Source organism: Cobetia sp. UIB-001, from assembly GCF_044789135.1.
Lineage (GTDB): Bacteria > Pseudomonadota > Gammaproteobacteria > Pseudomonadales > Halomonadaceae > Cobetia > Cobetia amphilecti.
The window spans coordinates 3,279,815-3,337,485 of sequence record NZ_CP058244.1; the positions used below are offsets into that span (position 1 = coordinate 3,279,815).

The window sequence follows — 57,671 nt, forward strand, 5'->3', positions numbered from 1 at the left end:
ACGACGAAACGCCAAGCGGGGCTCGGGTCAGGCAGGAGATGACAGGTTCAGACAGCGAGGGTGTGGCGAAAGGCTTCAGGTAGCGTGAAGCGAAGGTCTTGCGAGGGCTTGAGATGGAGCGTTGCGCAGCAGGCGGGATGATGCGGACATTTCACGAGCAGCCACTTTCAGGGCCCTGAAATGGAGGCGGCCCCATCAGCCACATCCCGGCACACGCGTCAGCCACTACCGTTGCTCCCTTCCGGGCCTGGCGGGGTTTGCAGCCTAGCATTGCGGGAGGACCGACAGGGCCACCACAAATATGATCATTCGGTGAACTACCTAGCCAATCGCTTGAACTTCAAGCACTTGGCGTGATCAAGGCGCACACTATAACAGCGCATCGCCGCCCTCACAAGGGGAGATCACGCCACGGGCTATTGCGTTGCCTCACGCGCTCGGCGATGGCGGAAATGACGCGCCATCACCGGCAGCAACAGCATCAGGACGATCAGGCGCAGAAGGTGATGGAAGGCGACGAAGATCGGGTCGAGATCGAGCGCCACAGCCAATAGCGCCATCTCGCCGATACCGCCGGGCGCCAGGGCGAGGAAGGCCACGTCACGCGGCACGCCCATCAGCTGATGGATCAGCTCGGCAAAGCAGCCCAGCACCGACAGCGAGATCAGGGTCGCCACGCCCGACTGGCCCATCACCCCGACCAGCACCCGCGGCGTAAGGCCCTTGAAGCGTGCCCCGATGGCGCAGCCCAGCACCAGCTGCATGACATCGGTGCCCCACACCGGTGGCGAGAAACGCACCACGTCGCCAAGCGACAGCACCAGCGCCAGCAACAGCGGCGCCAGCAGCGAAGCATTGGGAATGCGCAGTCGCCTGGCCAGGGGCAGCAGAAACGGCAGCACCGCGATCAGCCACAGGCCGCTTACCGCCACATCGCTACCGATGCCGGGCGTGCCCGCCGCACCTTCCAGCACCCAATAGAGCGGCGGCAGAATCATGATCACCAGCAGCACCCGCAACGATTGCGCCACCGCGATGCGCTGCGGGTCGCCACCGATGCGCTCGCCGATCACCACCATCGCCGTCAGCGCGCCGGGCACCGAGGAGAACCACGCGCTGGTGGCGTCAAAACCACAGCGGCGATACCAGGCGGCGCAGGCCAGCGTCGAAGCCCACACCCCCGCCAGCAACAGCAACGCCGACAACCACCAGCTGGAGAGGTGTGAGACCAGCTCCGGCGAGACGCGCGCGCCCAGCGTCAGGCCCAGTACGCCCAGAAACAGGTTGCGCAGGCGGTCCGGCACACCAAGCTTCAGCCCGGCCATCGCGCCCAGCAGGTTGGCGACCAGCGGCCCCAGCATCCACGCCAGCGGCATGCCGGTGAGCTGGAACAGCCAACCGCCCACCACCCCCAGCGCCAGCGAGGTCAGCAGCGGCCTGAGCGGCGCGTCAGCCTTGAGCGAGGTGGCAGCCTTGAGCGACGTGATAGCCCTGAGCGACATGACAGCCGTGAGCCAATGGGCTGGCGAGAGACAAGAGGCGCGCGCCTTGAGGCGCTGCAATAGCGGAACGGATGGCATGCTGGCTTCCTTGTCAGCGACACGAAACAGGCCACCAATGATACGCTGGCGCAAGCGCCATTGGCTGCCTGTTTGAGGCAATATTGCGCCTTCAAGCGGCCATTGCAGGTCGCAGACCGGCCCTGTTCCTGACTCTCACCACTCTTGTCGCGTACCTGACGCGCCCTTGCGGAGCCCGGATGACTTCTCCCGACTCACTCCCCTCAGCACCTGACGATTCAGCGGCTGACGCTTCAGCGCATGGCCCAGCCACCGCACCGCCCCCGGCCCTGCTGCTGGTCGAGGACGACGCCCTGCTGTCCAGCACACTGTGCAGCGTCTTTTCCGCCGAGGGCCTAGCGGTCACCCACCTGGCCGATGGCTCCGCGGCACTTGCCCGCCTGGCGACCCACCGCGATCACGGCTTCGCGCTGATCGTGCTCGACCTCAACCTGCCCGGCGCTTCCGGGCTCGAGATTCTCGCCGCGCTGCGCCAGCACGATCGCCAGACCCCGGTGCTGATTCTCACCGCGCGCGGCGCCATCGAAGATCGCGTGCGCGGGCTCGACCTGGGCGCCGATGACTATCTTGCCAAGCCCTTCGTGCTCGATGAGCTGGAAGCCCGCGTGCGCGCCCTGCTGCGCCGCCATGCCACTCTTCAGGCCAGTCAGCAGGCCAGCCAGCAGCCGGCGCCCTCGCCTGGCATCGCCCCACGCCTGACCCTCGGCAGCCTGGCCTTCGAGCCACTCAATGCACGCTTTCTGCTCGCCGATGCCCCGCTGGCGCTGCCGCCCCGCGAACAGCGCCTGCTGGGTTGCCTGATCCAGCATGCCGGCGAGCCGGTGGACAAGGCGCGCCTGACCCGCGAGGCCTTCGGCGAGGAGGAAGCAGTGGGCGACAACGCCATCGAGGTCTATGTGCACCGCCTGCGCAAGCGCCTGGAAGGCAGCGACGTCAATCTGCGCACCATCCGGGGCCTTGGCTATCTACTGGAACAGACCACGGACGGCAGCGCTTGAATTCCGCACCCTCACCACGCCCACAGACAGAGGCAAAACGCAGCATCAGCCTCTATCGACGCCTGCTGAGCTGGCTGCTGCTGCCCCTGCTGGCGCTGGGCACTCTATTGCTGGTGCAGGCCTTCCTGTCGGCGCGTGAGGCAGCGGACCGCGCCTACGACCGGCTGCTGGAGGCCTCGCTGGTCACCATCGCGGAGCAGGTCAAATGGCAGGATGGCCAATTGTGGCTCGACCTGCCGCCCGCCGCCCTCGAGATGCTGGCCACCGACGCCCAGGAGCGTGTCTTCTACAGCCTGGTGGACGCCGATGGCGAGCAGGTCACCGGCAATACCCACCTGCCGGATGCCAATCGCGCCGCCAATGGTCGCCTGGCCCCACAGGAATCGCTTGGACGCAGCGGCGAGCTGTCGTTTCGCGATATCGCCTGGCAGGGACAGGCATTGCGGCTGGGCAGCCTGGATACCCGCTTGGGCGGCTGGGGCGATGACCCACGCCACGGCCAGCGCTACAGCATTCGCGTCGCCCATACCCGCGAGGGACGAGACACCCTGACGCGTGAGCTGTTCAGTGGCTCGCTGGTGCGTCTGGCGGGCATGGCCACGCTGGCACTGCTGGTGGTGCTGATCGGCGTCCGGCTGGCGCTGTCGCCGCTGACCCGCCTGCGCCGCGCCATTCGCGAACGCGACTCGCGCAGTCTGGCGCCGCTCAACCTGCCCCTGCCGCGCGAGCTCGAGGAGCTCAAGCACACCATCAATGACCTGCTGGCGCGCATGCGCCGCGTGCGCGCCAATCAGGAGCGCTTCATCGGCGACGCCTCGCACCAGTTGCGCACCCCGCTGGCGGGACTCTCCGCTCATGCCGAGCTGGCACTGCGCCAGCAGGACCCCAGCGCCTGGCATGCCGCGCTGGGCCAGATGCAGGCCACCGCCAGCCATACCGCCCACCTGGCCAATCAACTGCTGTCGCTGACACGCCTCAACAACCCGGAAGTGCAGCCGCCGCGCGTGCCGCTGGAGCTGTCGGCGCTGGCGCGCGCCACCGTCAGCCGCCTGTTCCTGCGCTGTGATCGCGCCGGCGTGGACCTCGGCCTCGAGATCGCCCCGGACATCGATGGTGCCGCCTGGACGCTGGGCGTCGAGTGGCAGCTCGAGGAGGCACTGGCCAACCTGATCGACAATGCCTGCAAGCACGGCGCGCGCACCGTCACACTCACCCTGAGCCGGATGGCGGCGCCGAGCGATGCCACGTTCACGCAACCGGACAGCGCCGCACTGGCGGGCCGCTGGCGGCTGAGTGTCGAGGATGACGGCCCGGGCATCGACGCCGAGCGGCGCCTGCTGGTACTGCGCCCCTTCCACCGCAACACCCAGCCCGACAGTCATGATCAGACGCCGGCGCAGCAGCCCGATGAACTCAAGCATCACGAAGGCGCCGGACTGGGGCTGGCGATCGTCGATGGCATCGCGCGACATCACGATGCGCGCCTGACGCTCAGCGACGCGACAGCACACAGCGTGACGCAGGCTGCTGATCCTGCATCCCGCACAGACGATGCAACCCGCGCAGCCGACGCAAACGGCACAGCCGAGACAGGCACGCCCTGCGGGCTATGCGTCAGTCTGCATCTGGCGCCCTGTGCAGCGCCTGAGGTGAGAGTGGATGGAGAGGATGAATCAGCACAGGCCGACAAGCCTGCGAAGCCAGGGGGCACAGCATGCTAGCGAGACGACTGCGAACCGGGCAGCAGCGCCCTGACCATCACGGTCATGACAATCACCGCTCGGATCATCACCGCCCGGGCAGACAGCGATCTGGACGGCTGACGGTCTGCCTCGCGCTGGCCATGCTTCTGAGCCCCGTCAGTCAGGCGGCGACCCGAGCGGCGACCCAGGCAGCGTTTGACCCGCTGCTCGAAGAGCATCAATCGCTGTGGTTGCAGGGCGGCCAGCCAGTTACGCCGCCCGCGCCTGGCAGCGACGCCAGCCTCGCGGCCGACCTGACGATTCACGCCGCACTGGACCTGCCCGAGATTCGCCCGCTGCTGCTGCGTTACAGCCGCCAGCATCCTGAGCGAGTGCTGCACTACGTCAATCGCTCCGCCCTCGGGCTTGAAGCACAGTACCTGCAGGCGCCGCTGACACCGCAGGCGGATCTGATGATCTCCTCGGCCATGGGGCTGCAGTACCGACTCGCCAATCAGGGCCACGCCCTGGCTCTCGAGGCCCCCAATCTGGCCGCCTGGCCGGCCAACTCACGCTGGCGCAATGAGCTGTATGCGATGAGCTTCGAGCCGATCGTGATGGTGGCGCGACGTGATGCGCTCAAGCGCCTGGCGGACCTCGACGGCCTGCGCAATCCCCGCGATGTGCTGCGCAGCCATCGCGACTTCTGGCACCTGCTCGAGACGCGCCGCGAGCAGCTGCGCGGCCGCATCATCAGCTACGACCCGCGCCGCAGTGGCTCCGGTTTTACCTATGCCGTGTCCGATGCCCGTCAATCGCCGCGTTACTGGACGTTGGTGCGCGCCATGGGGCAAGCCGATGCCAGACTGGTCAGCACCACCGGCGCCATGCTCGAGGCACTGGCCAGCGGTGAGGTGGACATCGCCTACAACCTGGTCGGCCCGTATGCGGTGACCTTTGCCCGCGCCCATCCGGAGCTGGTGGTGATCGTGCCGGAAGACTACGTGCTGATTCAGCGCCGGCTGGCCTTCGTCCCCCAGCAGGCACCTCATCCCGAGGCCGGTGAAGCCTTTCTCGACTGGTGGCTGAGTCTGCAAGGCCAGCAGGCGGTGGCCAGCGACAGCCAGCTGGGCGCTTTGCACCCCGAGGTGAGTGGCCAGGGCAGCGCTCAGCATATGCGCGAGCAGCTGGGCGATGCGCTACGCCCGATCGAGATCGGCCCTGGCCTGTTGGCGACACTCGATCGCCTCAAGCAGGCCAGTTTCCTGAGCCGCTGGGTACTGGAATTCGAGGCCCCTGCTCCCTTTGCCGGTGAGGCGAGCCTGGGTCAGGGGCAGATTCAGGGCCAGCCCCCGTCAGCCACGCAGCCAGAATTGAACCAATGATGCGTGGCGTCAGGGCTGGCTAGCACCTCCCCTTTTTACGGTTCGATCTGTACAAGCCGCCTTTGCAGGGGCATTGGACACAGGATCGAGCCCATCACGCACAAGGCGCCCCGCGGGGCGCCTTGTGCGTGATGCCGTGCGGCATTCAATGAGATGAGCGAGAGGGTTCAGCGTCAGCGACCGCCGGCATCTCCGCCACCGTCACCACCATCGGCGTCCGGTGCGGCCTCGCGCAGCCCGGCGTCCTCACGGCCTGCCAGACCCTCGGCGGGCTTGCGACGCGCGATCAGCGCACCACCTTCCCGGTGCTCGCTGCTCTGATACTCCGTGCTTTCCGCCTCGCTGCTTTCCGGTGAGCCGCTGGCGGGGCGCAACGGCTCCGCCGAGGCGCTGCGCTGCTCGACGAGGCGCTCGGTGCCATCGTCGCGATGCAGCCAGACATCCATCTGCTGGAAGGCGACCTTGAGGCCATGCTCACGGAAGCGTGCATCCACCCAGCGGTTGATCTCATCGGTGGCGTAGAGGCGATCGGTCAGGTCATTGACGTAGATGCGCAGCTCGAAACCGAAGTTGTCCTGGTTGTAGGTCAGGCAGAACACCAGCGGCTCCGGGTCCTTGAGCACCCGCCTGTTTTCCTGGGCGGCCTGCATCAGCAGACGATGCGCCAGATCCAGATCACTGCCATGGGCGACACCGAAATTGAGCACCACCCGCGTGACGTTGTCCGACAGCGACCAGTTGATCAGCTGGTCGGTGACGAACACCTTGTTGGGGATGATGATCTCCTTGCGATCGAAATCCGTCACCGTGGTGGCGCGGATCCGGATGCGATTGACCGTGCCATGCAGGTTGCCGATGGTGATGGTGTCGCCGATGCGTACCGGGCGCTCGAACAGGATGATCAGACCCGAGATGAAGTTGGCGAAGATCTCCTGCAGACCGAAGCCCAGCCCGACACTCAACGCCGCCACCAGCCACTGCAGCTTGTCCCAGCTGACGCCCATGCTACCCAATGTCATCACGAAGCCGGTGGCCATGATCACGTAGGACAGCAGCGAGGTGATCGCGTAGCTGGAGCCCTGCTTGAGCTCGAGCCGCGACAGGATCGAGACCTCCAGCAGGCCCGGCAGGTTGCGCGCCATCATCACCGCCACGGCGAGGGTGATCATGCCCGCGATCAGATCCGCCAGCGAGATGGGCGTCGCCGAATCGCCCTCGACGGAAGCGGCGATTTCCCACACCACCACGCTGTCGAGATAGCTGAGCACATTGAGCAGATCGGCCCACACCACATAGAAGATCGACAGGAAGCTGATGACCAGGATCAGCTTCGAGAGACGCAGCGACTGGGAGTTGACCTGCTCCATGTCCAGCGGCGGCTCTTCCACCACCTCGACACCGCCTTCGGCGCCCTCCTGCACCTGGGCACGGCGACGCGCCACGGCGCGACGATAGGCCAGACGCCGCGCGGCGACTGCCAGCCCGCGCACCACGGTGGCTTCCACCAGAATCCAGGCCCCGAACAGGAAGATGGTAGTGATGAAGCGGCCACACAGGCGCAGCGCGGTGTACTCGTAGCCGAGGCAGATCAGCACGCCCAGCGCCACCGGCACCAGCGCCATCGCAAGGCCCAGAATCAGTCGGAACAGCTTGAGGCCGAAGAAGGGGACATGCGCCAGAATCAGTCGCGACAGACAGAAGCTCATCGCCATAAGGCCCACGAACAGAATGGCCAGCCCCAACGGGCGCTCGAGCAGGTTGAGGTCCGCCTCGCTGATGATGTTGGTGGTCAGCACCACCGGCAGCAGCGCGAAGCCCAGCCACCAGATATGACGGCGCAGCTCCGCCACGTAGTTGGCCGGCCACTGGAAGTGACGCTCGGCGACGCCGTCCTTGACCAGCAGGCGGCGGAAGATGGCGAAGATGCCCCACGCCAGCGACAGCTTCAACAGTGCCTGGCCCAGCGCCCACAGCATGATGCCCTCGCCCAGCGACAGCACGCCGCCAATCAAGGCCAGCGCCAGCGCACCGGGGATGGCCAGCAGGACGTTGAGCAGAATGGCGCGCGGCGTATGCAGCTGGGTGTCCTGCTTCAGGCGTCCTATCTGGGCGTGCAGGTCCGCCAGGCGCGCACGGATGCGCGAACGCTTCCAGGTGATGAAGATCAGCAGCAGCAAGCCCGGCAGCGCCACCCACAGGTCACTGAGCTGAAAGCCCTTGGACAGCCCCGCCACCACGCCACGCCAGACGTTGGGCCTGAGCTCCTCGGCGAGCATTTCCGGGGTACGCGACAGCCAGTCGAGATCCAGCGGCTTGCCGTTGGCGACCCAGAACAGCTGCTCCTCGATGGTCTGGCGCAGACGCCCTGACACTTCCAGCAGCTGCTGCTGGTTGAGCTGCAGGTCGATGGCGCGTGCCAGCAGGCTGTCGTATTCCTTGTCGAGCTTGTCGACCAGCTCCTTGCGCGCCTCCAGCTGACCGATCAACGCCTGACGCAGCTCGGCGCTGATCTGGCTGACATCGGCATTGCCGCCGGGGCGTTCCAACGCCGCGGCCTCGCCGAGCACGTAGGAATTGAGATAGCCCGGAATATCGGCGAGCTGCTCGCGCACCTTGTTGAGTTCGAACTGCTTGAGGCGCAGGTCGGCGATCTCTTCCTTCAAGTCCTTGCGCACATCGACCTGCGGCAGGCGGCTCTGCTGCTCACGCAGGATACGCGCCAGCAGGACGCTGCCCTTGATGGCCTCGATCTGCTCGCTCATGGTGCGCTCGACCTGGGTGACGCGATCGAGCTGGGTGCGCACCTCCAGCCCATCGCGAATCACGGCGTTGACGCGATCGGTGATCGCCAGCAGCTGGCTGCTAAGTTCGCGGTTGCGGTTGAGCACCTGCTGGAAGATGGGATTGTCGGCCAGCGCGGCATTCTCGCCACTGGTGGCATCGGCGATGGTCTGCTCGGACTGGTTGCGGCGCTTGTCGTTGACCAGCGTCTGGACCTGCTCCAGATCCTGCTCCAGATTGGCGATCTGACGGCTGTAGAGGGTCTTGCGCACCTGGGCCAGCTCACGCAGCAGGGAGCTTGAATTGAGCTCTGAATGGCTCAGCTCGCCACGCGTCTCGGCCAGCGCCAGACGCGCCTCGATCAGATCATGCCCGGTGCCGGACAGGTCGGCATCGCCGCTGCCACCCAGCTGGGTCTGCAGGCGCTGCACCTGCTGCTGTGCATCGGCCAGGGTCGAGCGTGAACGCTCCGGCAGGCTCTGGGCATTGATCAGGCGCCGATTGGTATCGGCCAGCTTGTCCTGCAGGTTCTGCAGCGAGTCGAGAATCGAGGTCATGCGCTTGTCCAGTGCCTCGACCGACTCGTCTTCCAGCGACGCGATGCTGGGCGGGGTGTAGTCCTGAGGCAGGCGCGCCAGCTCGGCCTGCGCCTTCGCCAACTCCGCCGGCGCCTCCTTGACCTCACTCTTGAGGGAATTCAGGCTGCTGGTGGCCTCGGCGAGGTCGTCGAGCACCGTCAGGGCATCCTTGAGGTCCGCGATGCGCTGACGGGTGTCGGCATCCGGTTTCTCGACGCTCTGCAGGTCTTCAAGCTGAGTCTGGACATCAGCACGCTTCGGGGCGTCCGCACTGGCCGTGGCCGGCACCCAGGCCAGCAGCACCATCAGCAGCAAGGCGCCTGCCAACATCATCAGTCTCAAGGACTTGTTACCTGTCACAGCTGTCTCCTCAATGGTCACCACCGCACTTCTTCATCGGCTCTGCTGCCCCGCCAGGCCGCCGCCAGCCATGCAGGATGACATCGTGACCGGCCGCAAACGCGGGCAAGGCCGCATTGTCGACTGGCGCTGCATCCCACGCAATCCTTGTCGGCAAACGTCCGCCGGCGGCCGCCCAGCAAAGGATGAAGTGGAGAATGAACTAGAAAATGCAGCAAAGAGTGACGGGGCGAAAAAGCGGTGCTTGCAGGCCAGCGTGAGCGACATGCATCGTCGCATCGAGGCGACGCACCTGTCGGAATCTTCGTGCTGGAACCGGACACTGCGCCACCAGTAGAATGGCAGACATGTCATGAACATTGCTCCATAATGCGCTGCTCCCCCGCCGCGGTGTAACCGACAGGATATTTCCATGCCCCTCCGCCTTGCCTCCATCGGATTCCGGTCCGTCCCTGCACGCCTCTCGGGAGTGCTGGCCACAGTACTGCTGGGTGCCGCCGCACCGGCAGCGGCCGACGTGCCCTACACCATGGATGCCGAAGGACGCGTTGTACTGGCCAACGGCAAGCGCTTCGCCCCCGAAGCACTGGGCATGACTGCCGCCCAGGCCCGCGCGGGTGCCATAAGCCAGGCTGACTGGCGCGAGCTGGCGACCTCTGCACCGGGCACGACGGATGGCGTCGAGAGTGACCCGCGTACCGAGCAGGTCTTCCTCTCCAATCGCGAAGACGCGGATTACGAGCGCTACTCGGCGGAAGCGGCCGAGACCGAGCAGGCACAAGGCCAGAGCGTCGATGCGCCCCTCGATGAAAGCCTGGCCCAGCAGCGCGCCAAGGAGCGTGTCGTGCTGGAGAACGACGCCGAGAAGAATCCGCTGGCCATCACCGCCTACAAGCGCAATTACCTGCTGCCCTGGGCCTACAACACCAACCCGGATGCCAACGGCTTTGCCGAAGTCACCCAGGAAGGCGAGGTGGACAAGACCGAGGTAAAATACCAGCTCAGCCTCAAGGTCGAGCTGATGGACGACATCTTCGGTGACAATGGCGACGTGTTCTTCGCCTATACCCAGCGCAGCTGGTGGCAGGCCTACAACTCCGATGCCTCGGCGCCGTTCCGCGAGACCAATTACGAGCCGGAAGCCTTCCTGCAGTTCGACAATCGTTATGAGCTGTTCGGCTGGACCAATACCCGCAACCGCATCGGTTTCGCGCATCAGTCCAACGGCCGTTCCGACCCGCTGTCGCGCAGCTGGAACCGTGTCTACGCCGACATGATGTTCCAGAACGGCGACTGGGCCATCGCGGTCACGCCGCACTGGCGCGTGCCGGAGGAGTCCGACGAGGACGACAATCCGGACCTCTACAACTACATCGGCTACGGCGACATCACGGTCGGCTATACCTCCGATCAGCACGAAGTCACCTGGATGGTGCGTGGCAACCCCTCCAAGGGTAACTACGGCAACCAGCTCGACTACTCCTTCCCGCTGTTCGGCAAGGTACGTGGCTACGTGCAGTACTACCACGGCTACGGTGAGAGCCTGATCGACTACGACCACAGCGTGAATCGCTTTGGCCTTGGCTTCTCGATCAATACCTTCTTCGCCGGCTCACCAGAGACCTGATCAAAAAGCTCTGATCAAAGAGACCTGATCAAAAAGTTCTGATAAAAGAACTCGCACGACCCTCCCGCAACGGGCAGCCCAGGCTGCCCGTCTTGCCATCTGCCTTCCGTATGCACCGCCCATGTGGACTGCCCATGTAGACCTAGTGGCACATCCATGATCCAGATCATGCCTACCGCCCGTGACATAGCGATATCGTGCTCTGTGCGTGTCTTGCCCTTGTGTTTGTCGCGTTCGACCCCCACGACTTGTGCATGACCACGCAAGACGCGTCGTGACGACGTGCTGACGATGCTTGCAAGAGTCTCGTGCAAGTGGATTCAGGTCATGCCCTGCCGCCTGCGGCGCCCCAGGGAAGAGAGAGTTCGAGAGTCAAGCGCAGACAACACCGCGCTCACCATTCGCGAAATCTGATTCGACATACGGGAAGGAGTTACACCATGGCTATGCAAAAGATCGGCGATCACACCACTTCCGCGACCGGTGCCAACACCGACCAGCTGAAGGAAGATCTGCGCCATCTGTCCCAGACCGTCGAGGAACTGCTGCACGCCTCGGCTGAAGATTCCCGCGAGAGCATGAAGGAAGCCCGCGCCCGCGCCCAGACTCGCCTGGAAGCCACCCGCGCCCGCCTCAGCGCCCAGGGCGATCGCATCGCCGCCGGCGCGCGCGAATCAGCGGATTGCGCTGACCGCTACGTGCACGACAACCCGTGGACCAGTGTCGGTATCGGCGCGGCCGCCGGTGTCGTCGTCGGTATGCTGCTTGGCCGTCGCTGATGCAGGAGCAAGGGCCGGTTGAACGCGTACTTGGCGCCATCCGACGTCTGACTGCGAGCCTGGTCGAGAGTGGCGAGACGCGCTTGCGTCTCGCCGTGCTGGAGCTCGAGGAAGAGCGCGAACGGCTGTTCGTGATGCTGCTGCTGTCGGGTATCGCCCTGATGCTGATCTGCTTCGGCATCGGCCTGGCGATCCTGCTGGTAGTCGTGGCCTTCTGGGATACCCACCGCCTGCTGGCCATCGCCCTGAGCGGCGGTATCCTGCTGGCATTGGGGGGATTGATCGCCTGGCGCGTCAAGGTGATCGCTTCCCAGCGCAGTCTGCTGCGTTCCACGCTCAGCAACCTGAGCCGTGACAGCGACAGCCTCAAGGATGTGCGTGCCGACGCACTGGAACGCCAGCGCCAACGCGAAAACCTTTGATGCCCCGCCTGCCAGTGCCTGCCAAGGAGGCGAGATGAGTTCTTCCAGACAGTCCCTCGCGCGACGCGAATCGGCGCTGCCCCCCGTACAGGGGAACGGACGCCGATCAGCACATCCGCGTGACGCTCGGCGTGCGGAACTCGAAGCACGCATCAGTCAGCAGCGCCTCGATGTCAGCCATGCGATGCGCGAACTCAAGGAGGCCACCGCCCCAATCGACCGCGGCTGGGCCAAGGTCCAGCAATACCGCGGCCCGTTGGTGCTGGTGGGCGGCCTGATCGCGGCGCGAGGCGGGTTCCGGCCAAAGAAGGGCCTGAGCCTGCTCAAGCGCGGGCTGATGAGCTGGGTGATGATTCGCCGTCTGAGAATATTGTTCGACAAATGATCGCGGCATTACAGCGAAAGCCCCGCCACCTGGGATTCAGGTGACGGGGCTTTTTTTCGTCATTGCGACGTGTCGTTCTGTTAACCCTGCCGCGAATTAAGCGCTACGGCTGTCACGCTTGAGCAGATACACGCCCAGATAGAGCACCGCGAAGATCAGCCCCAGCACGGCGGCGGCGCCGAAGACATTGCTGCCATCACCGGGCAGGAATTCCAGGAAGGACGTCAGGAACTGTCCCAGGAAGATCGCCATCGTCAGGTAGGAGAGATTGCGACCGCGCACTGAGGTGTGGCTGCGCTCCACCGTCATGTGGTTGAGCAAGGGGATCGAGAAGCCGAAGCCCATGCCGGACAACACGGCACCGACGCTCATCAGCGTCATGTTCTCGGCCTGCTGGAAGAGGAACAGGCTGCCGGCATAGAGCAGGAAGGCCAGCACCAGCGTCGGCATCTCACCCAGGGCACGCGACACCTTCGGCATCAGCATCGCCGCGACCACCGCGACCAGCGAAATGCCCGCCAGGAAGATACCGGTGGCCGCTTCATCCAGCCCCAGCAGATTCAAGCGCATCGGCAGCATGACGATGGCGGTGAAGAACAGCGTCAACGAGATGGCCGCGGCCAGGTAGACGCTGGTCAGCGAGGAGGACAAGGCCTCACCGCCGGCATTTCCGGCCTCCTCGGCGTGCGCTTCAGGCGACTGCTTCGGCACCATCATCCACAGCATGGCCAGCAGTACCCAGGCCAGCAGATAGAGGGCGAAGGGCCACTGCCAGGCGATCCCCGCCAGCACACCGCAGACAAACAGGAAGATCACCCCGCCAAGCTCGATGGACATGCCCTGCTGGGCGATCATCGCCAGACGCGCATGGCCGTGATACCACTCGGAAATCAGCGTGGTGCCGCCCGCCATCACCACGGCGGTCACGCCGCCGAGCAGAATGCGATCGGCGAACACGACGACGGTGCCGGCGCCTTCCAGCAGCGCCCCGCCCGCGCCCAGCACGCCATACAGCAGCAGCCCGCCGACCAGTGAGCGATAGGCACCAATACGATCGATCATGCGCCCGGCGATGGGCGCGAACAGCACGGCGCCCAGCGACGGCAGGGTAATCAGCCAGCTGGCATGGCTCACCACCTCAAGCGCCGAGGCGATGCTCAGAAGCCCCGGCGCGACCACGGTACCCACCATGATGGTCAGACAGGCGATGGCCAGCAGCGTGAAACGGCCGCCGGCAGACAGCGGTTGTGAGGGTCCGCGCGTCTCCTGCGCGGCCACTCCACTCGTTGATGTCGTCATATCGGCTCCACTCGAATTCAGAACCCTCCTGTCAGCCGCTACGCGCCCCACCTGCTCGCTTGCTTGCGTGCATGCGAGGCAAAGCCAGCGGCCAGCGGCAAGAGGCAGGAGACAAGGCGAGACGGCAGAGACTGACGAAGGGAGGTTTGACAGGCCTTCAGGCTAGCGAGTGCAGGCTTATAATAGAAATAACAATACTTGATATGACTTATACTGACTGAACATCAATCAGCCACGAGGGCCGGCATGGAACTCCGCACACTGAAAACCTTCGTCTCGGTGGCGACGCACAGAAGCTTCTCGGCCGCCGCCCGCGAGCTGCATACCGTGCAACCCGCCATCAGCCGCCAGATCGCCGACCTCGAAGCCGAGCTGGGCGTCAGCCTGCTATGGCGCAATACGCGGGAGGTGAAGGTGACGGCACCGGGGGAGGCATTGCTGGAAGAAGCGCAGCGCATGCTGGCGCTGGAGGCTCAGGCACGCAAGCGCGTGGCGATGGCTGCCAGCGGCCAGACCGGCACTCTGCGCATCGGCTACATGAGCTCGGCCTGCGCAAGCTTCGTGCCCGGACTGATGCGTGACTTCGCCAGCGACCATCCCGAGGTCAGCCTGTCATTGCATGAGATGAGCGCCCAGCAGCAGCTGGATGCCTTCGCGCGTGACGAGATCGACATCGGGCTGTCGCGCCCGCTTCCCGGCGAGCAGCGTGACAGCCTGACCGCCCTGGCGGTCTACGAGGATGTGCTGATGGCAGTGGTGCCCGAGGGGCATCGTCTGGCGCACCGCAAGCGACTCGCCCTCAGCGAGCTTGCGCAGGAAGATTTCGTGCTGTTTCAGCGCGGGCACGCGACGGGGCTGTTCGATCAGATCATCAGTGCCTGCGGCGATGCCGGCTTCTCGCCACGCATCCAGCGCCAACCGGCCTTGATGCAGACACTGCTCAGTGAGGTGGCGGCGGGACTGGGAGTCGCCATCGCGCCCGGCTGCATTCGCCGCCTGCAACGCGATGGCTGCCAGTTCATTCCCCTGCGCCCGGCACTCGGCGCGGTACCGCTGGAGCTGCACTACCCGACCACACCGGTCCGCCCGGTGATCGAGGCCTTCGTCGCACTGGTCGAGCAGCGCCTGCCCGCCATCCGCCAGCAGATGGCGTGAGCGCGAGTAGTGGCGAGAAGGTGCCGGTCAGCAGTTCAGGCCGCAGGCCACCGCCGAGGACCACGCCCACTGGAAGTTGTAGCCGCCCAATTCACCGGTGACATCCAGCACCTCGCCGATGAAGGCCAGCTGCGGCAGATCGCGCACGCTGAAGTCCTTCTGCGAGATGGCATCAGTGACCACGCCGCCCATGGTGACCTCGGCGGTGCGCCAGCCTTCGGTGCCCGCCGGCTTGAGCTGCCAGTGATTGAGCGCCTTGGCCAGCTGCTCGAGACGCGCGTTGGAAAGCTCGGCGAGGCTGCGCTCGCTGATGCGTCCGGCGTCGGCGTCCTGCCACTCGACCAGCGACTGGGCGAGGCGCTTGGGCAGGCGCTCGCCAAGCCAGGGGCCGATCTGGCGCTTGGGATGCTGCTCGCGCAGGGCGAGCAGCTCGGCGTAAGCATCCACGCCCGGCAGCAGATCGATGTCCAGCGGCTGACCGGGCGTCCACCAGCTGGAAGCCTGCAGCATCGCCGGACCGGAAAGCCCGCGATGGGTGATCAGCATCGGTTCGCGATAATGGCCCTTGCCGGCGGTGACGCTGACGTCACAGGCAAGCCCCGACAGCGGCGACAGACGCTCCTTCCACTGCGAGGTCAGCGTGAAAGGCACCAGCGCGGCGTAGGTATCGGTGACCTCGAGCCCGAACTGGCGCGCGATGTCGTAGCCGAAGCCGGTCGCGCCCAGCGTCGGAATCGACATGCCGCCGGTGGCCACCACCACGCGCCCTGCCGTGTGCGTGCCATTGCTGGTCTCGACCCGCATGCCCTCGCCCGCGCGCTCCAGCGAGGTGATGCGCGTACTCAGGCGAATCTCCGCTCCGGCCCATTCACACTCCGTCAGCAGGATCGCCAGCAGGTCCTTGGCGGAATCGGCACAGAATAGCTGTCCCGGCTTCTTCTCGACGTGCTCCAGCCCATGGCGCTCCACCAGTTCCAGGAAATGGTGCGGCGTGTAGCGCTTGAGCGCCGAGATGCAGAAATGCGGATTGCGCGAGAAGAAGTTGGCTGGACCGGCATCCAGATTGGTGAAGTTGCAGCGCCCACCGCCGGACATCAGGATCTTCTTGCCGGCCTTGTTGGCGTGGTCCAGCACCAGCACGCGCTTGCCCTGATAGCCTGCCGTGGCGGCACACATCAGGCCTGCCGCGCCTGCGCCGATGATGATGACGTCATATGTGGCCATGCGGGACACTCCGTGAAGCGAAGAAAGGAAAGGAAATCGGCTGTGCAGACACACGGGGCCGGCATTCTACCAGAAGCCTGCCGCAGCCAGCGGCCGGACATGGGAAACAAGACACCCCCACCGTCAGAGACGATGAGGGTGTCTTGTCAGACCGGACAGACTAGCCAGTCACGGCGCGTCTCAGACGATGACGCCCTGGCTGCGCAGGTAATCGTCGTAGGTGCCGGAGAAGTCGACCACGCCATCGGCCTTCAGCTCGATGATGCGAGTAGCCAGCGAGCCGACGAATTCGCGGTCGTGGCTGACGAAGATCAGGGTGCCCGGGTAGTTTTCCAGCGCGAGGTTGAGTGCCTCGATGGATTCCATGTCCAGGTGGTTGGTCGGCTCATCCATCAACAGCACGTTGGGCTGCTTGAGGATCAGCTTGCCGAACAGCATGCGGCCCTGCTCGCCACCGGAAATGACCTTGACCGACTTCTGGATGTCGTCATTGGAGAACAGCATGCGACCCAGGGTGCCACGCACGACCTGCTCGCCGCCGCCGGTCCACTGTGCCATCCAGTCATAGAGGCTCATGTCGTTGGCGAAGTCATGGGCGTGGTCCTGCGCGTAGTAGCCGACGTCCGCGGCGTCGGTCCACTTCACTTCACCGGCGTCCGGGTGCATCTCGCCGACCAGGGTGCGCAGCAGCGTGGTCTTGCCGATGCCGTTCGGGCCGATGATGGCAACACGCTCACCGGCGGCGACCGTGAAGCTGAAGTTCTCGAACAGGGTGTTGCCGTCGAAGCCCTTGGAGAGCTTGTCGATCATCACCGCGTTGTTGTGGACCTTCTTGGTCTGCTCGAAGCGGATGAACGGGCTGACGCGTGAGGACGGCTTGATCTCGTTGAGCTGGATCTTGTCGATCTGCTTGGCACGCGAGGTCGCCTGCTTGGCCTTGGAGGCGTTGGCGGAGAAGCGGCTGACGAAGGACTGCAGCTCGGCGATCTGCGCCTTCTTCTTGGCGTTGTCGGCCTGCAGCTGTTCGCGCGCCTGGGTGGCAGCGGTCATGTACTCGTCGTAGTTGCCCGGGAACAGACGCAGCTCACCGTAATCCAGGTCCGCCATGTGGGTGCAGACACTGTTCAGGAAGTGGCGATCGTGCGAGATGATGATCATGGTGCTGGAACGCGCGGTCAGCACGCCTTCCAACCAGCGGATGGTGTTGATATCCAGGTGGTTGGTCGGCTCATCGAGCAGCAGGACGTCAGGATCGGAGAACAGCGCCTGCGCCAGCAGCACGCGCAGCTTCCAGCCCGGCGCGACTTCGCTCATCGGCCCCAGGTGCTGCTCGATGGGGATGTCGAGGCCCATCAGCAGCTCACCGGCACGCGCTTCGGCGGTGTAGCCATCCAGCTCGGCGAATTCGACCTCGAGGTCGGCGACCTTCATGCCGTCTTCCTCGCTCATCTCCGGCAGCGAGTAGATGCGGTCACGCTCGGCCTTGACCACGGCCAGACGCTCGTGGCCCATGATGACGGTGTCGAGCACCGTGTATTCCTCATAGGCGAACTGGTCCTGGCGCAGCTTGCCCAGACGGATGTTGGGCTCGAGCATGACGTGACCACCGGACGGCTCCAGATCGCCACCGAGAATCTTCATCATGGTCGACTTGCCGCAGCCGTTGGCGCCGATCAGGCCGTAGCGATTGCCACGCCCGAACTTGGCGGAGACGTCTTCAAACAGCGGCTTGGCACCGAACTGCATGGTGAGATTGGCGGTAGAGATCACGAGGGAATATCCGTTTGAAATGAAAAAGGTGGGCGGTGACGAAGTGTCACGCTGGCGCCGGGAAATACGGGGAGCGGCGAAGGCCTGGCAGGCATCAGCCGCGGAAGAAGACTTCCAGCAGGTGATAGCCGAACTTGCTCTTCAGCGGCCCCTGCAGGGTATTGAGCGGCCCCTTGAAGATGGCGCGATCAATGCCGCCGACCATCTGGCCGGGGCGCACTTCGCCCAGGTCACCGCCCTGCTTGCCGGAGGGACAGGTGGAGTGCTTCTTCGCCAGTTTCTCGAACGGCTGGCCGCGCTCCAGTGACTGCTTGAGACGCTGCGCCTCGGCCTCGGTCTTCACCAGAATGTGGCGTGCCATGGCAATACGAGCCATCTCATGTCCTCTTGCAGGCGGAATCGGTCTTGCCTCACGCCATCTCGTGCCCCGGGCATCCCGGAGGCGAGCCCGACGTCACCCGAGCACGCCACTGACGACATGACAGTCGTCATGACGCGAGATCAGGCGTTCGGGGAAGGTTCGACAGGCGATGGGGTGAGTCTGAAGGCGGGCATGATAACAGCTCAGGATGACAGACGCTGTATGCGTGTGTATCCATCGCCCGGTCGGCAGACAGGCAGACAGGCAGACAGGCAGACAGGCAGACAAAGGCAGGGAGCGCCGAGAGCGCGGGGTGCGGTGCGAGAGACGATGCGGCTGATGATGCAACAAGCCATGCAACAGCAGACAGCCGTGCATGACTGACGCCACAAACGCCGCTGCCAGCCTGAGCGCGAGTAAAGTGCTGACTTTCACACTCACTCACGCCCAGGCTGGCAGTGACATGCATCGGGTGCCGGGACGGATGACGGTGACAGCAGGCGAGGCGCCTTGCGCTCAGTGCTCGCCTTGTGTCTCATTCTGTCACCGTGGCCGTCCCGCGCCCGTGTCGCGGATTGCTCCGTCGTGCTGCGTCACACTCTCAGAGCAGGCTCCCCGGGGCGTCATCCTGCACGCCCTGAAGGGTCACATCCTCACTCATCGGCACCTCCTCCTCGTTGGAGACCGGGGCGATATCGCCCTCGTCGACCAGGCTCATCAGCGCGGTATTGCTTGGCGCGCTGGCCGGGGCGATGTCGGGGTCACGCGTGATCTGGAACGATGCCAGATCCTGCGAGCCGCCATTGAAGGTGATGCGTAGCACCTGCACCCCCTCCTCCAGGTCCAGCGTCAGCGAGGGGCCATCGACGTAGACGCCCCAGGCGCCGGAATTGGGCAGCGTGCCACTGTCCTCATCGTAGAACTCGCCATCCTTCTCCACCGAGGCGGTAATGCTGCGCCCATTGTCAGGCGCGGAGGTGACGAACGACAGCGTGTGCGAGCCCGCCTCTTCGACATCGATGGTGTACTCAAGCCACTCACCATCCTCCACCCAGCCTATCGCCTCGCCTTCGCCGACGGTGTCTACCGGGGTGTCGCGATACCCCGAGCCAAGCTGGGCACTGGAGAGTTCATTGTAAGCCTCGCCCTGCTCGCCTTCGTCGAAGTCGACCGCCTGGAGGGTGATCCCCTCATCGGCATCCACCTGCCAGGGCACGCCACCGGCATTGAAGGCCTGCTGGCCATCCCGGGACAGCGTGAAGCCCTGCAGGTCCATGGCGCCGCCGTTGAAGGTCAGCCGCAGCACCTGCTCGCCGGCCTCCAGGGTCACCTGGGCAGTGTCGGTTTCCACATAGTTGGTCCAGCCACCAGTCGGTTCGACCTCCACCGGCGTGACGCTGGCATAGGGAGTGTCGCCCTCCTTGGCAAAGGTCGCGGTCACGGTACGTTGCGCGCCACCGGTGGAGCCCCGCGCTGCCAGGAAGGCAATGTCATAGGTACCGGCCTGCTCGACATCGAGGGTGTATTCCACCCATTCGCCATCCTGGATCCAGCCGATGGCAGTGCCGCCGTTGGCCAGATCCACCCCTTCGCCACGCACGTTGCTGCCTTGCTGTACCTCGCTGGAATCGTTGTAGGCGACATCCTGGCCACCCTCATCGTAATTCACCGCCTCCAGGCTGAACTCGCTGCCCACCTGCCAGGGCTGGCCATCGTCGGTGAACGCCTGCTGACCGTCATCCACCGGTGCCACCAGCGACAGGTCGAGAGACGCCAGATCCAGCTGTCCGCCGTTGAAGGTCAGCCTCAGCACCTGCTCGCCTTCCTCCAGCTCGAAGGTCAAGGGCCCCACATCGGTGAAGTTGGTGAAGGCGTCGGTGTCCGGCACCGCCACCGCCTGGGCGTCGGTATAGAAGCTGCCGTCCTGCTCGAAGGCGGCGGTGATCGACTTGCCGTCGGAGACCGCCGAGGCGGAGAAGTTCAGCGCATAGCTACCGGCTGTCTCCACATTCAGGGTGTACTCCAGCCACTCGCCGTCGGCGACATAGCCGATGGCCAGAGTGCCGTTGGAGATATCCACCGCCTCATCGGAGCGGAAGCCATCGCCCTGGTGGGCGGGCGTGGTGTCGTTGTAGGCCACGCCCTGGCCTCCGTTGTCGAACAGGCGTGCCTCCAGGCTCAGGCCATCGGCCCCGACCGCCCAGGCCGTCTGATCGTCATTGAAGGCGCTCTGTCCGACCGGGTCAGGCGTGTCGAGGAAGTTCGGCACGCCGTCGTTGTCATCGTCGTCGTACAGATCCACACGCCCGTTGCCATCGGCATCTTCCGCGCCGGTGGGGTCGTAGGTGGTGACGTTCTCGACCAGGAAGATGTTGTCGTTGTAGTCGTAGTTCACCCCCGCGTAGTCCTGGATGACGATGTAGGTGTCCGGAATCACGTTGCCGTCGGCATCCTTGGCCACATAGACGCGAATCAGGTGGCCATCATTTTCATCCCAATTCAGATTGTTGCCGGGATTGCCGATGGCATCGATGGTGTCCTCGTAGAGGTTGGCATCCGGGTCGGACCAGGAGATATAGCCCTGGCGGTCGGATATCTCGGCGTAGAAGCCGAAGGGATCATCGCGATCCAGACTCACCACTGCCTGCTGGTCGCCGCTATCGAGCGCCCGCGGGAACAGCGTCTGGCCGTCCTGCTCGTCATGCACGATGACCTCTTCGAGCTCCCGACTGTCGACGTCATGCACGAACAGCCGCGCGATGTCGCCCTGGCCATGATAGGCGGCGATCTGGGTGATCTTGATCGGTTCATCGCCATCGGCACGCTGGAAGTACGGGGACAGGATCTCGTCTCCGTTGGCCTCCACCAGGCCGCCCTGGTTCATCTGGTCCTGCACCACGTTGGTGGAGTAGCCGAAGGCGTTGACGATCTCCTGCACCGTCGGCTCCTGACCGCTCTCGGACTGGTTCTGGGCCAGGCCTGCAAGCTGGATGACCTTCTCGCTCTCATCGGAATCGCTTGAGGTGATGATCAGGCTCGCCTCGTAGAGGCTGCCATCGTTGGGGTCATCAGCGATGAAGCGCACCGTGACATCCGCCGTCTCTCCCGGTGCCAGCGTCAGCGCACTGAACGGTTGGGTCAACTCGAACAGTGTCGTGTCACTGACGACGACATCATCGATGGTCAGGTCCTCGAAGCCGTCATTGCGCAGGGTGAGAGTGGCCTCGTCATGCACCACCTGGTTATTGACCGGATTCTCGATGCGCGACATCACCAGACGATCATTGGACGGCAGCACATCATTGTTGATCACCGTGAGGTCACCGCCAGAGACAGGCGTCACCCCCTCGATGAGGAACATGTTGTCGTTGTAGTCATAGTTGATGCCGGTGTAATCCATGATGCCCACATAGGTATCGGGGATCACGTTGCCCTCTGCATCCAGCGCCCGGAACATGCGCACGGTGTAGCCGCGCTCGATGCCATCGGCATCTGCCGGCGGTGTACCGCCGCCTGACGGGTTGAGTGACGGGTCAGTGGACAGGTTGGCCACTTCAATCCCGAACACGCCACTCCCGGCCCACTCGGCGGGGATGTCATCGAGACCGAAGCTCGCGCTGGCGAATTCGCCATTGCTCAGTACCGGCAGGATCGTCTGGTTATTGTCTCCCGCATGATTGGAGAAGATGACATCCTCGCCCTTGTCACCGGGGTTGTGGATGCCCAGAGTCGCCCCGCCGCCGCCGTGATAGGCCGCCAGCTGGGTGATCGTGGCCTCGCTGACGCCCTCCGCCAGCGTCCAGTAGCGCGACAGCACCTCGTCATCATTGATCGGGCGATACAGATCGAAGTCGTTGAGCACCGAGTTCTGGCCGCCCCCCTCGGTCGGCAAGCCATCGATGCGGTTACCGAGGCCGAAGACCTCCCACACCTCATTGACGTTGGGCTCCCAGCCACCCTCGTCGCGCGCCTGCCAGAAGCCCGCCATATGGATCTCGGCCACCGGCGAATCCTGGTCGTTGGTCACCAGCCGGATCCGCCCTTCGAAGACTCCGTCACCGGCGTCGGTGGTGGGCGCTTCGTAGCTCGCACTGTCAAACAGCACCGTCACCTCGAGCGACTCCCCGGCGGCCAGCGTCAGGCCGTCGAAGGCAGCGGGATCCTGCAGCACGAAGGGACCTTCGATATCGGCTTCGAGAATTTCCAGCAACTCCGTCCCGGTGTTGGAAATCGTCACCGTGGCACTTTCCTTGAAGTCGCGGTCGGCGTTCGAGGCGCTGTTGTTCTCCAGATAGCTGAAATGCAGGCGATCGGAGTAGTAGGCGGCATCGCCGCTTTGCACCGCGATGTCGGCATTGTCGTTGCCGACCACCGGCGTCACGTCCAGATAGTCGAGATCATCGGCACCATCGGCGGCGGACACCGCACGCAGGTTGTACTCCACGCCGGCCTCGAGCTCGACATAGGTGCCCTCTTCCCCGGCATCGCCCTCTCCCGGATAGGCCAGCGTTTCCAGCGTCTGCCCGTTGAGCGTCAGGGCCAGGCCCTGGCCATCATCGGCGCCCGCATTCGCGGCCAGGTCGAGACGATAGAGCCCGCTGCTGTCCACGGTGAAGTAGAAGTCGGCGGTCAGCTCGTTGAGGGTGCGCGCGCTGTCGCCACTCTCCAGCTCGATGCGCGACCCGTCCGAGACATCGGCATAGACGGGGACGAAGGTGTCAGACGGCGCATCCGGCACTCTCAGCAGATCGATGTTCGGCCCCACGGCTCCCGGCGCAGTCAGGGTGATGGTGTTGCTGCCCTGCTGCAGCGCGACCAGGGCATTCTGGAAGAACCAGTCGCTTTCATCGCCGTTGCTCTGGCCCTCGAAGTTCACCTGCCCCAGGTCGACGCCATTGATGCTCAGACCCAGCGGCCGGTCGGCCTTGGTCGCCGCCAGCGCATAGCGGAAGGCGATGTCGTAACTGCCGGTCTCGGCAACATCGATCGTCCAGGTAATGGTCTGGTCACCGCTGCCATCGAAGTCGACGAAGCCATCGCCGGAGGCATTGCGATCCTCCTCACTGGCCAACACCACCACCGCCCCATCGAGCGCGGCTCCCTCGGCCTCGTACTCATCGAAGCCAGGAGTCGTGTCCGGCGCCTCCTGCAGGATCTCCAGCTGGTCGATATTGGGGCCGGTGTCAGCGGTGGCCTGCAGGCGCACCGTGTTCTGGCCGCTGACCAGCGTGGCCGCCACGTCCTCGGTCAGCCACTCGGCCCAGGCTGCATCACCGCTCAGGCCCTCGGGCGGGCTGAAGTCATACACCCCGACGCTCACGTTGTTGACGAACACTTCCAGCGGGCGATCGGTACTGCCGCCATTGGCATAGCGCAGGCGCAGCACCGAGTCACCGGCCTGCTCGGGGTCCAGCGTGAAGCTGAAGGTGATGAAGTCCTCATTGGTGTTGCCGAAATCGGCATAACCACCGGGCACGCCATCATCGTCCACGTCATTGCCATCCACCCCGAAGGCGCCGGGGCGCAGGCCGTTGGGCAGGTCGGGCTGGTTGGTCTCGGGATTGTCGATGTCGCGGATCTGGATCTCCGCCCCGGTGGCGATCGTCACGGCAGTGCCGTCCTCCGGCGTCCTGTCCTCGGCCTGGATGGCCAGCAGCGAGACCAGATCATCGCCGGGATCAACCGGATCGACAGGATCCACCGGGTCCACTACCCCACCCGGTGCCGGGTCGAGACGAATGATCTGGCTCTGGCCATTGCCGCGATTCAGGGTCAGCAGGTAGAGCTGGCCGGTGGCCGGGTTCTCGATGATGTCCAGCGGGTCGACGTAGCTGATGACGTTGCCCTCGGGATCACGCAGCACTTCATCGCCGATCACGTTGCCATTGGCATCCAGGGTGATGGAACGTACATCGTCACCACCGGAATACTCGGTGAACAGCACGTTGCCCTGCAGATTGCCGCCGAAGACATCACTGGTGTATTCCACCGCCCCATTGGGCGAGCGATTCTCGCCCAGCGAGTAGACCCCGGCGATATCGTAGGTGCCCTCGGGGTCGGTACCTGTCGGGTACTTGTCGACCTGGTTGGGGTCGGTGCCAGAGGTGGGATTGCCACCATTGAGGATGTACTCGTCACGCAGCGGATTGGGGTGTCCGTAGTAGCCCCCTTCTTCGACACGGAACAGGTAGTCATCCTGCTTCTCGACACTGGTGTAGCGCTCGTCCTCGGGCGTGGAGGGATCATCCGGCACGTTACCGCCAGCCGCCGAGCCATTGGTCGGCACGTACAGGAAGCCATTGGAATGCCATACCAGGTCGTAGGCATTGCGCGCCCCGGTGGCAAAGATCGTCAGCACCGCATCGCTGGCGTAGGGGTCGTAGTAGGACTCGAGCACGTTGCCGGACTCATCCTGCACCGTGGCGACGCCGCGCTCATCGAAGACCAGGAACTCGCCGTCGCCCATGGGGATGGGGTCATCCTTGGGGTGGCCGTCGGGATCATCGAAGCGCTGGTTCAGGCCATTGTCAGGCAGTGGTTCGGTGGAGACGTCAAAGGGCCCATTGGACACATCGCGGGTCGGGTCGATCTCCAGTATCGCCGCGTTCAACAGGCGCTCGGGACGATTGCCCCAGGCACTGTCGGGCTCACCCATGGCAGAGTTGGAGCCCTGGATCAGATACAGCAGATGACTCGGGACATCGGGATTGGTCTCGGCGTCGTAATCCGGATTCGCGCGGAACTCCAGGCTATTGGTCACATGGTCGCCATTGGAGCGCGGCAGACCGGTGATATAGGCCTCGGCGGTCCCCGAGAAATCGGGGCCATCGTCCAGGGTGATCTTGGTCACCCGGCCGCTGAAGTCCGGCACGCCGTTGTCACGTCCTGATAGCGGAATCGGATAGTTGTCGGTGATCCACAGCACGTTGGGATCGGTCGGGTCCACCACCAGGCCGATGATGCCGCGTTGCTGGTCTTCCCCCGGCTGATCGAAGTAGTCATCGGGCAGGGCAAGTTCCTGGCGATTGGACAGCGAGCCGTCGACGGGATCGACGTCATAACGCAGCAGCTCGCCGCTGATGGTGGCGACGTACATGAAGGCGCCGTCTGAGCTCATCTCCAGCGAGGTGAAGCCATAGGCGTCGTCAGAGGCACCGTTGAGCTCCACCACGTCGTTGAAGGCCACGTCGCGGGCGACCACTTCGGGCTCCTCGCCGGTGACGAAGGTGTTGGTGTACTTCTGGAATTCGCGCGTCGGCGCGTCGGTATCGTCGTTGGGGCCACGGTCCTGGAAGCCATCGATCACCAGGGTATAGCTGGTGAAGGGCTTGAGCGTCTGGCTCGGCGAGATGGTCAGCGAGTCGAAGCCGCCGGTGGTGTTGGCATTGAAGGTGACTTCCTCGCCGCTGAGCGTCTCGAACAGCCGGATGGAGCCATCCCCCAGGCTTTCCAGCAGGGCTCCGCCGCGCCCATCCACCACCGAGATGCCGACGAAGATGTCGGATGTCGGATCGACCCCGGTGGGGATGCCGCCATCCTCCGGATCAAGGTCCACCTCCAGCTCGTTCTCGCCGACCCCGGCGATGGCACGGGCATCGGTGAAGAAGGCGTAGTCCTCGGCCGCGATACGGTCATCTTCCGGCGTCAGGTCCGGTAGCGCCTGGATCTCGAGGTACTGGATCTCGGTATTCTCGCTGTCGAGTCCCAGGGAGTCCAGCGTCAGACGCCCGTCGCTGACCTGAACGATGCGGGTGACCAGGTCCGAGCGGAAGCCCTCGGTATCATCGGACGGGTTGCCGTCCGCCGGGAAATCCTCGGGGCGGAACGGGGTGAAGGGGTCATTGAACAGCTCGCCCTCTGCATTGAGCACATTGTGGCTGTCGTAGGGCCCGCTGGTGTCGCCGATGGAGATGGTGACCTCGTAGTAGCCATTCTCCAGCTCGATCTCCCAGCCGGCGCGCACATAGTTGGCGCTGGGCTGGTCAAAGTGGGCGTAGGTGCCCTGGCGCGGATCGAGACCCGCGATGTCATCGGTGCGGTCATTGACCGCCACGCTGGTCAGCGCGCTGATATCCAGCGGCTCGGTGCCGGGTTCGGCGTCGTAGATCGACGCCTCGGTGACCCAGCCGTACTGGTAGGTCTGGCCGTCCACGGTCACCGACTGGGTGCCGAATGCCTTGCCATGGTCAGCGATGTAGCCATCCGGCACCGCGGTGCCTTCGGGCTGGAAGTTGATCTTGACCGAGAAGCGCTCGCCCGGCTCCACCGGACGGTCCGGTTCCACCCCGTCACGACTCACCGTCAGGCTGTCGATGTTGGGGCCGGCGTTGCCCAGGTTGGCAAGGCGAATGGTGTTGTCGCCGGCTGCGAGCTCCACCTCGAGGGTGGTGGTGGTCCAGTTCTCCCAGCCGGCCGCGTTGGTGCCGGTAGAGGCGAAGGCCAGACTGCCCTGGCTCTGGCCGTCGACCAGGATATCCATGGGACGGTCGGCGCCGTTGGTGCCGGCATTGGTGTAGCGCACCTCCAGGGTGTAGGTGCCCGCCTCGTCCACGCTCACCTGGAATTCGGCGGCGTCACCGGCGTCGGCTCCCATGTCCAGATAGCCGGTGCCGGTAAAGTCATCCCACAGACCGTCGGCCCCGGCTGCGGTGTTGGTTTCCGGATTGTCGGCATCGCGCACCTGGGTATCGCCGTCGACATCGACGATGGTCAGCGCCTCGCCTTCGATGGCGAAGTTGAACGCCGGGGTGCCGACGTCGGCCTCATTGAAGTCGAACACCACCTGGTCGATGTTGGGCCCGCCGGTGGCACCGGCCGGCATGGTCAGGGTAAAGGTATTGGCACCCTCGGCAAGCGCCACCTCGACCTCCAGCGTCTGCCACTGATCCCAGGGATCCGTCCCGGTGGCGTTGGCGAAGCCGAGCTGGCCCTGATCAGTGCCGTTGACGGTCAGATCCAGCGGCCGCGGGGCGTTTCCACCGTTGGCATAGCGCACGGTGGCGGTGTAGCTGCCGGCCTCCAGCGCGTTGACGTTGAAGGTAATCTGGTCGCCGGGATTGGAGCCGAAGTCCACATAGGCATCTCCCACCGCATCGGGGCGATGGTTGCCGAAGTCATCGGGATTGTCGGCATCGACCACCCGCGTCTCCTCACCTATCGCGCTACCGCCCACATCGACGATATCGGCGTCTTCCGCCTGCAGGGTGATCGGCGCCACCACCACGCCTGCGTCCTCGAAGCTGACCACCTCGCTGGCGCTGGCTTCGTTGCCGGCGGCGTCGGTGACGAACAGCGAGACGGTGAGATCACCGCTCTGGTCGTCGAGCTGGCCACTCAGGTCCAGGGTGATGTTGCCATCGACATCCGGCGTCACTTCACTGCGGGTCGTGCCGCCATCGAAGGACACGGCGACGCTGGTCACGTCGTCATCGATGCCGGAGACGTTGAAGACGGCCGCCGCCAGCTGGCTGGCATCGAGCGTCTCGTCAGCGGCGACAATGGCGAGATCGCCATCCTCATCGGCACTGACATCCTCCGCAATCGGGCCACTGCCCGCCGCGGTCACTTCGATGCGGTCAATGTTGGGGCCGGTATTGGCACCCGCCGGTATCGCCAGCGCGATGGTATTGCTGCCCGCCGCCAGGGTGACGGTGAGCGTCTCGAACTCCCAGTGGTCGAAGCCTTCCTCGCTACCGGCACCATCCGGGTCGGTACTGGCCATGGCCAACGCCAGCGGATCACCGCCGTTGATCACCAGATCCAGCGGACGATCGCTGTTGGTGGCGTAACGCACACTGATGTCGTACTGACCGGCCTGAGTCACGTCGATCTGCCAGCTGACGTTGTCTCCCGGGGTATCCCCGAAGTCCAGATAGCCGCTGCCGGTGAAGCCCGGACGCAGGCCGGTGGGCTGATTCGGCTCGGGGTTGTCCGGGTCACGGACCTGGGTGTCGGTGTTGTTGGCATCGGTATCGAAGCTCTCGACCGTCCCGTCCTCGGCCTGCAGGCTCAGGGGCGAGAAAGGCGCCTCGTCGACGTCATTGACGGTGACCGAGAGCTGTTCGGTGGTGGAGAGATCGCCGTCAGTGACGCTGACTTCGACTTCGTAGACGCCGTCCTCGTCGTCATCGACCGCCAGCTCGAAATCGCGAGCGCTGGTGAAGCTCAGCACGCCGGTGCTCGGATCGATGCTGAACAGCGGAGAATCGACCCCGCCGGTGATGGCGAATACCGGGGCGTTAAGGCCAAGGGCCACGCCATCCTCATCGACGAGGGGGATCGCGCCTATCTCGGCCAGGTTCTCGTCCACCGCAAACTCGGTCTGGGTGATGGCGATGCTCTCGTTGAGATCGGCCACGGTGATCAGAGCGTCCTGGGACACGCTGTCCTCGCCATCGGACACCGTCACGGTCAGCTCGTAGACGCCGTCTTCGTCGCTATCGGCGGCAAGCTCCGCGTCCGGCGGAGTGATGAAGGCGATGCCCTGGCTCACCTCGTCATAGCGGAACAGCGCCGCATCGGCACCGGACAGCGTCACGGTCAGGTCGTCACCGTCCGGGTCATCCAGTATCAGGCTGGCCACGGCAGTGCCGTTCTCGTCGACACTCAGGCTCTCTTCCAGCCCTTCAAGGGTCGGTGCGCCGTTGACCGGCTCATCAATGCGCTCGAAGACCAGCGAATCGATTCGCATCAATTCGCCATCGGCCCCCATCAGTTCGAGACTCGCCAGATCACCGGCGGTCACCTCGAAGGGCGTCTCGAAGACGATTTCCTTGCGGTTGCCGCTCTGGCCTGCGTTGCCGCGCGCGCCACTGCCGACGAAGGTGCCGAAGTCGTCATTCAACACCACGTCAGCACTCAGGCTGTCGGTTGTCGTGTTGCGCGCTTCAAGCACGGTGTCACCGATGGTCAGACTCAAGGTGCCTTCACCGTCGGTTTCATCGAACACATAGAGGCGTGCGACGTACCAGCCAGGCTCCACGCCGCCCGCCGAAAGGTCGGTGCCAATCGTGGCCGGCGCATTGCTGGTCAGGCGAATCAGCTGTTCATTGGAGGCGGACGCGCTGCCGGTGACGATCAGATTGCTGGCGTCGAGATCCGTGAAGTCTTCCGCCTCGATCGTGATGCTATCGCCGACCTGGGTGCCTTCGATGATGAAGCTGAGCGTCTGGGTCGCTGACAGACCGCCCGGGTCGGTGGCCCGCACGATGACATCGAAGGTGCCGCCCTGGCTGGGCGTGCCCTGGATGATGCCATCGACCACCTCGAGCCCGGCCGGCAGGTCCTCGGCCGTCAATATCAGGCTATCGCCATCGGCATCGGAGAACAGCGCTGCGAAGTCCGACAGCGGAATCTGGAGGAAGTCCTCGCCCACTTCTCCGAAGTACGGTTCGAGGGCGACGGGTTCTGCCACCGGCGCGTCGTTGACGTTCTCGAGCGTCAGGGCAAAGTCGGTGTCGGTGCTGGTGGTGCCATCATCGGCGGTCACCGTCACGGTGTAACTGCCCGGCGCCAGTCCGGCGAGGCTTCCGGACAGCACATTGTCGCTGACACTCAGCCCCGGAGCGCTGACGGGCTGGCCATCGCCATCGGTGACCAGGAAGCTGTAGGTGAGGTCGTCGCCATCGTCATCGACGAAGGGCAGGTCGACTTCGAGATTCGCGCCTTCGTCGAGACTCAGGTCGGCGATGCCGCCGCCCACCACGCGCGGGGCGCTGTTGGTGTCGCCGGTGTCGGCTTCCGACAGGCTGACGGCGCTGAAGCTCGTGCTGCCCTTGGCGCCCGCATCGTCGTCATTGACGAAGACGAGTGACTCGAGGGTGGTGCCCGCATGCGCCGACAGGTCGATGATGAAGCGCAAGGTGCCATCACCGTTGTCGACCCCCTGGCCTCGCAGATCGACGAAGCCGCCCTGGGTCTGGGTACCGCCCAGCTGGTAGACGCTGTTGCCGCCATTGAAGGGGTTGGAATCCGCATCGAAGCCGATGGCGACGATCTCGGGCACCGGCGAGCCGGAAATGGCCACGTCCACCGTCAGGAGGGTGGCATCGGTGATCGTGTAGTCACTGGGCAATGCCGCCCGTTTCCAGACGTTATCGTTCAGCGTCAATGTGCCGCCGTCGTCTTCCACCACCGCCCCCGTGCCGTCGGACGGGTTGTCCTGGGTGGCGCTGTAGGCGCTGAGAGTCGCGTCATCGAAGCTGACGTCGAGGCTCTCGGCACCAGCGGCGGCCAGCGTTACCGTGTCCGTGGCACTCGCCTCGTTGCCCGCAGCATCCGTCACGATCAAGGTCACGGTGATATCGCCCGGGGCCTGCGCCGAGAGATCGACCGTCAGGGTATCTCCATCGCTGACGACAGACTGGCGGGTCGCACCGCCATCGAAGCTGACGTCGAGGGTCGAGCCAGCATCGATCCCCACGACACTGAACACCACACTGGCACTGTCGGCCGATTCGATGGCCTCTTCCGGGCCCGCAAGGGCCAGGTCGCCCCCCTCATCGGCAGTGGTATCCAGCGTCAGTGCCACGCTCTGTTCGGCACGGTTGCCCCAGGCATCCATGGCGATCAGCGTGGCCGACAGGTCTCCATCGGCGAAGCCCGACAGGTCCAGCGTGAAGCTACCTTCCGGCGTCGGCACCACCTCCTGGACCGTGACGCCCTCATCGAAGGTCACGCCGACGAAGGTGATGTCGGCATCAAGCCCGGTGACGCTGAAACCGGCTTCGCCGACGGTCGCGCCATTGAGCAGGGGCTCCACCGCGGCAAAGGCCAGCGGAGAGGCATCGTCATCCGCCACGACGTCCCCTACCGGCCCCGTGCCCGCGGTGGTGACCTCCAGGCGATCGACATTGGGGCCATTGTTGCGCCCTTGCGGAATCGCCAGCGTGATGGTGTTGTCGCCGGCTTCCAGTCGCGTCGTCAGGGTCTGGTACTCCCAGACATCGAAGCCTTCAGGGTCGACGTTGGTGGCGTTGGGGTCCGTCGCGACAAAGGCAAGCGCGGCGGGCTCGCCTTCGTTGATCGACAGATCCAGCGGACGCGCACCATTGCTGGCATAGCGGAAATTGAGGTCGTAGTCACCCGCTTCGGCCACATTGACGGTGAAGGTCAGGCTATCTCCCGGCGCGCTGCCGAAATCCACATAACCGGTGCCGGAAAAGTCCGGGCGCAGTCCGACAAAGCCACCGGCCTCGGGATTGGCGGCGTCGCGCACCAAGGTGGCGGCCCCGTTGTCGACGCCCAGTGCGGCGTCCTCGGCTTGCACCACCACTGGCGCAATCACCGGATCGACAGGATCTACCTCGTCGGCTTCCAGTAGCGCCACCTCGATCTTGTCGATATTCGGGCCATTGGTCGCGCCGCCCAGACGCAGGGTATTGCTGCCGGCGGCAAGCGTGATTTCCAGCGTCTCGGTACTCCAGCCTTCCCACGCGGAAGACCCGCCATTGCCTGGCTGGTTGTCCGCGGGCACATCATCGACATCATCGGGGTAGTAGCCCGGCGCCTCTACCGCTGCGAACTGGAAGGTGCCGACCTGACTTTGCGTGTCGTCATCGACCAAAAAGAGATCAATGGGACGTACAGAACTGCTGGCATAGGTCACGGTGACGCTGTAAGTGCCGGCGGTGGCCACCTCGAGGGTAAATTCTCCGTAGGCTTCGGCATTGCCCGATGCCCAATCGAGATAGCTGGCTCCTTCGGCCCCGACCCGGAAGGTTTCCTCGCCATCGGTGAAGCTGGCGATGTTGTCGACCGTCACCACGCGATTGGTGCCAGCATCGGCGACATCAGAGGTCGGGCCGATGTCGAGATCCTCGCCCTGGATGACGTAGACGTCCGGGTCCGGCGCACGCACTTCCAGATAATCGACGTTGGGGCCACTGGCACCGTTGGAGGTGAACGACACCGTGTTCTCGCCTGCCTGCAGCTGAACGCGAATGGTACGCTCACCGAAGGTGCTGAAATCCGAAGTGTCATTCGTCAGGCTGGTGCTCGGCAGGTCGAACATTCGATCCTGAAGCTCGCCGTTGACGTCCAGACGCAGAGGGCGATTACGCTCGGAGCCATCCTCATCGCGGCTCAACGCATACCCCAGGGCGAGTTCATACTCGCCGGCCTCGGCAACGCTGAAGCTGAAGGTCAGCGTCTCGCCGGTCGCGGCGGCGAAGTCCACATAGGCACTGCCTGAGGCATTCTCGGTATTGAGGGGGCTCTGCGCTCCCGACACCACTTCGATACCGGTGCCACTCAGGGAGGCAAGATTGCCATCACCGTCTGAGTCCGTGAGGTCTTCCGCCTCGATGCGCAGGGTAGCAAAGCTTTCCGGCGCGATGAGCGCCGCCGTTGCCAGAGGCGCGGGCTCGGCCAGAAGCGCAGGCTCGGCGCCTGCGGCAGGTTCGTCATCACTGGCCAGCAGCGCCTGGGCAAGCGGGTCTTCCTGAGCGATTGGCTCGCCGATGACATCATCGCTCTGGAGGGTCAGGGCCTCGCCGGGGTCAGCCGGAGGCGCATCTTGCGGGTCAGCTTGTGGCGTGCCGCCCAGCTCACTCATCTCCTCGACGACGACATCGGGGGCTTCGATCTCAAAGCCGAACTGCTCGCCAGACCCGGGCAGTACCTCGCCCGCGTCATCCAACGCTTCGATCATCATCTTGAGCTTGCCGGACATGGGGGCAGGCAGATGATCAAAGACAAAGGGGCGCTCGAAGCGCTCAAATACCGACAATCGATCCTGGGCATCTTCCAGGGTCATTCGCACTGCCTTGATCGAATCTCCCCACGCAGAGGGAAACGGCGTGACACTGATATCGTGACTCTGGAAAGCCCTTTCTTCCAGACGGTCGCCGTTGCGGAGACGTCCCTTGCCGGCGTCAAGACGGCTGGATACGAATGACATGGAATACATTTTCCTTACCCCCTGAATATTATTATCGTGGCGAAACCGCTACGCCATCTTGAAACCTCATGACACGCCCCCCCCACACCGAAACTGGAGTTCCAGTGTTTTCTCCACTCCAACGCTATCCCGATACTTTCGAAGATGACCGGCCAAATCCCCTTCAACCCGTCAAAAACGAGTCTAGACGCGGCCTATGGCAAGACAAGAGGTTTTTGACACCTTCCCTGCAATGGCAATATGCAAAGGAAAAGAAAGTTAAAATAAGCCCAATAAAAACAATGCCATAATTATTTAAAACAATAAAAAAGCATCCCTTTAAGCCCTTGTCATGCGTCAGATGAGGAGAAAAACAATACCGAGCACCAAAAGGGTTAATCCACCAGGAAACCAGAAATCCCATGCTTTTATAAAGACGAGAATCAGGTGGATTTATAGATTCGGAGGTGAGCAAAATGAACAGCAAAAACCAACAATATAAAACCCTGAAATGTTTTTGATGATCATCAAAATATTCACTTGCTAGCCAACCCTTCAGACGCAATATTTCAATAGGCTATCTGAAAAATAAAACATAAAAATCTAATAAATAGATAACCAATATGACTTGCTGAGCAATGCGATTCATTCCATCGCCAAGTAGCACATCATGAAAAGATCCAGGCTCAGGGCAGCCGTCAACGACGGTGACCTGGATAAAAAGAACAACAATGACGCTAGGGAACGAGATCATGGCCACCCCACAGGAAGGCAATGACCTGCAAAAGGTCCTGGACCATTGCCGACGAAGCTTCGTCTACGTCGGTCTCTTCAGTCTTTTCATCAACCTGCTGATGCTGGTGCCTCCGCTCTACATGCTGCAGGTCTATGATCGCGTCATCACGACACGCAGCCAGGAAACGCTGCTGATGCTGACTCTGGTGGTCGTGTTCCTGTTCATGGTGATGGGCGCGCTGGAACTGGTGCGTTCCAGAATTCTTGTCCGGGTCGGCAATCGTCTGGATGTGCTGCTCAGCCCTCGGCTCTACGGCGCCATGTTCAAGCGCTCGTTGACCACCCCGGGCAAGCCGTCCGCGCAACCGCTGAATGACCTCACTACCCTGCGCCAATTCCTGTCCGGCAATGGGCTGTTCGCGTTTTTCGATGCTCCCTGGGTGCCGGTATATATCGGCATGCTGGCGCTGTTTCACCCGTGGTTTGGCCTGTTCGCCCTGGGTGCGGGTCTCGTGCTGGCCGTCATCGCCTTGATCAATGAGAAGACGACCAGACAGCTGCTGGCCGATGCCAACGGACAGCACGTCCTGTCCCAGGACCTCGCCAACAGCAATCTGCGCAACGCCGAAGTGCTGCATGCCATGGGCATGCTGCCCGGCATTCAGGGGCGCTGGGCGGCCCGCCATCGTGAGTATCTGGCGTTGCAGTCCAAAGCCAGCGACCGCGCGGGCCTCTTGACCAACACTTCCAAGATACTGCGCCTGATGTTCCAGTCGTTGATTCTCGGGCTGGGCGCCTATCTGGTGCTGGCCGGTGACCTGACTCCGGGCATAATGATTGCCGGCTCGATTCTGATGGGACGTGCGCTGGCGCCAATCGATCAGATGATCAATGGCTGGAAAGGCTTCAGCGGCGCCAGAACCGCACGCGCGCGTCTGGAGGAGTTGCTTGAGGCCGTGCCAGCCGAGGCGCCTTCCATGCCGCTGCCGATCCCCAAGGGCCGGCTGAAGCTCGAGGCGGTCAACGCCGCCCCGCCAGGCGAGCGCCTGCCGACCCTCAAGGACATCAACCTGACACTCGCCAAGGGCGAGCACATTGCCGTAGTGGGCCCCAGCGCCTCTGGCAAGTCGTCCCTCGCGCGAGTGGTGCTGGGACTATGGCCGGTGCAGCTGGGTTGCGTGCGACTCGATGGCGCGGACATCTCCCAGTGGAAGAGGACCGCGCTGGGGCCACACCTCGGCTATCTGCCCCAGGACATCGAGTTGTTCGATGGCTCCATTGCCGAGAACATCGCTCGCTTCCAGGAGGTCGATGCGCAACTCGTGGTGCAAGCCGCGCAGAGTGCCGGGGTGCACGAGATGATCCTGCGACTCCCCCAGGGCTATGACACCTGGCTGTCGCATGGCGGCGCCGCCCTCTCCGCGGGTCAGCGCCAGCGAATCGGTCTGGCCCGAGCCCTCTACGGCAAACCGGTGCTGGTGGTACTCGATGAACCTGACGCCAATCTGGATGCCAGCGGTGAACAGGCGCTGGCCGAGTGCCTGATGCGTCTGCGTCGCGAAGGCACCACGGCCTTGATCATCACTCACCGTCAGCGCCTGCTGCAGCAGGTCGATCGCATCCTCGTGCTCAATGATGGTCAGGTGGTGTCACTGGCCGCGCCGACGCGTGAGCCCCCCGTGACACGGGCCGTGGCTGGCAACGGCCATCAGGCCCGATCGACAGGCGTCCAGCGCGTCACCAAGCTCAAACCCAGTGCCAGAGGCCGCCATGAGGGCGGCGAGGAGAGCGCCTCATGACCCACTCCACATCCGGCAATACCAGTGCCGAGAGTGACGTTCCGCTACGCGATCACGGCTATCGTCGCTTCGGTCTGGCCGTGCTGCTGGTCGCGGTGGGCGGATTCGGCAGCTGGTCGGTGATGGCGAACCTGGCCATTTCGGTCGTCGCGCCGGGCTCCGTATCGGTGGAAAGCTTCACCAAGACGGTTCAGCACCTGGAGGGCGGTATCGTCGAATCGATCGAGGTCGAGGATGGCGATCATGTCGAGGCCGGCGATGTGCTGATCGTTTTCGACGATACCCAGGCACGCTCACAGCAGAAGATCGTCGAAGCCGAATATCTGATCTCCAGGGCCAGTGAGATCCGTCTGCTGGCGGAGTACAGCAATGCCGACAGCCTGGTCTTCCCGGATTCGCTGGTCAGTTCGACCAATCCGCGGGTGCAGGAAGTCCTCGAAGTCCAGCAGCGTCTGTTCGAGGTCCGTCGCCAATCCTTGAACGGTGCCATGGCGGCGCTGGATGAGCAGATCGTGCAGATGAACGAGCAGATTTCAGGCCTCGAGAATACCCAGGCCATCACGCGGCGACGCATCAACTCACTCAATGATGACGTTGCCAACCATCGCAAGCTGTTTCGCAATGGATTGATCAACAATCAGCGTCTGCGGGAGATGGAGCGCGAGAGCCTCGAATACCAGAGCGACAATGCGGGCCAGTTTGCCGAGGTCGCGCGTCTGCGCTCGCAGATCAGCGAGAACGAGCTGCAGAAACAGATTCGCCTGCAGGAATTCCAGCAGCAGATCGGCGAGTCCCTGCGTCAGGTGCAGGCCGAAGTCACCGACGCGGAAGAGCGGCTGGTCGCGCTCAATGACAATCTGAGGCGCACCAAGGTCATCGCCCCGGTTGCCGGGACCGTGGTCGGGCTCAAGGTTCATACGCTGGGGGCGGTGATACGCAGCGGCGACCCCCTGCTCGATATCGTGCCCGCCGGCGATGGCTTCATCGTCGAGGCAAGGGTCCCGGACCACGATATCGACCACCTCTACCTTGGCCAGCCGGCGGAAATCCGCTTCAGCGCGTTCAACCAGCGCCTGTCCAACATCATCGATGGCGAGGTGACCCACCTGAGCGCCAACAGCTTCGAGGATGAAGCGACCCGAGCGCGCTACTACAAGGCACGAATTCGTGTCACTGAAGCCGGCAAGGGCGACATGACGGACAGCATGCGTCTGCTGTCCGGCATGCCGGCGGAAGTTATGATCCGTACTGGCGAGCGCAGCTTTGCCAGCTACATCGGCAAGCCCATGGCGGACATGCTGGCGCGCGCGATGAGAGCGGAATAAAGGAAGACAGGTGGCTGAGCTTGGCTGGTGCTAGTCGCAAGGCTGAGCATTATCGTCGTCTCTTTCGGTGGACAAGATCGACACCCATGAAATCGTATCAATTATCAATCACACTTGGATATCGAAAACAGAAACAGCAAAGCGGGTACAGGGGCGAATCGAAAACGTTCTAGACTATGCCGCAGCTCACAAATACCGTGATGAATCCAAGCCTGCGAGGTGGCGTGGCCACTTGAACAAGTTGCTGGCCAAGTTCTCCCAGGTCAAGAAGGTCAGCCACCATCTGGCTATGCCATACGATGAAGTTGCTCCCTTCATGGCCGAGCTTCAGGGCTATACCAGCATTTCCTCCAAAGCGCTGCAGTGCCTAATCCTGACAGCGACGCGGACTTCCTCAGTCCTGCACACAGAGTGGCCAGAAATCGACTTCGAGAACGCAACGTGGATGATACAAGCCGAGCGCATGAAAGCGCGCCGTGAACATAAGGTACCGCTATCCACCTAGGTAGTGTCACTGCTTTCCGACCTGCCGCAGGTGCAGGGTAATTCATACGTATTCCCTGGAGCACGGCTTTACAGGCCACTATCGAACATGGCAATGCTGCAACTGATGCTCGGCATGGGGTATGGCGTCTATGTTGAGCGTGGCGACTACGTCCCACACGGCTTCCGCTCGAGCTTTCGCGGCTGCTCAGGTGGGCTTCCAACTGCCCTCAAGACGTAGCTGAAATGGCACTGGTTCACACCATCGAGAACAAGATCAAAGCCGCCTACCGCCGCGGCGACCTGTTCGATAACCGGAATACGATGATGCAAGTTTGGCCCGACTTAATTCAGAAAGAACACATCTGGAGTTGCTCTGATTCAGTGTATAATGAACGGCTTTATATAGGTGCAGCCGCATTCTGCGTGTAGGGCCTTACAGATCCAGCTTCCATATAGGCAAGACAAAGTCGTGCTCCCCCTAAAAGCCGGAGTCTTACCTTTGATAATGGCCACTACAGTCCACCTTGCGCTTTGGCTCCATCACTTGAGTAGTTTTTCGCTCATTTTTCCCTCCTGCCGACTGCACTATAGCTATTCAGCTATGGAGAGGGCCACTTTAGGGAGTCACTTCAACTAGTCTTTTCCATCGATTGTTGGGTTTCACAACAAGCGCCCCGGCTACCAGGCAGCTGGGGCAGTATAGATGGGAACATTCTGCCTTTCTCAAAACGGCACTGGTGGAGGCCGCCTTGAGCATAAGCGCTCATCACAGTACACAAGGTGATCAGGCCGCAGGTATCCAACCGCTGTGAAAGTCGAATAAGCCCCCTCTCATCAACCTAGCGTGTTCATTCTAGACTGAGTCGATGTTTTATTACGCGGCTCAGATGCGAGGCCTTTAATGACGGAACCCGAAGCCACTAACAACACAATGGTAAATGGTAATCCTGTTATCACTGTCATGGCCTGTAAGGCTGACATACCGCCACCAAGAATCAGCGCAACCGCCACAAGTCCCGAAAGAGTACACCAGAAGACACGTTGCGGTACTGGTGTATTTATTTTTCCACCTGCGGCGATGGAGTCGAGAACCAAAGCACCCGAATCGGCTGAAGTTATGAAGAAGATCGCAATCAGAATCATGGTTATCAGTGAAGTGATCAGTGGCATCGGCAACTTGTCAAGCATGACAAAAAGTTGCAAGGGAAGCTCTGCTTCAAAAATCTCAGAATAGCCTTCCTTGAAGTACATATCCAAACCCAAGCCGCCGAAGACACTAAACCAAAGTACACAGACAATAGAAGGGATAATTAACACTGCCATGATAAATTCACGAACAGTTCTTCCACGAGATATTCTGGCAATGAACATACCCACGAAAGGGCTCCAAGCGATCCACCAAGCCCAATAAAAGGCACTCCAACCAGCAGCGAAATTTTCATCACTTCTTCCAAAAGGATTGGACAAGGCCGGCAGTTGAGAGATATAAGCGACAGCATGATCAAACAAAGACCTAAAAAAGCTCAATGAGGGACCAACAATTATTACGAACACCAGCAAGATTCCAGCAAGAATTACATTAAATTCAGAAAGTCTTTTAATTCCGGCATTCATCCCAGCCAACACTGAAAAAAGGGCGCCGGCTGTTATGACTAACGCAACAACAATCTGGGTAACTTCACCTGTAGGAATGCCGAAGAGGTAATTAAGGCCAGAAGCCATTTGTGCTGCACCGAAGGATAGAGTCGGTGCGATGCCGAACAGCGTGGCGATGATGGCAAGGATGTCTATAAAATGCCCTGGCCAGCCCCAAATTCTATCACCAAGGATAGGATAAAACATGGATCGCATGGTGAGAGGCAAGCCTTTATTAAAAGAAAAAAGGGCAAGAGAAAGAGCCATGAAACAATAGATACCCCAAGCATGTAAGGCCCAGTGATAGGAGGAAGCTGCAACACCAAGAAGTGAAGCAGAATCTACATTTCCTTTGGCGCCATTCAGAGGGCTCCAGTCTGTACGTATGCCATTATCAACAGAGATACCATTATAGGCATCGACAGCATGTGTAAGCGGCTCGGACACTCCAAAAAAAATCAAGCTTGTCCCCATGCCAGCAGCAAAAAGCATGGAAAACCAGGAAAGATAGCTATAGTCAGGGCGAGCATCGGTACCGCCTAACCTGACCTTGGACAGTGGCGAAACTAAGATGATTATACAGACCAAGAGAAATATGTTGGCGGCACCGATGAAAAAGCTAGCCAGCTCATCCGTCAGCCACTTCCTTGCATTGACAAAGAGAGGCTCAACCTCGCTTTGAAAAATAATCGTGAAAAAGACAAACAATACGATCATAATGCTGGAAATGATAAAAACCCGATTATGCACATCAATATCGATGAAGCCAATTCGCTTATTGAAATTATCTCGCCCGACTTTATAGTCGGTTTCAATAACATTTGCCTCACCATCTGGAATTAAAAAATCTTGTTTTTCGCTCACAGCATAACCCTCAATTATTTTTGTAAATACTATGCTTAAACTGCCCACCATTAAGGTAGGCAGGGCACATAAACCTCCTATTAATTAATTATAGACTGAACTCTGCCAACGGCTGGCCAAGAGCTTTAGGATCGGGAGATACACCAAGGCCAGGTCGTGAATTAACAGATACAACGCCTTCTTTCACTGTATAGCTTTCGGGGTCCAAGCGGGGACTAACATAATCTGCTAGATTGCAGACATTAAGGATATCTTTTTCGGCTGTAGCCGTTGCCAGATGAAGCGCGGCGGTTGTTGCGATATCACTTCCCCAAGTATCTTCAATTACCATTTTGATGCCCAACGAAGCACACAGATCTCGGGCTCTACGTGCTGGGCTTAACCCGCCAAACTTTGATAGCTTAATAGCGGCTGCATCCATGCAGCCAAGATGATAACCCTTTAACAGACTATGAATGTCGTGAACATTTTCATCAAGTTTCATGGTAAGTCCAGATGCTTGGCGCACAGCATCGCAGCTTTCCATGGTTTCACAAGGCTGTTCGATCATGATATCAAGATGGGATACTGCTCGAGCTGCACGAGTAGCATCAAGCTGTGAGGCACAGCAGTTCCAGTCACCATAAACCAGTGGCCCTTCACCTACTGCTTCACGTACAGCGATAAGACGATCGACATCATGACGCCAGTTGTTATCTGCACCCAGCTTAACCTGGAACTGACGAATACCAGCTGCATAATACTCGCGGGCCATGTTCGCCATCGTTTTTGGTGCTGAACAGGTGATTGATAAATATAGTGGCAGCCTCTCTGTCTGAAGCCCCCCAAGAAGTTGATATAATGGCATACCAGCAGATTTTGCCGTGATATCCCATAGGGCAATGTCTATTGCAGACTTGGCATAAGGATGACCAATTAATTGCCTATCAAGTTTGGCAATAAGACGCTCCGGCCCCACGGGATTAGCCCCCAGAAGTGAAGGAGCAAGTTCGGTGATGGCCGGTAGCACACCATCGGCATAAGCTGGCAGATAATGTGGTATCGGACATACCTCTCCCCAGCCGCTCAAGCCATCATCCGTATCAAGACGTATGATAATAGAGGGAACGCTATCACAAGTTTTCCCCCCACCCATATAGTAGGGAACATGACTAGTAAGATCAACCTTCCATATGGTCATTGCTGTAATCGAACTCATACCCATCTCCTTTATTATTGGTACAAAAGCCTTCGCGAGAATCTTAGCCTTGTTATCATGGAGCAACAATTCTCTGTTAATTATCCAACACCCCCTTATCTGGGTGATGGTTCCCTTTTGCCTTATTGGTGCTTTTATGAATCGGCATGGGGAGCACCATTTACATCACTATTAAATCTCGACAGGTTACGAAGCCACTTCAGATGCCAGGCCCGAGCGCTTATTTGAGACTCCGGAGCCAGCTCAAGACTCGAGCCCGTCATGGGGTAACGAAGAGTTCACCGATGTCACAAAGAAAACGGACATGCTTGTCACACTGATTAAGAATGTCGTTGATCAAACCTTCCTTTCCCAACACCATAACATCATAATCCTGCCCACCTTGCATTAGATGGTCCTTATTGGAAAAATATATCGCCATGCTGGATACTCCAACATTTACTGGGATTAGACGTTCGGCAAGGTGGACTGAATAAAGGGAATCATAGTCACTGCCGTTGTGGATAACGAGCTCTGCATAATCTTCGTCGTAAACAACCTCTATCTGAAACAATAATCCTATAGATCATCCTCAACTTCTTTTACCACGAAAGAAAGAGCATCCAGAAATTTTCATCCAAATGGCGATACACTTCATGGGCCGTGGGGAAGAGACCAATGCTACGCATCCGACATTATCTGGTGGATTAAGAAAATGCATGATTGACTCAGCTACGCAATAGAAAATCAAAGCTATGCCGAGGCCAGCAGAAAATAACATGGGAAAACCAAGACAACCGGCTATAGTCTGGCTCTAAATGATCGGGCTCCAACTTGATACCGCAGTACGGAGAAAGCCCAAAATAGAAGCAGAAAAAATATAAAAAACACCCATCAGAATATAATGCCAACCACCATAATCAACTATAAAGCTCAACACTAAATTGAAGACTTCGGCAGTTTTCTCTGGTGAGGTTAGCCCAAAGACGATGATGGAGAATGCTACCACCACGGAGCCAAAAAATACATTATGAACCAGGTCTTCGAGAAGTCTGTTTTGCCTTAGTCTCATTTACTCCACCTTATTGTAGTTTTATGTGTTGAGAAGGACTTAAACTGAGCCTTAACCACCATCTTGAATATGAAGAACAGGATCTCGTTAGAGGTCCAGCACTAGCCGACTAGACTTTGCGCGAGAAACGCAAATACACATGCAGTCACCACATTCGCGTTCTTCATCGTCGAGAATACTGTCACGGTGATCGATCTCCCCTTCCAGCACGTCGGTTATACAGGAGCCGCAGAGCCCATTCGAACAGCTAAAATCAACTGTATACCCTCTATCTCTGAGTGCAGAGAGGATGCTCTGATCCTCCATTACAGGGATACTTTCTTTCGAGGAGTTAATAACCACCTCAAAAGAAGAATTCGGGTTTGAGCGTTCCTCAGCAATCGGGGAGAACCGCTCGAAGAATACCGTTCCCCGGTCATGGTCCGCACTAGTCTTGCGAATTATCTCTAACAGGGCTTCTGGCCCACAGACGTAGTAGTGTGTTTCTCTAGGGTGCATATCGATGAGATTCGAAAAATCCATGAAACCATCGGTATCATCGCAATGTAGGTGGTAGCGATCACCAAGCTCAAGCTGCTGGAACATCGAATCGAAGGCGGCCATATCGTGGCTACGCACCAGGTAATAGACCTCGAAATCTCGGCCGGTCTGCTGCAAGGCACATGCCATGGCATAGATCGGGGTAATGCCTATTCCGCCCCCCACCAGGACGATGGGCTGGCTTTTCGAAACGATCGGGAAGTTGTTGCGTGGTCCACCAACTTTAACCTCGACTCCAACCTCCAGTTCATGCATGGCGAGGGAGCCACCACGGCCAGTATCTTCCCGCTTCACTGCGACCGATAAATAGTCACCGCCGTCAGCCCATTCCCAGACGGAATAGTTCCTGATGAGTTCCGGTCCCAAGATGACATCGACATGGCTGCCCGCCTCTAGTCCGGTGAACCCACTACCGAGGGCTTCAAAGGTGAAGCTGCAGATGTCGCTGCTCAAGGGTTCTTTCTTGACCAGACGAGCACGAACCGTATCAATCATCGCTATACACCTCGTATGACAGGCTTGTTCGAGTAGACGCGACGGTCAGCGTCGCATTGGGTTTAGGCGATCTGCTCATGCTTGTGCTGTCGCTCGGCAATCTGAGCCTGACGCTCAAGGATTCGCTGGGCACGGCGTGCTACGGGTAAATCAATCATCTTGCCATCCACGGCGATGGCGCCACCGGATGCCCCCTGAGCGTCGAAGAACTCGGCTACCACGCGACGGGCGTGGTCGACCTCGGCCGCGCTGGGGGAAAAGGCACGATTCAACACGGCTACCTGAGCCGGGTGAATGGCGAACCCGCCGGCGAACCCTAGCGGCACAGATCGCATTACGTTGGCCTCAAAGGCTGTCAGGTCACGGAACTCTGCGATGCTGCCGACATACCCCAGCAGGTCGATGCCGGCTGCTTTACAGGCGGTGTTGACCTGCATGCTGGGCACCAGCAGGCTGTCCCAGCAGGGTGCCATCTGCATCTCGAAGGCAAGGTCTTCCGATCCCACGCTCAGTGCCTGAAGCCGCGGGTGCGCTGCCGCAATCGCGGCGACGTTAAGCAACCCCGACGGGGTCTCGATCAGCCCGATCAGTAAGCTGTCTGTGCCTTCCAGGCGATCAGCGAGGTCTGCTACGGCGGCCCTCGACTCTACTTTGGGAAGGATGACGTAGTCGGCGCAGGCCCCCTGCACGGCCGGCAGATCCTGTGCCAGCAGCGCCTCGGACGCATTGACCCGCACAGCGGCGAGCTTGCCGGCGGCCTGGACGGCCGCGCAATGTTCCGCCAGCAAGCTACGGGCTGTCGGCTTGGTCTCCGGCGGCACTGCGTCTTCCAGATCCAAGACGATCGCATCAGCATCACCGGCGACGGCCTTGGCCACCAGCTTGGCGTTATGCCCCGGCACATATAACAACGAACGCATCAGTGTTGTGGTCATGGCAAGCCTCCTTCGCTCAGGCCGCGTGATTTCCGGTGACCGGAGTTGTCGTGGTGAATAGCGCACAGCGGGTCAGGGCCTCGGCAGGGTCCGCACAGAGCAGAGCCTCCGCCTCATCGACGGACAGGCCACAATCGCTGACCTTCTGCAGCAGCTGGGTTTTGGTCATCGGCAGGTCGGCGCCGCCGGGGACTGCCCTCTCCTCGCGCTCCAGCACTCGACCACTGGAGAGAGTAACGGTCAGGCATTCCGGACTCGTCAGTCCGATGTCGCCACTATGCCCCGGAGGCAGTTCGTAGAGCTCCATCTCGACCTTGGCGGCCAGAGCCTGGCGGACCGGATCGCTGAACGCCGCCGGCTCGAAATCGTCGGGCGTGACGTGACCACCCAGTAGCCCCGCCGCAAGGCAGTAAGGCACCGAGAACCGAGCTTCGGCATCGTTGCCGGGTACATCGAAGCGGGCCACCTGATGGAAAGGGCGCGCCATACGGTAGCGCACGGCGGCGATTCTATCTTCATCCTGCAGCTGTGCGGCGATAGCCTCGGCACCGGCGATGGGTCGCTGGGTATATGCGCAGCTTGGCCACAGCTTGCGAACCACCGGGTAACGTTCAGTGCCCAGGCCCAACTCGGCATCAGCGATAGCCGCGTCGAAGCCGGGCGAGCTATCGGTGCCGTAGAGAGGGACAAAGCCTGACGCAATGTCCCAGATCGCCGTGTTGGCGGTCGCACCGCCCTGCGCCATCAGCGCGGCCTGCAGCCCAGCTTGGGCGGCGAGCCCCTCATGGATCGCCTTGGCATGCGAGCCAGTCTGGCGCAGTGAGCCCGCTGAAGAGCTGGAGGCCAGCGCCATGGCGTTGGCCAACTGTGCCTGATTCAGCGATAGCGCTCGTCCTGCCGCCGCCGCGACGCCGATCGGGCCCAGCGTCAGTGTGGAATGCCAGCCCTTATCGTAATGGCCATAGCCCAGCGCTCGGCCCATCTGGACGATGGTCTCATAACCCACCAGCCAGGCTTCGCAGACCTGGTGAATGGATAGCCCCCGCGCCGAGGATAGGCTGAACAGCGCGCTGAAGATCGGTCCGCTGGCATGGCTGGAACCGGACAACTCGTAGTCATCGAAATCCAGCGCATGGGCACGAGCGCCATTGACCAGGGCGGCACCTGTGAGAGTGCGACCCGCGCCTCCCCCCACAGGTACGGCCGGCCCCGTATCACCCGCGGCAACCAAAGCGGCCACCACGGCTCGAGGCTGGGGCATAGACGCTCCCAAGTACATGCTGGCCAGGGTGTCGATGAGGCTGGTACGGGCGCTTTCATACGCCTGGGTACCGACATCAAGCACATCAGCCGTCGCCCAAGCACTGAGCCGTTCGGAAAAAGCAGACTGCGACATGTTCACTCCTCAGGCCTCGGAAAAATCGGCCTCGGCCTGCATGGCCAGGGCATCATCATGGCGGCGTGCCCACAGCTTCATGGTGGTTCCTTCACGCCGGGCTTCGAGCTTGATGTCATGGTTAGTGGTCAGCGGTGCCAGCCCCTTGAAGCTGAAGCGCCGAGGCTGACGTCCGAAGGACCGGGTGGCCAGATCGGCCAGCAGGGTAGCGGTCAGCGGACCGTGAAACACCAGACCTTCGTAGCCTTCAACATCGCGGGCGTAATCAACGTCGTAGTGGATGCGGTGGCCGTTGAAAGTGAGAGCAGAATAACGGAACAGCATGACTTGGGTCGGAGACACGCTTTCGACGATATCGGCGTTATCCGGGGCAACCATCGGCTTGGGTATCGGGGCATCCGGTGATGGATCCTCGCGGTAGACGATGTCCTGTTCTTCTGTCCAGGCCAGAGTCTCGCCGGTGTAGATCTCGTGCAGGACGGTGACGAAGCACAACGGGCCTGTGCGGCCTTCCTTGTGAACGATGCTATGGATGCTGGAGACCTTGCGCGCCGCTTTCCCCAGCTGCAGGGGGGCGTGGAAGGTGAAACGCCCACCGGCCCACATCCGCCGCGGCAGGGCGACCGGCGGCAGGAAGCCTCCCTTGCGCGGATGACCATCGCGACCAAGTTCTCTGGCTGGTTTGGCTTCAAGAAAATACAACCAATGCCATAACGGCGGCAGGGTATCGCCTGTCTGGAGTCTCTGCGGACGGTCTAGGGTAGCCTCCATGAACCGAGCCGGCTCGGCCCGTAGCTGGTCTTCGTAGATCTCGCTATGGCCCAGCCAATCGGCGACATTCAAGTTAGACATGACGGACTTCCTTCTTGTGTTGCAAGGCGAATTCCTGACGTACGCGTGCGGTATCGGCGCCCACGGCTGGAGCATGCCGCAGCTGGCTTGGCCGAATATGATCCAACCAACGGACCGGAGATTCAGGGATGCTGACGGTATCACCGTTGTCGGTGCCGACAGTGCGACGGCGAAGTGCCGGATGGCTGGCCAGCTCAGCGACGCTGTTGACGCCACCGAAGGCGATACCGGCCTTGGATAGGCGAGCCTTGAATTGCTCTTGGGTCAGCGTCTCGGTGACGGCAGCGATCACAGCCTCCAGGGCCTCACGATGGCATACTCTCTCGTTATTGGAGGAAAAACGGGGATCCTCTGCGACAGTCGCATTCTCGAGAACGTCGACGCAGAACCTCACCCATTCACGATCGTTTTGAACTGAAATTAACGTCAGAGCGCCATCCTGGGTTTGGAAGGCACCATAGGGCGCCATACTCGGGTGCTGCAGCCCCACCCGCTTGGGAGCACCATTGCCGTATTCCTCATGAATCAGCGGCACGCTCATCCAGTCTGCCGCCACATCGAATAGAGACACTGCCAGGGCGGCGCCCTGACCACTTACGGAGCGCTGAATCAATGCCTCGAGCACAGCTGCATGTGCCGTCATGCCCGCCCCGATATCGCAAATAGAAACCCCGATGCGGCCCATCTCATTGACCCCACCGCTGATGCCAGTCAGACCGGATTCCGCCTGAATCAGGAAGTCATAAGCTTTCAGGTGCTTGACGGCATCACTTTCGCCATACCCAGTGATATCCAAAGTAATAAGCTGAGGGTATTTGTGGCGTAAGTCAGTTGAACCGAATCCGGCTCTTGCCATGGCGCCTGGGGCAAGGTTCTGAATAAATACGTCCGCTTTCGCGATCAGGCTCTCGAGCAGCTCGGCGTCTTTGGGCTCGCGAAAGTTGAGCGCGACCGAGTCCTTCCCTTGGTTGGTCCAGGTAAAATACGAACTGGCACCTTGGGCCGCCTGGTCGTAACCACGAGCAAAGTCACCTTCAGCGCGCTCAACCTTGATCACCCGGGCACCGGCCTCTGCCAGCCGTGCGGTACATAAAGGTGCCGCCAACGCCTGTTCGATCGACACCACAAGAACACCTTCCAACGGTTGCATATCAGCTCCCCAATCATCGGCAATAAAAAATCAACTGATACAGGTCAACACCTGACTCGAATTCTTCCGATTTTTGGGGATCACGACCGGAAAATAAATTGATTTTTTCTATGCAGTTTGAAAAGAAAAACTTTACAGGAAAGGTATGATCTCAGGGGGTGATCCACATAAATAGCAAACAGATAATCACCAGGCATAGATCGCTACCATGCTAGGGCCATAGGAGCTTATTGGAGGCTAGAGCCACCGACGAGCACTGCCATCTTTTTCCAGGTGCAAAGGGGGCGGGGGGTCAGGTAAGGGAGCGGCGATAATCCGCAACTAGGGAGGGCTTTCATCAGAAAAGGAAAACGGTTATCTAAAACAAATCACTGAGGGGGTCCCTGTCGAACCATTCGACAAAAGCCGCAACACGTGCCCAACGCTCTTTCTGCGGGGGAATACTCAAAAAGTACTTGGGTAGTGGGGGTAAATATCTTTCATCGATGGCAAACGGTACGCATAACTGCTTACCTGCCAGCATACCCTCGGCGTTGATTCGATTACCCAGTGCAACCCCTAGCCCATGTGCAGCAGCTTCAAAGGCATGGAGCGAAGAGCCGACCGCAAGGAAGCGTTGGTCCGGGAGCCATGCGAAATCGGAGAGGATGGACCTCCATGAGTTCAAGCGTCGCTCGGTTTCGATCAACGTCATGCCACGCAGGGCTTCCACACTGGTCAGTTGATTCTCTGCCGCATAGTCGGGATTTGCCAAGGCAACGATCTCATCATCGAGCACCCGGCGAGTAATCAAGGCAGGGTCAGTATCGAAGCGATACTCAATGGCAACATCGATCTCACGCTCCTTGGCATCCAAGGTCATCCGATCAATCAGTCGTACATCATATTGCGGATAAGACTGAAAAAAATCTGATAGACGCGGCAACAACCACTTAGCTGTCAAGGTCGGAGGTGCTGAAATGGTAAGGGTTTCCCGACTCTTCTTATGTGACGCCGTGGCCGTGGCCCGGCTAATTACTTGGAGACCGGGCCGAATCTCAGTCAAGTAGTCACGAGCCACTTGCGTTAGCAGTAAGGATCGCCCCTTGCGTATAAATAAGGGCGAACCAAGATATTCCTCCAGTTTTGCCACCTGGTGACTCACCGCAGGGGGAGTAACGAAAAGCTCGTCAGCAGCCTGACGCACACTTCCCAAGCGTGCAACCGCTTCGAAGGCACGGATAGAGGATAGCGGGGGAAGCTTATACATGTAGGGTGCCAATAGGGATTGAGGGCATCGAGGCATGGGGATGTATCCTACAACAATGGATAATCCGACAGGAGAATTTCTATCACACCTATGTCATCTTTCACGCCACGACACAAGACCGGCAGGTGCTCTCCTGAAAACCTAACATCTGCCGGCACTTACTTGCGCTTGAGATCCGATCACCCCTTGATGGCTATGCCCACATTCTTCGTCTGCACATAGTTGAGTAGTGCTTCCCGGCCTTTTTCGCGACCATAGCCGGATTTCCCGAATCCTCCGAAGGGCGTTTCCACACCACCCGCATACCACTCGTTGACAAATACCTGGCCCGCTCGGATATCGCGAGAGATACGCATGGCGCGGTTGATATTGGCAGAGTAGACCCCCCCGACCAAGCCGTAATCGGTGCCATTAGCCAGAGCAATGGCTTCATCTTCGGTGCGGAACTTGAGCACCGCCACCACCGGGCCGAACACTTCCTGCTGGGCGATTTCCATCTCCGCAGTGACATCAGCAATCACCGTAGGCGCCAGAAAATAGCCATCGCGATCGAGCCGCGCCCCGCCGGCCACCAGGCGGGCGCCCTGCTGTTGGGCCCGTTGGCACATGGCTTCCGCCTTATCTCGCTGAGCCTCCGATATCATTGCGCCCATGTTCGGACCGTGCGCCGGGAACGCCATGCCTGGACCTACTTCGAGCGACTTGGACATTTCCGCCACACGGCTGACCACATCATCGTAGATCGACTCGTGGACAATCAACCGCGACATCGCGGAGCAGACTTGGCCGGCATTGAAGTAGATCCCCCAACGCACGTCACTCACCAGCGCTTCTAGGTCCGCGTCATCGAACACCACGGCGGCTGACTTGCCACCGAGTTCGAGCACGCAGGGCACAACATTCTGTGCGGCGGCGGTGGCGATGGCGATGCCGGTCTGCACCGAGCCGGTGAAGACCAACTGGTCGATGTCCGGATGAGCGGACAGAGCAGCACCGGCTTCGCTGCCGTACCCACAGAGGATATTCAGAGCACCAGCCGGCAGTCCGACACACTCGGCCGCACGGGCGATATACGTCACCGCCAGAGGATCCAGCTCCGGTGTTTTCACCACACAAGTGTTGCCGGTGGCCAGCGCAGCCGATACCGACCTTGCTGTCATCTCCAGCGGATAGTTCCATGGAATGATGTGAGCGGTCACGCCATAAGGCTCATGCACTGTAAAGTCGAAGTACTGCCCTCCCAGAGGGATCGAGCGTCCTTCCATGGTCTCGGCCTGATTGCCGTAGTATTCGAAATAACGTGCAGCCGTTTCGACCTCCAGCCGCGCTTCCCATAGCGGCTTTCCCACGTCGAGGCACAAGACATTGGCGATCTCGTCGAGATGCTCTAGCAGGTACTGCCCCATTCGCTGCACCAGCCGGCCACGCTCCACCGGTGCCAAGTGGCGGAAGCTACCTTCCTGATGACAGCGCTGCGCCGCGCCCACCGCGCGATCGACATGGGTCGCGGAGGCGCAGGCCTGGGTCGCAATCTGTTGCCCCGTGCCCGGATTGTAGACTGGCACGCTACTGCCACCGCCCTGCCAGTAGCCGTCGATAAAGTTGGGCCAATGCGTATGCGGCAGCATCTGGGGGGCCGAAGCCTGGGGAGTGGTGGCAAAATCAGGCATCGATAGCCTCCCGAACCCAGTTGTTAAGAGCTACGATCGAATGCTCCGACATGACCCCCCCTGTGGGATCGACGACCAGAGGGCCTCCTTGGTAACCGCGGCTCTTAAGGCCTCGTTGGACCGACTCGACCAGACGGACGTCTTCGGCCACAGTGGTATCGCGGTCCTGTTCGGCCAAGCCGCGAATGACATCGGATTCTTCTCCTCCAATGGTGTACCAGCCCCGATATACCATGACCTTGTCCACCGCCATGGGCCGCCAGTGGTAGGTATTGAGCACATTGCCCGGATAGACCTGGAACGAGAATCCAGGCCATAGGAACCAAGACTTGTACTGGGTGGCACGGGGATTCGACTCCGGGTCGACCGGATAACTCATTCGGTCCAGATTCTGGCACTCGGTTGTATGCTGAAGGGTGTAACCCACGTGACTGATCCGGTAAGTCTCAGGCTTGATGATTCCATCAACGAAGGTGTGATGGTTTGCGGAGCAGTGGTAGCACTCCGAGTAGTTCTCCACCGAGACCTTCCAGTTGCAGTCCTCCTCGATGGCAACGTATTCAAGGGGTGCCAACTCGTCGATATGCGGCACAAATTCCCGAAGCTCTTCACGCACCCCGGGGAACACCTCATCCATCGACTTGGCATCCGGGTCGAGGTTAACAAATATGAAACCGCAGAACTCGTCGGTCCGGACCTGAGGGAGGCAGATGCTACCTTTGTCAAGGCCCTCCACCGCATCCAGGTTCGGACCATTGCGGAGTCGGCCACCGAGGTCATAGGACCAGCTGTGATAAGGGCAGACAAGCATACGGGTATTGCCAGACTCGTGAGTCACGATTTCGTGACCGCGATGCTGGCAGACGTTGTAGAAGGTGCGGATTTCACCCTTCTTGCCACGAACGCAGAACAGGCTCTCTCCAGCGATCTCCAGCCGGAAGTAGTCGCCACTGTTGGGGATCTGCGAGACATGGCTGGCATACTGCCATGTCGACGCCAGCAGGGTTTGCCGTTCTTTCTCGAAAAAGGCTGAATCGGTGTAGTACTTGGGGTCAAGGGCACGAATGGGCTGACTGCTCACTATTGATACCTCATTCCTATCTGACGTTTTAGAGTTGTAATTCGTTACAAAAACAAGGCGCTGATTATTGGCTTCCCTCAAGGCACGTCTGGCTGTGACAAACGTCACGATAGCAAGGCACAACAGTTTAGATAATTGAAATTTTCATTCCTGATTGTAAAGTTTTACTAAACCATCCGGACTGGCTCGGATCGGCAGTGCCGCATGCGTCTGGCAAGAGCATGCCCGCTCACCTAGGGTTTACCAACGGGCTCTGCGTCACTACAACCTCTAATATTCACCGGGCAGACCTGAAACGGTCACACCAAGGCGTGCATCTACTCGCCGCTTATCGCTTCACTGACCGAAAGTAGCGACATGGTCGGTGGGCTGCTGCGCGAGAGGAAGACGCCAACAGCTAGATTCCCCATCTGGTACGGCGTCTGTGGGAGAGCATGAACCTTATTGTGTCGCAGATACGGGTGCGCTGGATGGCTTCACCGATGGCGCGACGCTGCGTGCCATGGACTCCCGCGACATTGCCTATCTGGGCCGGCTGGAGAGCAACGCGGTGATGCAAACCAAGGCAGAACCGTATCTCGTTCGATCGCCCGGGCGGCCACCGGCGACGCCCCCGAGTGGTGACATGATTTGGAGTACCAGGCGAAAAGCTAGGAATCCCTGCGTCAGGTGCAGGCCGAAGTCACCGACGCGGAAGAGAGGCTGGTCGCGCTCAATGACAATCTGAGGCGCATCAAGGTCATCGCCCCGGTCGCCGGCACCGTGGTCGGGCTCAAGGTTCATACGCTGGGGGCGGTGATACGCAGCGGCGACCCCCTGCTCGATATCGTGCCCGCCGGCGATGGCTTCATCGTCGAGGCAAGGGTCCCGGACCACGACATCGACCACCTCTACCTTGGCCAGCCGGCGGAAATCCGCTTCAGCGCGTTCAATCAGCGACTGTCCAACATCATCGATGGTGAGGTGACCCACCTGAGCGCCAACAGCTTCGAGGATGAAGCGACCCGAGCGCGCTACTACAAGGCACGAATTCGTGTCACCGAAGCCGGCAAGGGAGACATGACGGACAGCATGCGTCTGCTTTCCGGCATGCCGGCGGAAGTGATGATCCGTACTGGCGAGCGCAGCTTTGCCAGCTACATCGGCAAACCCATGGCGGACATGCTGGCGCGCGCGATGAGAGCGGAATAGATGAGAGCGGTTTAAAGGAAGACAAGCGGCTGAGACGCCGCTGAATGAGAGGCAAGCGACAGCCCCCCTAAGAAACGCGAAAAGCCCGCATCGTGAGATGCGGGCTTTTCTGAATCTGGTGGAGGGGGAGGGATTCGAACCCTCGAAGCCTTTCGACTTACACACTTTCCAGGCGTGCTCCTTCGACCACTCGGACACCCCTCCAGATCAGTGCTCTCATTGGTCACCCGACTGCGTCGTGTTTCCCTTGAGAACGCGGCGTATATTATCGATAACCTTCGAGTGGCGCAAGCCTTTTTTCCAAAAACTTTCAGATAGATAGCGTCAGCGCTCTCACTCTGCTCACTGACCCTGCGCCCTCAACCCGCGCACTGGGCCGAGGCCGCACTCATCGTCACGGCCCCAGCACCACGTAATCGCCACGGGCCTCGAAACACAGTCGCGGAGCGGACTGCCCTTCGACCTGACACCACAGCTGTTGGGTCAGCGACAGTCGTGCTCGCCGCCCTGCCGCCAGGCGCTCGCCCACCTCGTGCAGCGCTGCCATGTCATCCGGCGCGCAGATGATGTGATAGTCGCCACTGACCGGGGCCAGAAACTGCTGACTGGCCTGCGACACCACGATATCGCGCTGGATACCGCGGGCACGCAGCCAGAGCGTCAGCCAGCTCCAGCCACACAGGGTCGCCTCGAGACTCATGGCGCCGCCGAAGGCAGTGCCCTTGTCATTGAGATTGGGCGGCAGATGCAGATGCCAGCTCAGCTGACCCGTCGCACGCTCGGGCTCTGACCACTGCATCTCGACAAGCCCCAGATGAGCAGCCAGCGGGATCGCCTGCGTCAGCCAGCCACGAAACCGTGACAGGTCGTCGCTGACCGGCGCCGCGAGACTGCCCGGCTGCCCCTGCGCATCACGCGGCAAAGGCAACGGAGGCCAGGCCTCACCACTCAAGCGCGACGACTCATTTCGCGTCTCACTCACTCAGCGTCTCTCTCATCAAGGGCTTCGCTCAGCGCCTCTCTCATTCAGGCCCTCGCTCAGCGCTCCTCACCAAGGGCCTCGCTCATTCAGCGTTTCACTGCCAGCGTTCGACGAAGTCGGCACTGTTGCGGTTCGGCAATGGCTTGAGGCGCCCGCCCGGAGTGCCGAGGTAGAGGAAGCCGACCAGCTCATCCTGCTCGCCCATGCCCAGCCCTGCGTGCACGATGGGGTCAAAGGCGTAGCCACCGGTGCGCCACATGCCACCGAGCCCCTGGGCCTGAGCGGCATACAGCATGGCGTGAGCGGCACAGCCGGCACTGACCACCTGCTCGACACGCGGCACCTTGGGGTGGTCCGGCGTGACCCTGGCGATCACCGCGATCACCATCGGCGCACGCAGCGGCTTCTTGCTGGCAGCGGCCTGGGCGGCCTCGTCACCGGCCGGCGACTTGTTGCGCTCCGCCTCGGCGAACAGCTCACCGAGGCGCTCAAGCCCGCCACCCGTGAATTCGATGAAGCGCCAGGGCGTCAGCTCGGCGTGGTCCGGCGCGCGCAGGGCGGCCTGATAGATGGCCTCCATCTGCTCAGCGCTCGGGGCCGGTGCCATCAACTTGCCCATGGAATTGCGTTCATGCAGTAACGTCAGCGCGTCCATCGTCTCTCCTGTCACAGACTTAAGATAAGAATGATTCTCACACTAGCATGTCGCCGGTACGCCGTCTCATCACTCGCTGCTATCTACCTGATTGGCAAGGCGCTATCTGGTTGGCGAGGCGCTACCTGATTGGCAAGGCGACGGGGACGACTACTGCCGGGAGAGACGCAGCGGCAGGCTGGCGCGGGCCTCAGCCTCGAGATCCGCCGTGGCACGCCACGGGCTGATATCCAGGCCACCACGCCGCACATAACGCGCCATCACCAGCAGAGACTCGGGCTTCACGCGCGCCATCAGGTCGACGAACAGGTGCTCGACGCAGTGCTCATGGAAATCCTGGTGCTGGCGATAGCTGATCAGATAGGCCAGCAGGCGCTCGCGGTCGATACGCGGGCCGCGATAACGGATCCACACACTGCCCCAGTCCGGCTGGCCGGTGACCGGGCAGTTGGACTTGAGCAGGTGGCTGTGCAGGTCTTCGCTGACGATGTCGGTGGCATCGGCGCTGAGCAGTTCCGGCGACGGCGTGTAGTGCTCGACGCTGATCGGCAAGTCATCGAGGCACTCTCCCGGCAGGCGCCCGACGTCCAGCTCGCTATCGTCCAGCTTCAGCAGACGCACCTCGACCGGCGCACCGGCCGCGGCGACGAGGTCACGCTCCAGCGTTGCCTGCACCGCTGCCTGATCGGGGAAACGGCTCTGATTGAGACTGTTGAGATAGAGCTTCCAGGACTTGGATTCGATCAGGTTCGGCGAGGCTGCCGGCAGGCGAAAACGTGCCACGCGCACCCACGGCTTGCCGGCCTCATCCAGCCAGGAGACTTCAAAGGCGTGCCACTCATCCTCACCGACGAACGGCAGCGCCGCGTCATCGATGCCGATGGGGCCACGATTGGCCGCCCGCGCGATGGGGAACAGCAGGCTGGCATCGTAGTGCTCGGGATAGGCGGACTCTCGCCCGAGCGGGGCATCCTTGAGGGTCTCGGGGCGCGCCTCGTCGGGCACGTTGACGGCAGTGGGGTGAGCCATGACAGCACTCCAGTGAAATAGGCCAATAAAGCATCGATATCAGGGGCGCAGACAGCAGAACGCCGGCAGAAGCCGGCGTTGCATGCACTGGCGCGATAGCGCGCATCTTACCATCATCGTCTGGGCGACATCTTCAGCTGCGGATGCCCTTGCCACGCTCCAGCAGCCACAGCGCAAAGGCGAACAGGCCGATGATGAAGGCCACGATGGCCGCCATCGCCGGGCCGACGCTGATGTCCGAGACGCCCAGAATGCCGTAGCGGAAGGTGTTGACCATATAGAGGATCGGGTTGGCCAGCGACACCGTCTGCCAGAATTCCGGCAGCATGTGGATGGAATAGAAGACGCCACCCAGGTAGGTCAGCGGCGTGAGCACGAAGGTCGGAATGATCGAGATGTCATCGAACTTGCGCGCGAACAGCGCATTGATGAAGCCACCGATGGAGAACAGCAGCGCCGTCAGCACCACGACCATGATGGTCAGGAAGGGGTGATGGATATCGAGGTCCGTGAACAGGAAGGCCACGGCGGTCACGATGATGCCGACCCCCAGCCCGCGCACGGCGCCACCGATGATGTAGCCGAGCAGGATGATCCACGAGGGCAGCGGCGAGACCATCAGCTCCTCGATGCTGCGCTGGAACTTGTTGGAGAAGAATGACGAGGCCACGTTGGAATACGAGTTGGTGATCACCGACATCATGATCAGCCCCGGCACGATGTAATCCATGTAGCTGATGCCATCCATGGTGCCGATGCGCGAGCCGATGAGATTGCCGAAGATGACGAAATAGAGCGTCATGGTGATGGAAGGCGGCAACAGCGTCTGCGGCCAGATGCGCGTGAAACGACGGACTTCCTTGACGACGATGGTGACCAGAGCCACCCATAGCTGACGGGGGTTCACTGCGTGATCTCCTTGGCAACATTGGAGGCGATACCGCTTTCGGCGTTGGAACGCTCGACCAGGTCGACGAACAGCTCCTCGAGACGATTGGCACGATTGCGCATCGACACCACGGTGATGCCGGCCCGATCCAGCGCCGCGAAGGCGGTATTGATCGACTGGCCCTTGCGCACGGCGAGCGCCAGCTGCTGAGGGTCACTCAAGGAAACCTCGAACCCGGCAATCACCGGCGCCTTGGTCAGCGGCTCACGAATGTCGAGCAGGAAGGTTTCCGCATCCAGCTCCTTGAGCAGCTCACGCATGCTGGTGTTATGCACGATCTCGCCATGGTTGATGATGGCGATGTTGCGGCACAGGCTCTCGGCCTCTTCCAGGTAATGCGTGGTGAGGATGATAGTGGTGCCCTCCTCACGATTGATGCGGCGCATGAATTCCCACATTGAGCGGCGCAATTCGATATCCACACCGGCCGTCGGCTCATCGAGAATCAACAGACGCGGCTTGTGAATCAGCGCACGAGCAATCATCAGACGGCGCTTCATGCCACCGGACAGCATGCGTGAGGGGGTGTCGCGCTTGTCCCACAGCCCGAGGTCCCTGAGCAGACGCTCGGCACGCGGGCGGGCTTCCTTCATCGGCATACCGTAATAACCCGCCTGGGTCATCACGATGTCCTGCACCTTCTCGAACTGATTGAAGTTGAACTCCTGCGGCACGACGCCGAGGTGATACTTGGCCTTCGAGAAGTCCTTGTCGATATCGATTCCGTAGATCTCGACCTTGCCTGCGGTCTTCTGCACCAGCGAACTCACCACGCCGAGGGTCGTGGACTTGCCGGCCCCATTGGGGCCCAGCAGCGCGAAGAAATCGCCCTCGGGGACGTCAAGATCAATCCCCTTGAGCGCCTCAAAACCGTTGCCGTAGACCTTGGTCAGGCCACGGATAGACAAGGCAGGTCGTGACATCGGACACCTGTAATCGATTGACGCTGTCAGCCAGCACAGCAGAAAAGACGCATCTGAGAACAATTGCGCAACAGTGATGGCACCGTTTCGCCGTCCGCGAACATGAAAATCAGACGCAAGATATTGGATGCGCATGGTAACGCATTCGGCGCTGCCACATCAGACACACGGCAGAAAGGCATTAGTGCGCCACGGGAAACAAGCAGAGGGAGAAAAT

The 57,671-nt window shown here is 61.2% G+C and carries 35 protein-coding genes, 1 tRNA gene, 1 other RNA gene and 1 pseudogene; 13 read left to right on the forward strand and 25 right to left on the reverse strand.

Annotation, left to right across the window (positions count from 1 at the left end; translation table 11 throughout):
- Positions 1-190: 190 nt before the first annotated feature.
- Both ffs and HA399_RS13685 read right to left on the reverse strand, forming a co-directional pair.
- Positions 191-287, reverse strand: an RNA gene (gene ffs / locus HA399_RS13680) — signal recognition particle sRNA small type.
- 129 nt (positions 288-416) lie between these two features.
- On the reverse strand, positions 417-1,580 hold the full coding sequence (locus HA399_RS13685; RefSeq protein ID WP_404325276.1) for an AbrB family transcriptional regulator: 1,164 nt from the start codon (positions 1,578-1,580) through the stop codon (positions 417-419).
- A gap of 179 nt (positions 1,581-1,759) precedes the next feature.
- On the opposite strand from HA399_RS13685, the gene HA399_RS13690 reads away from it, so the two are divergent.
- From HA399_RS13690 to HA399_RS13700, 3 genes are all read left to right on the forward strand, one after another.
- The gene (locus HA399_RS13690; RefSeq protein ID WP_404325277.1) at positions 1,760-2,578 is read left to right on the forward strand and encodes a response regulator; all 819 of its coding nucleotides are present in this window, start codon (positions 1,760-1,762) and stop codon (positions 2,576-2,578) included.
- The gene (locus HA399_RS13695; RefSeq protein WP_404325278.1) at positions 2,575-4,299 is read left to right on the forward strand and encodes a sensor histidine kinase; all 1,725 of its coding nucleotides are present in this window, start codon (positions 2,575-2,577) and stop codon (positions 4,297-4,299) included. Before HA399_RS13690 ends, HA399_RS13695 begins: the two co-directional genes overlap by 4 nt.
- 122 nt (positions 4,300-4,421) lie before the next feature.
- Positions 4,422-5,645 carry an ABC transporter substrate-binding protein gene (locus tag HA399_RS13700; protein WP_404325279.1) on the forward strand — a complete coding sequence of 408 codons (1,224 nt, stop codon included), beginning with the start codon at positions 4,422-4,424 and terminating at the stop codon, positions 5,643-5,645.
- A 173-nt stretch (positions 5,646-5,818) separates the two neighbouring features.
- Here HA399_RS13700 and mscK read toward each other — a convergent pair whose 3' ends face one another.
- Positions 5,819-9,364 (reverse strand): mechanosensitive channel MscK, encoded by a 3,546-nt coding sequence (gene mscK, locus HA399_RS13705; RefSeq protein WP_404325280.1) that lies wholly within the window; start codon positions 9,362-9,364, stop codon positions 5,819-5,821.
- Between the two features lie 412 nt (positions 9,365-9,776).
- On the opposite strand from mscK, the gene HA399_RS13710 reads away from it, so the two are divergent.
- From HA399_RS13710 to HA399_RS13725, 4 genes are all read left to right on the forward strand, one after another.
- Complete coding sequence (locus HA399_RS13710; protein WP_404325281.1) at positions 9,777-10,991, forward strand: phospholipase A; 1,215 nt, start codon at positions 9,777-9,779, stop codon at positions 10,989-10,991.
- 440 nt (positions 10,992-11,431) lie between these two features.
- Positions 11,432-11,770: a DUF883 family protein gene (locus tag HA399_RS13715; RefSeq protein WP_347421713.1), complete on the forward strand. Its 339-nt coding sequence runs from the start codon at positions 11,432-11,434 to the stop codon at positions 11,768-11,770.
- Complete coding sequence (locus HA399_RS13720) at positions 11,770-12,192, forward strand: phage holin family protein (protein ID WP_043333873.1); 423 nt, start codon at positions 11,770-11,772, stop codon at positions 12,190-12,192. The genes HA399_RS13715 and HA399_RS13720 overlap by 1 nt, the downstream gene beginning before the upstream one ends.
- A 34-nt stretch (positions 12,193-12,226) precedes the next feature.
- Entirely contained in the window at positions 12,227-12,577 is a 351-nt protein-coding gene (locus HA399_RS13725) for a YqjK-like family protein (protein ID WP_404325282.1), read from the forward strand.
- Between the two features lie 96 nt (positions 12,578-12,673).
- On the opposite strand, the gene HA399_RS13730 is transcribed toward HA399_RS13725, so the two are convergent.
- Positions 12,674-13,876, reverse strand: a complete 1,203-nt coding sequence (locus HA399_RS13730) for an MFS transporter (RefSeq protein ID WP_404325283.1) — start codon at positions 13,874-13,876, stop codon at positions 12,674-12,676.
- Positions 13,877-14,122: 246 nt separating this feature from the next.
- On the opposite strand from HA399_RS13730, the gene HA399_RS13735 reads away from it, so the two are divergent.
- A complete protein-coding gene (locus HA399_RS13735) occupies positions 14,123-15,031 on the forward strand; it encodes a LysR substrate-binding domain-containing protein (protein ID WP_404325284.1) in 909 nt (302 codons plus the stop codon).
- A 27-nt stretch (positions 15,032-15,058) separates the two neighbouring features.
- Here the strand turns inward: HA399_RS13735 and HA399_RS13740 are convergent, their stop codons facing one another.
- The 4 genes from HA399_RS13740 to HA399_RS13755 all read right to left on the reverse strand — a co-directional run bounded on the left by HA399_RS13740 (position 15,059) and on the right by HA399_RS13755 (position 33,285).
- Positions 15,059-16,255, reverse strand: coding sequence for an NAD(P)/FAD-dependent oxidoreductase (locus HA399_RS13740; protein WP_215823375.1), 1,197 nt, complete (start codon positions 16,253-16,255; stop codon positions 15,059-15,061).
- 180 nt (positions 16,256-16,435) lie between these two features.
- Positions 16,436-18,025 carry an ABC-F family ATPase gene (locus HA399_RS13745; protein ID WP_404325285.1) on the reverse strand — a complete coding sequence of 530 codons (1,590 nt, stop codon included), beginning with the start codon at positions 18,023-18,025 and terminating at the stop codon, positions 16,436-16,438.
- A 94-nt stretch (positions 18,026-18,119) separates the two neighbouring features.
- Positions 18,120-18,401, reverse strand: coding sequence for a peptidylprolyl isomerase (locus HA399_RS13750; RefSeq protein WP_043333877.1), 282 nt, complete (start codon positions 18,399-18,401; stop codon positions 18,120-18,122).
- Positions 18,402-18,987: 586 nt separating this feature from the next.
- Positions 18,988-33,285, reverse strand: coding sequence for a carbohydrate-binding protein (locus HA399_RS13755; protein ID WP_404325286.1), 14,298 nt, complete (start codon positions 33,283-33,285; stop codon positions 18,988-18,990).
- Between the two features lie 731 nt (positions 33,286-34,016).
- Here HA399_RS13755 and HA399_RS13760 point away from each other — a divergent pair.
- From HA399_RS13760 to HA399_RS13770, 3 genes are all read left to right on the forward strand, one after another.
- Positions 34,017-35,798 (forward strand): type I secretion system permease/ATPase, encoded by a 1,782-nt coding sequence (locus HA399_RS13760; protein WP_404325287.1) that lies wholly within the window; start codon positions 34,017-34,019, stop codon positions 35,796-35,798.
- Positions 35,795-37,123 carry an HlyD family type I secretion periplasmic adaptor subunit gene (locus HA399_RS13765; protein WP_043333880.1) on the forward strand — a complete coding sequence of 443 codons (1,329 nt, stop codon included), beginning with the start codon at positions 35,795-35,797 and terminating at the stop codon, positions 37,121-37,123. Before HA399_RS13760 ends, HA399_RS13765 begins: the two co-directional genes overlap by 4 nt.
- A gap of 67 nt (positions 37,124-37,190) precedes the next feature.
- Positions 37,191-37,628: a tyrosine-type recombinase/integrase gene (locus tag HA399_RS13770; protein ID WP_404325288.1), complete on the forward strand. Its 438-nt coding sequence runs from the start codon at positions 37,191-37,193 to the stop codon at positions 37,626-37,628.
- Positions 37,629-38,443: 815 nt separating this feature from the next.
- Here the strand turns inward: HA399_RS13770 and HA399_RS13775 are convergent.
- The 11 genes from HA399_RS13775 to HA399_RS13825 form a co-directional block, all read right to left on the reverse strand.
- Positions 38,444-40,108, reverse strand: coding sequence for a BCCT family transporter (locus HA399_RS13775; RefSeq protein ID WP_404325289.1), 1,665 nt, complete (start codon positions 40,106-40,108; stop codon positions 38,444-38,446).
- 88 nt (positions 40,109-40,196) lie between these two features.
- Positions 40,197-41,306: a mandelate racemase/muconate lactonizing enzyme family protein gene (locus HA399_RS13780; RefSeq protein ID WP_404325290.1), complete on the reverse strand. Its 1,110-nt coding sequence runs from the start codon at positions 41,304-41,306 to the stop codon at positions 40,197-40,199.
- 571 nt (positions 41,307-41,877) lie between these two features.
- On the reverse strand, positions 41,878-42,066 hold the full coding sequence (locus HA399_RS13785; protein ID WP_404325291.1) for a BCCT family transporter: 189 nt from the start codon (positions 42,064-42,066) through the stop codon (positions 41,878-41,880).
- Positions 42,067-42,444: 378 nt separating this feature from the next.
- A complete protein-coding gene (locus HA399_RS13790; protein WP_404325292.1) occupies positions 42,445-43,392 on the reverse strand; it encodes a PDR/VanB family oxidoreductase in 948 nt (315 codons plus the stop codon).
- A gap of 62 nt (positions 43,393-43,454) precedes the next feature.
- On the reverse strand, positions 43,455-44,327 hold the full coding sequence (locus HA399_RS13795) for an HpcH/HpaI aldolase/citrate lyase family protein (protein ID WP_404325293.1): 873 nt from the start codon (positions 44,325-44,327) through the stop codon (positions 43,455-43,457).
- Between the two features lie 16 nt (positions 44,328-44,343).
- Positions 44,344-45,723, reverse strand: coding sequence for an MmgE/PrpD family protein (locus HA399_RS13800; RefSeq protein ID WP_404325294.1), 1,380 nt, complete (start codon positions 45,721-45,723; stop codon positions 44,344-44,346).
- A gap of 9 nt (positions 45,724-45,732) precedes the next feature.
- Complete coding sequence (locus HA399_RS13805; protein WP_404325295.1) at positions 45,733-46,575, reverse strand: MaoC family dehydratase N-terminal domain-containing protein; 843 nt, start codon at positions 46,573-46,575, stop codon at positions 45,733-45,735.
- Complete coding sequence (locus HA399_RS13810; protein ID WP_404325296.1) at positions 46,568-47,725, reverse strand: CaiB/BaiF CoA transferase family protein; 1,158 nt, start codon at positions 47,723-47,725, stop codon at positions 46,568-46,570. Before HA399_RS13810 ends, HA399_RS13805 begins: the two co-directional genes overlap by 8 nt.
- A 358-nt stretch (positions 47,726-48,083) precedes the next feature.
- Entirely contained in the window at positions 48,084-48,974 is an 891-nt protein-coding gene (locus HA399_RS13815) for a LysR substrate-binding domain-containing protein (protein ID WP_404325297.1), read from the reverse strand.
- A gap of 179 nt (positions 48,975-49,153) precedes the next feature.
- The gene (locus tag HA399_RS13820) at positions 49,154-50,644 is read right to left on the reverse strand and encodes an aldehyde dehydrogenase family protein (RefSeq protein ID WP_404325298.1); all 1,491 of its coding nucleotides are present in this window, start codon (positions 50,642-50,644) and stop codon (positions 49,154-49,156) included.
- Positions 50,637-51,725 (reverse strand): aromatic ring-hydroxylating dioxygenase subunit alpha, encoded by a 1,089-nt coding sequence (locus HA399_RS13825; protein ID WP_404325299.1) that lies wholly within the window; start codon positions 51,723-51,725, stop codon positions 50,637-50,639. Before HA399_RS13825 ends, HA399_RS13820 begins: the two co-directional genes overlap by 8 nt.
- Positions 51,726-52,034: 309 nt before the next feature.
- Here HA399_RS13825 and HA399_RS13830 point away from each other — a divergent pair.
- Together HA399_RS13830 and HA399_RS13835 are read left to right on the forward strand one after the other, a co-directional pair.
- Positions 52,035-52,376: pseudogene (locus tag HA399_RS13830) on the forward strand (IS1380 family transposase); the annotation flags it as partial.
- A gap of 18 nt (positions 52,377-52,394) precedes the next feature.
- The gene (locus tag HA399_RS13835; RefSeq protein ID WP_404325300.1) at positions 52,395-52,916 is read left to right on the forward strand and encodes an HlyD family efflux transporter periplasmic adaptor subunit; all 522 of its coding nucleotides are present in this window, start codon (positions 52,395-52,397) and stop codon (positions 52,914-52,916) included.
- 116 nt (positions 52,917-53,032) lie between these two features.
- Here the strand turns inward: HA399_RS13835 and HA399_RS13840 are convergent.
- From HA399_RS13840 to HA399_RS13865, 6 genes are all read right to left on the reverse strand, one after another.
- Positions 53,033-53,120: transfer RNA gene (locus HA399_RS13840), tRNA-Ser, on the reverse strand.
- A 190-nt stretch (positions 53,121-53,310) separates the two neighbouring features.
- The gene (locus tag HA399_RS13845; RefSeq protein WP_404325301.1) at positions 53,311-53,898 is read right to left on the reverse strand and encodes a YiiD C-terminal domain-containing protein; all 588 of its coding nucleotides are present in this window, start codon (positions 53,896-53,898) and stop codon (positions 53,311-53,313) included.
- A gap of 94 nt (positions 53,899-53,992) precedes the next feature.
- A complete protein-coding gene (locus tag HA399_RS13850; RefSeq protein WP_054555640.1) occupies positions 53,993-54,553 on the reverse strand; it encodes an NAD(P)H nitroreductase in 561 nt (186 codons plus the stop codon).
- A gap of 150 nt (positions 54,554-54,703) precedes the next feature.
- Positions 54,704-55,582, reverse strand: a complete 879-nt coding sequence (queF, locus tag HA399_RS13855) for an NADPH-dependent 7-cyano-7-deazaguanine reductase QueF (protein WP_404325302.1) — start codon at positions 55,580-55,582, stop codon at positions 54,704-54,706.
- Positions 55,583-55,715: 133 nt separating this feature from the next.
- The gene (locus HA399_RS13860; RefSeq protein WP_043333883.1) at positions 55,716-56,489 is read right to left on the reverse strand and encodes an ABC transporter permease; all 774 of its coding nucleotides are present in this window, start codon (positions 56,487-56,489) and stop codon (positions 55,716-55,718) included.
- The gene (locus HA399_RS13865) at positions 56,486-57,454 is read right to left on the reverse strand and encodes an ABC transporter ATP-binding protein (protein WP_043333884.1); all 969 of its coding nucleotides are present in this window, start codon (positions 57,452-57,454) and stop codon (positions 56,486-56,488) included. Before HA399_RS13865 ends, HA399_RS13860 begins: the two co-directional genes overlap by 4 nt.
- Positions 57,455-57,671: the final 217 nt, after the last annotated feature.

Coding starts and splice junctions, on each gene's coding strand:
- HA399_RS13810 (WP_404325296.1), bottom strand. CDS start 47,725: ATGCAACCGTTGGAAGGTGTTCTTGTGGTGTCGATCGAACAGGCGTTG.
- HA399_RS13795 (WP_404325293.1), bottom strand. CDS start 44,327: ATGACCACAACACTGATGCGTTCGTTGTTATATGTGCCGGGGCATAAC.
- HA399_RS13685 (WP_404325276.1), bottom strand. CDS start 1,580: ATGCCATCCGTTCCGCTATTGCAGCGCCTCAAGGCGCGCGCCTCTTGT.
- HA399_RS13730 (WP_404325283.1), bottom strand. CDS start 13,876: ATGACGACATCAACGAGTGGAGTGGCCGCGCAGGAGACGCGCGGACCC.
- HA399_RS13715 (WP_347421713.1), top strand. CDS start 11,432: ATGGCTATGCAAAAGATCGGCGATCACACCACTTCCGCGACCGGTGCC.
- HA399_RS13755 (WP_404325286.1), bottom strand. CDS start 33,285: ATGTCATTCGTATCCAGCCGTCTTGACGCCGGCAAGGGACGTCTCCGC.
- HA399_RS13700 (WP_404325279.1), top strand. CDS start 4,422: ATGCTTCTGAGCCCCGTCAGTCAGGCGGCGACCCGAGCGGCGACCCAG.
- HA399_RS13765 (WP_043333880.1), top strand. CDS start 35,795: ATGACCCACTCCACATCCGGCAATACCAGTGCCGAGAGTGACGTTCCG.
- HA399_RS13725 (WP_404325282.1), top strand. CDS start 12,227: ATGAGTTCTTCCAGACAGTCCCTCGCGCGACGCGAATCGGCGCTGCCC.
- HA399_RS13790 (WP_404325292.1), bottom strand. CDS start 43,392: ATGATTGATACGGTTCGTGCTCGTCTGGTCAAGAAAGAACCCTTGAGC.
- HA399_RS13865 (WP_043333884.1), bottom strand. CDS start 57,454: ATGTCACGACCTGCCTTGTCTATCCGTGGCCTGACCAAGGTCTACGGC.
- HA399_RS13735 (WP_404325284.1), top strand. CDS start 14,123: ATGGAACTCCGCACACTGAAAACCTTCGTCTCGGTGGCGACGCACAGA.
- HA399_RS13800 (WP_404325294.1), bottom strand. CDS start 45,723: ATGTCGCAGTCTGCTTTTTCCGAACGGCTCAGTGCTTGGGCGACGGCT.
- queF (WP_404325302.1), bottom strand. CDS start 55,582: ATGGCTCACCCCACTGCCGTCAACGTGCCCGACGAGGCGCGCCCCGAG.
- HA399_RS13780 (WP_404325290.1), bottom strand. CDS start 41,306: ATGAGTTCGATTACAGCAATGACCATATGGAAGGTTGATCTTACTAGT.
- HA399_RS13820 (WP_404325298.1), bottom strand. CDS start 50,644: ATGCCTGATTTTGCCACCACTCCCCAGGCTTCGGCCCCCCAGATGCTG.
- HA399_RS13815 (WP_404325297.1), bottom strand. CDS start 48,974: ATGTATAAGCTTCCCCCGCTATCCTCTATCCGTGCCTTCGAAGCGGTT.
- HA399_RS13720 (WP_043333873.1), top strand. CDS start 11,770: ATGCAGGAGCAAGGGCCGGTTGAACGCGTACTTGGCGCCATCCGACGT.
- HA399_RS13710 (WP_404325281.1), top strand. CDS start 9,777: ATGCCCCTCCGCCTTGCCTCCATCGGATTCCGGTCCGTCCCTGCACGC.
- HA399_RS13740 (WP_215823375.1), bottom strand. CDS start 16,255: ATGGCCACATATGACGTCATCATCATCGGCGCAGGCGCGGCAGGCCTG.
- HA399_RS13750 (WP_043333877.1), bottom strand. CDS start 18,401: ATGGCTCGTATTGCCATGGCACGCCACATTCTGGTGAAGACCGAGGCC.
- HA399_RS13760 (WP_404325287.1), top strand. CDS start 34,017: ATGGCCACCCCACAGGAAGGCAATGACCTGCAAAAGGTCCTGGACCAT.
- HA399_RS13805 (WP_404325295.1), bottom strand. CDS start 46,575: ATGTCTAACTTGAATGTCGCCGATTGGCTGGGCCATAGCGAGATCTAC.
- HA399_RS13850 (WP_054555640.1), bottom strand. CDS start 54,553: ATGGACGCGCTGACGTTACTGCATGAACGCAATTCCATGGGCAAGTTG.
- HA399_RS13785 (WP_404325291.1), bottom strand. CDS start 42,066: ATGTTATTTTCTGCTGGCCTCGGCATAGCTTTGATTTTCTATTGCGTA.
- HA399_RS13690 (WP_404325277.1), top strand. CDS start 1,760: ATGACTTCTCCCGACTCACTCCCCTCAGCACCTGACGATTCAGCGGCT.